Origin of the sequence: Hymenobacter arizonensis (genome assembly GCF_900115775.1) — a bacterium.
Classification (GTDB): domain Bacteria; phylum Bacteroidota; class Bacteroidia; order Cytophagales; family Hymenobacteraceae; genus Hymenobacter; species Hymenobacter arizonensis.
Genome location: NZ_FOXS01000003.1, coordinates 633,755 through 690,113 on the forward strand (window position 1 = coordinate 633,755; position 56,359 = coordinate 690,113).

42 protein-coding genes, 2 tRNA genes and 2 rRNA genes (1 of these 46 only partly in view) are annotated in these 56,359 nt (G+C 59.8%); 25 read left to right on the forward strand and 21 right to left on the reverse strand.

Annotation, left to right across the window (positions count from 1 at the left end; genetic code table 11):
- From BMZ66_RS14205 to BMZ66_RS14235, 7 genes are all read left to right on the forward strand, one after another.
- Window positions 1-2,226: the 3' portion of a xanthine dehydrogenase family protein molybdopterin-binding subunit gene (locus BMZ66_RS14205; RefSeq protein WP_092674574.1), read on the forward strand. 24 nt of this gene lie to the left of the window's left edge; only the last 2,226 of its 2,250 coding nucleotides appear in the window; the start codon falls outside the window, past its left edge; its stop codon occupies window positions 2,224-2,226.
- Window positions 2,227-2,729: 503 nt separating this feature from the next.
- A complete protein-coding gene (locus BMZ66_RS14210) occupies window positions 2,730-3,302 on the forward strand; it encodes a biliverdin-producing heme oxygenase (RefSeq protein ID WP_092674578.1) in 573 nt (190 codons plus the stop codon).
- Window positions 3,299-5,593: an ATP-binding protein gene (locus BMZ66_RS14215; protein WP_092674581.1), complete on the forward strand. Its 2,295-nt coding sequence runs from the start codon at window positions 3,299-3,301 to the stop codon at window positions 5,591-5,593. Before BMZ66_RS14210 ends, BMZ66_RS14215 begins: the two co-directional genes overlap by 4 nt.
- Before the next feature lie 5 nt (window positions 5,594-5,598).
- Window positions 5,599-6,057, forward strand: coding sequence for a response regulator (locus tag BMZ66_RS14220; protein WP_092674584.1), 459 nt, complete (start codon window positions 5,599-5,601; stop codon window positions 6,055-6,057).
- Complete coding sequence (locus BMZ66_RS14225; RefSeq protein WP_143080216.1) at window positions 6,054-7,286, forward strand: ATP-binding response regulator; 1,233 nt, start codon at window positions 6,054-6,056, stop codon at window positions 7,284-7,286. The genes BMZ66_RS14220 and BMZ66_RS14225 overlap by 4 nt, the downstream gene beginning before the upstream one ends.
- A gap of 177 nt (window positions 7,287-7,463) precedes the next feature.
- Complete coding sequence (locus BMZ66_RS14230; protein ID WP_092674590.1) at window positions 7,464-8,144, forward strand: response regulator transcription factor; 681 nt, start codon at window positions 7,464-7,466, stop codon at window positions 8,142-8,144.
- 38 nt (window positions 8,145-8,182) lie between these two features.
- Window positions 8,183-9,508, forward strand: coding sequence for a HAMP domain-containing sensor histidine kinase (locus BMZ66_RS14235; RefSeq protein ID WP_214607002.1), 1,326 nt, complete (start codon window positions 8,183-8,185; stop codon window positions 9,506-9,508).
- 120 nt (window positions 9,509-9,628) lie between these two features.
- On the opposite strand, the gene BMZ66_RS14240 is transcribed toward BMZ66_RS14235, so the two are convergent.
- Window positions 9,629-10,027, reverse strand: coding sequence for an endonuclease domain-containing protein (locus BMZ66_RS14240; RefSeq protein ID WP_092674596.1), 399 nt, complete (start codon window positions 10,025-10,027; stop codon window positions 9,629-9,631).
- 252 nt (window positions 10,028-10,279) lie between these two features.
- Here BMZ66_RS14240 and BMZ66_RS14245 point away from each other — a divergent pair, with 252 nt between their 5' ends.
- The 4 genes from BMZ66_RS14245 (at window position 10,280) to BMZ66_RS14260 (ending at window position 18,827) form a co-directional block, all read left to right on the forward strand.
- Window positions 10,280-11,596, forward strand: coding sequence for a TolC family protein (locus BMZ66_RS14245; RefSeq protein WP_092674599.1), 1,317 nt, complete (start codon window positions 10,280-10,282; stop codon window positions 11,594-11,596).
- 56 nt (window positions 11,597-11,652) lie between these two features.
- Complete coding sequence (locus tag BMZ66_RS14250) at window positions 11,653-12,783, forward strand: efflux RND transporter periplasmic adaptor subunit (RefSeq protein ID WP_143080217.1); 1,131 nt, start codon at window positions 11,653-11,655, stop codon at window positions 12,781-12,783.
- Window positions 12,784-13,148: 365 nt separating this feature from the next.
- Window positions 13,149-16,271 carry an efflux RND transporter permease subunit gene (locus BMZ66_RS14255; protein WP_092674605.1) on the forward strand — a complete coding sequence of 1,041 codons (3,123 nt, stop codon included), beginning with the start codon at window positions 13,149-13,151 and terminating at the stop codon, window positions 16,269-16,271.
- A 432-nt stretch (window positions 16,272-16,703) separates the two neighbouring features.
- A complete protein-coding gene (locus BMZ66_RS14260) occupies window positions 16,704-18,827 on the forward strand; it encodes a TonB-dependent receptor (RefSeq protein WP_092674608.1) in 2,124 nt (707 codons plus the stop codon).
- Window positions 18,828-18,905: 78 nt separating this feature from the next.
- On the opposite strand, the gene BMZ66_RS14265 is transcribed toward BMZ66_RS14260, so the two are convergent.
- Together BMZ66_RS14265 and BMZ66_RS14270 are read right to left on the reverse strand one after the other, a co-directional pair.
- Entirely contained in the window at window positions 18,906-19,196 is a 291-nt protein-coding gene (locus BMZ66_RS14265) for a hypothetical protein (RefSeq protein WP_092674611.1), read from the reverse strand.
- A gap of 148 nt (window positions 19,197-19,344) precedes the next feature.
- Window positions 19,345-19,815 (reverse strand): hypothetical protein, encoded by a 471-nt coding sequence (locus tag BMZ66_RS14270; protein ID WP_092674614.1) that lies wholly within the window; start codon window positions 19,813-19,815, stop codon window positions 19,345-19,347.
- Window positions 19,816-19,954: 139 nt separating this feature from the next.
- On the opposite strand from BMZ66_RS14270, the gene BMZ66_RS14275 reads away from it, so the two are divergent.
- Entirely contained in the window at window positions 19,955-20,236 is a 282-nt protein-coding gene (locus BMZ66_RS14275) for a GNAT family N-acetyltransferase (RefSeq protein WP_092674617.1), read from the forward strand.
- A gap of 616 nt (window positions 20,237-20,852) precedes the next feature.
- Window positions 20,853-21,158 (forward strand): rhodanese-like domain-containing protein, encoded by a 306-nt coding sequence (locus BMZ66_RS14280; RefSeq protein WP_092674620.1) that lies wholly within the window; start codon window positions 20,853-20,855, stop codon window positions 21,156-21,158.
- 85 nt (window positions 21,159-21,243) lie between these two features.
- Here the strand turns inward: BMZ66_RS14280 and BMZ66_RS14285 are convergent, their stop codons facing one another.
- The gene (locus tag BMZ66_RS14285) at window positions 21,244-23,181 is read right to left on the reverse strand and encodes a RecQ family ATP-dependent DNA helicase (RefSeq protein ID WP_092674623.1); all 1,938 of its coding nucleotides are present in this window, start codon (window positions 23,179-23,181) and stop codon (window positions 21,244-21,246) included.
- A 165-nt stretch (window positions 23,182-23,346) separates the two neighbouring features.
- Here BMZ66_RS14285 and BMZ66_RS14290 point away from each other — a divergent pair, with 165 nt between their 5' ends.
- The gene (locus tag BMZ66_RS14290; protein WP_092674626.1) at window positions 23,347-24,504 is read left to right on the forward strand and encodes a BamA/TamA family outer membrane protein; all 1,158 of its coding nucleotides are present in this window, start codon (window positions 23,347-23,349) and stop codon (window positions 24,502-24,504) included.
- Window positions 24,505-24,514: 10 nt separating this feature from the next.
- Window positions 24,515-25,117 carry an NnrU family protein gene (locus BMZ66_RS14295; protein ID WP_092674629.1) on the forward strand — a complete coding sequence of 201 codons (603 nt, stop codon included), beginning with the start codon at window positions 24,515-24,517 and terminating at the stop codon, window positions 25,115-25,117.
- A gap of 49 nt (window positions 25,118-25,166) precedes the next feature.
- On the opposite strand, the gene BMZ66_RS14300 is transcribed toward BMZ66_RS14295, so the two are convergent.
- Window positions 25,167-25,988: a DUF547 domain-containing protein gene (locus BMZ66_RS14300; protein WP_092674632.1), complete on the reverse strand. Its 822-nt coding sequence runs from the start codon at window positions 25,986-25,988 to the stop codon at window positions 25,167-25,169.
- Between the two features lie 208 nt (window positions 25,989-26,196).
- Here BMZ66_RS14300 and BMZ66_RS14305 point away from each other — a divergent pair, with 208 nt between their 5' ends.
- Window positions 26,197-29,175 carry a TonB-dependent receptor gene (locus tag BMZ66_RS14305; protein WP_092674636.1) on the forward strand — a complete coding sequence of 993 codons (2,979 nt, stop codon included), beginning with the start codon at window positions 26,197-26,199 and terminating at the stop codon, window positions 29,173-29,175.
- Window positions 29,176-29,253: 78 nt separating this feature from the next.
- On the opposite strand, the gene BMZ66_RS14310 is transcribed toward BMZ66_RS14305, so the two are convergent.
- Window positions 29,254-30,420, reverse strand: a complete 1,167-nt coding sequence (locus tag BMZ66_RS14310; protein WP_092674639.1) for a hypothetical protein — start codon at window positions 30,418-30,420, stop codon at window positions 29,254-29,256.
- 639 nt (window positions 30,421-31,059) lie between these two features.
- Window positions 31,060-31,848 (reverse strand): hypothetical protein, encoded by a 789-nt coding sequence (locus BMZ66_RS14315; RefSeq protein ID WP_092674642.1) that lies wholly within the window; start codon window positions 31,846-31,848, stop codon window positions 31,060-31,062.
- Between the two features lie 359 nt (window positions 31,849-32,207).
- Between BMZ66_RS14315 and BMZ66_RS14320 the strand changes: the two genes are divergently transcribed.
- Entirely contained in the window at window positions 32,208-32,735 is a 528-nt protein-coding gene (locus tag BMZ66_RS14320) for a YceI family protein (RefSeq protein ID WP_092674646.1), read from the forward strand.
- Between the two features lie 12 nt (window positions 32,736-32,747).
- On the opposite strand, the gene BMZ66_RS14325 is transcribed toward BMZ66_RS14320, so the two are convergent.
- Complete coding sequence (locus BMZ66_RS14325; RefSeq protein WP_092674649.1) at window positions 32,748-33,407, reverse strand: ABC transporter ATP-binding protein; 660 nt, start codon at window positions 33,405-33,407, stop codon at window positions 32,748-32,750.
- Window positions 33,408-33,546: 139 nt separating this feature from the next.
- On the opposite strand from BMZ66_RS14325, the gene BMZ66_RS14330 reads away from it, so the two are divergent.
- On the forward strand, window positions 33,547-34,716 hold the full coding sequence (locus BMZ66_RS14330; RefSeq protein WP_092674652.1) for a glycoside hydrolase family 113: 1,170 nt from the start codon (window positions 33,547-33,549) through the stop codon (window positions 34,714-34,716).
- A 71-nt stretch (window positions 34,717-34,787) separates the two neighbouring features.
- On the forward strand, window positions 34,788-35,984 hold the full coding sequence (gene sucC / locus BMZ66_RS14335; RefSeq protein WP_092674655.1) for an ADP-forming succinate--CoA ligase subunit beta: 1,197 nt from the start codon (window positions 34,788-34,790) through the stop codon (window positions 35,982-35,984).
- 138 nt (window positions 35,985-36,122) lie between these two features.
- Here the strand turns inward: sucC and BMZ66_RS14340 are convergent, their stop codons facing one another.
- On the reverse strand, window positions 36,123-36,593 hold the full coding sequence (locus tag BMZ66_RS14340; protein ID WP_092674658.1) for an Ohr family peroxiredoxin: 471 nt from the start codon (window positions 36,591-36,593) through the stop codon (window positions 36,123-36,125).
- Between the two features lie 163 nt (window positions 36,594-36,756).
- On the opposite strand from BMZ66_RS14340, the gene BMZ66_RS14345 reads away from it, so the two are divergent.
- A tRNA-Arg gene (locus BMZ66_RS14345) sits at window positions 36,757-36,828 on the forward strand.
- A 511-nt stretch (window positions 36,829-37,339) separates the two neighbouring features.
- The gene (locus BMZ66_RS14350; RefSeq protein WP_214607003.1) at window positions 37,340-38,524 is read left to right on the forward strand and encodes a GDSL-type esterase/lipase family protein; all 1,185 of its coding nucleotides are present in this window, start codon (window positions 37,340-37,342) and stop codon (window positions 38,522-38,524) included.
- A gap of 130 nt (window positions 38,525-38,654) precedes the next feature.
- Here BMZ66_RS14350 and BMZ66_RS14355 read toward each other — a convergent pair whose 3' ends face one another.
- Window positions 38,655-39,851 carry an acyltransferase family protein gene (locus BMZ66_RS14355; protein WP_092674665.1) on the reverse strand — a complete coding sequence of 399 codons (1,197 nt, stop codon included), beginning with the start codon at window positions 39,849-39,851 and terminating at the stop codon, window positions 38,655-38,657.
- 809 nt (window positions 39,852-40,660) lie between these two features.
- Complete coding sequence (locus BMZ66_RS14360; RefSeq protein WP_092674669.1) at window positions 40,661-41,149, reverse strand: META domain-containing protein; 489 nt, start codon at window positions 41,147-41,149, stop codon at window positions 40,661-40,663.
- 706 nt (window positions 41,150-41,855) lie between these two features.
- On the opposite strand from BMZ66_RS14360, the gene BMZ66_RS26095 reads away from it, so the two are divergent.
- A complete protein-coding gene (locus BMZ66_RS26095) occupies window positions 41,856-42,368 on the forward strand; it encodes a fasciclin domain-containing protein (RefSeq protein WP_234795104.1) in 513 nt (170 codons plus the stop codon).
- A gap of 165 nt (window positions 42,369-42,533) precedes the next feature.
- On the opposite strand, the gene BMZ66_RS14370 is transcribed toward BMZ66_RS26095, so the two are convergent.
- The 3 genes from BMZ66_RS14370 to BMZ66_RS14380 form a co-directional block, all read right to left on the reverse strand.
- Window positions 42,534-44,474: a T9SS type A sorting domain-containing protein gene (locus BMZ66_RS14370; protein ID WP_092674672.1), complete on the reverse strand. Its 1,941-nt coding sequence runs from the start codon at window positions 44,472-44,474 to the stop codon at window positions 42,534-42,536.
- Between the two features lie 144 nt (window positions 44,475-44,618).
- Window positions 44,619-45,380 carry a PASTA domain-containing protein gene (locus BMZ66_RS14375; protein ID WP_092674675.1) on the reverse strand — a complete coding sequence of 254 codons (762 nt, stop codon included), beginning with the start codon at window positions 45,378-45,380 and terminating at the stop codon, window positions 44,619-44,621.
- Between the two features lie 195 nt (window positions 45,381-45,575).
- On the reverse strand, window positions 45,576-48,335 hold the full coding sequence (locus BMZ66_RS14380) for a D-alanine--D-alanine ligase family protein (RefSeq protein ID WP_092674678.1): 2,760 nt from the start codon (window positions 48,333-48,335) through the stop codon (window positions 45,576-45,578).
- 264 nt (window positions 48,336-48,599) lie between these two features.
- Here BMZ66_RS14380 and BMZ66_RS14385 point away from each other — a divergent pair, with 264 nt between their 5' ends.
- The gene (locus BMZ66_RS14385) at window positions 48,600-49,790 is read left to right on the forward strand and encodes a phosphoglycerate kinase (RefSeq protein ID WP_092674681.1); all 1,191 of its coding nucleotides are present in this window, start codon (window positions 48,600-48,602) and stop codon (window positions 49,788-49,790) included.
- Between the two features lie 188 nt (window positions 49,791-49,978).
- The gene (locus tag BMZ66_RS14390) at window positions 49,979-51,217 is read left to right on the forward strand and encodes a cation:proton antiporter (protein WP_369407597.1); all 1,239 of its coding nucleotides are present in this window, start codon (window positions 49,979-49,981) and stop codon (window positions 51,215-51,217) included.
- A gap of 71 nt (window positions 51,218-51,288) precedes the next feature.
- Here the strand turns inward: BMZ66_RS14390 and BMZ66_RS14395 are convergent, their stop codons facing one another.
- The 5 genes from BMZ66_RS14395 to BMZ66_RS14415 all read right to left on the reverse strand — a co-directional run bounded on the left by BMZ66_RS14395 (window position 51,289) and on the right by BMZ66_RS14415 (window position 55,463).
- Window positions 51,289-51,636: a hypothetical protein gene (locus BMZ66_RS14395; RefSeq protein WP_092674684.1), complete on the reverse strand. Its 348-nt coding sequence runs from the start codon at window positions 51,634-51,636 to the stop codon at window positions 51,289-51,291.
- A 210-nt stretch (window positions 51,637-51,846) separates the two neighbouring features.
- Window positions 51,847-52,680 (reverse strand): MbnP family protein, encoded by an 834-nt coding sequence (locus tag BMZ66_RS14400; protein WP_092674687.1) that lies wholly within the window; start codon window positions 52,678-52,680, stop codon window positions 51,847-51,849.
- Between the two features lie 114 nt (window positions 52,681-52,794).
- A complete protein-coding gene (locus tag BMZ66_RS14405) occupies window positions 52,795-53,433 on the reverse strand; it encodes a hypothetical protein (RefSeq protein ID WP_092674690.1) in 639 nt (212 codons plus the stop codon).
- 139 nt (window positions 53,434-53,572) lie between these two features.
- A complete protein-coding gene (locus BMZ66_RS14410) occupies window positions 53,573-54,655 on the reverse strand; it encodes a site-2 protease family protein (RefSeq protein WP_234795095.1) in 1,083 nt (360 codons plus the stop codon).
- A 148-nt stretch (window positions 54,656-54,803) separates the two neighbouring features.
- Window positions 54,804-55,463 carry an HAD family hydrolase gene (locus BMZ66_RS14415; protein ID WP_177204729.1) on the reverse strand — a complete coding sequence of 220 codons (660 nt, stop codon included), beginning with the start codon at window positions 55,461-55,463 and terminating at the stop codon, window positions 54,804-54,806.
- Between the two features lie 100 nt (window positions 55,464-55,563).
- Between BMZ66_RS14415 and BMZ66_RS14420 the strand changes: the two genes are divergently transcribed.
- Window positions 55,564-55,637, forward strand: a tRNA-Ile gene (locus BMZ66_RS14420).
- Window positions 55,638-55,870: 233 nt separating this feature from the next.
- On the opposite strand, the gene rrf is transcribed toward BMZ66_RS14420, so the two are convergent.
- Window positions 55,871-55,982 (reverse strand): 5S ribosomal RNA (rrf, locus tag BMZ66_RS14425).
- A 111-nt stretch (window positions 55,983-56,093) separates the two neighbouring features.
- Window positions 56,094-56,359: ribosomal RNA gene (locus BMZ66_RS14430) — 23S ribosomal RNA — on the reverse strand; the annotation flags it as partial.

A 56,359-nucleotide genomic window follows, 5' to 3' on the forward strand; every position in this document is an offset into this window, starting at 1 on the left:
GACCGCGTAGACGGGCGCCTCAAAGTCACTGGTGCGGCGCGCTACACCGCCGAGTGGGAGGTGCCGGGCCTGGCCTACGGCGCCATTGTGGACAGCGCCATTGCGCACGGCACGGTGAGTTCCATCGACGTGGGCGCGGCAAAGCGGGCCCCCGGCGTGCTGGCCGTGCTCACCCACGAAAACGCGCCCCGCCTGCAGCCCATTCCCGAGAAGGTGGGAGAAACGCAGTTTCGCGGCGAAGGCGGCATCACCGAAACCCGCCAGCCGTTGCAAAATGCTGCCGTGGAGTACGCCGGCCAGCCCCTGGCCGTGGTGGTGGCCGACACGCTCGAACGGGCCCGGTACGCCGCCACGCTGGTGCGCGTGAGCTACGCCGAGCAGGCGCCGCAGCTGGCCATGGCAACGGCCGGCCGCAAAACCCGGCCCGAGTCGTTTTTGGGCAACAACCAGGAAAAGCTGCAGGTCACCATTGGCGACCCCACGGCGGCCCTGGCGGCCGCGCCCGTGAAGCTGGAACGCGTGTACGAGTCGGCCATCACCCACCACAACCCCATCGAGCAGCTGGCCACCATAGCCCGCTGGGAAAAGCGCAACGGCGCCGACTTTCTAACGCTTTACGACACCACCCGCGGCCTGGAAGTGCTGCAGGAAGTGATGGCCACGTCGTTGGGCCTGCCCAAGGAAAGCGTGCACGTTATCTGCCCGTTCGTTGGCGGGGCGTTTGGGGCCAAGGGCTGGCTGTTTGCTCCGCCGCTTCTCACGGCAATGGCGGCGCGGGTGGTAGGCCGGCCGGTGAAGATTGAGTGGCGCCGGCAAGACATGTTTGCCGTGGCTGGCAAGCGCGCCGCCACCCGGCAAACGCTGGCCCTGGGCGCCACCCGCGAGGGCAAGCTCACGGCCCTGCGGCACGACACGCAAACCCATTCCTCGATTTCCAGCGGCTACACCGAGCCCTGTGCCCGCGTCACGCGCATGATGTATGCCGTGCCGAATATTGGCTTTGCCCACGAGCTGGCCCACCTGCACCTGCCTTCGCCATGCCCCATGCGTGGGCCCGGCGAAACCGTGGGCGGCTGGGCCCTGGAGTGCGCTCTGGACGAGCTGGCCACCGAACTGAACCTGGACCCGGTGGAACTGCGCCTGCGCAACTACGCCGAGCGCAACCCCGAAACCGGCAAGCCCTGGAGCAGCAAGCAGCTGCGGGAGTGCTACGCCCGGGGCAAGGCGCTCATCGGCTGGGACAAGCGCAACCCCAAGCCCCGCTCCATGCGCGAGGGCAGCCAGCTCATTGGCTACGGCATGGCCACCACCATGTACCCGGCCGGCCGCCGCGAGGCCGAGGCCCGCGCTACCCTTTTTGCCGACGGGCGGGCGCTGGTGCAAAGCGCCACCCACGAGCTGGGCAACGGTGCCTACACCATCTTCCGTCAAATCAGCGCCGACGCGCTGGCCCTGCCCGTGGAGCGCGTCCGGTTTGAGCTTGGCGATTCGTCTCTGCCGAAAGCGCCTACCTCCGGCGGCTCCACCACCACGGCCACCGTGGGCCCGGCCGCGCAGGCCGCGGCCCGGGCGGTGTTGGCGGCGCTAACCGACTTGGCCGTGCGCGACGCCCAGTCGCCCTTGTTTGGCGCGGCTGCGGAGGCGGTGGAAGCCCGCGAGGGGCGGTTGGTGCTCAAGGCCAACCCGGCAAAAGGCGAGGAATACGGCGCCATTCTGCGCCGGGCCCAGCGGCCGTCGCTGGTGGCAACGGCCGGGGCCAAGCCGGGCGAGGAGAAGGAAAAGTATTCGTTTTACTCCTTCGGGGCAGTATTTGCCCAGGTGCGGGTCGATGAGGCTAGTGGCTCGATTCGCGTGGCCCGGCTGTGCGCCGTATACGACGTGGGCCGGCTCATGAACCCCAAAACGGCCCACTCCCAACTCATTGGCGGCATAGCCATGGGCCTGGGCGCCACCCTGATGGAGGCCACGCACTACGACCCCCGCAACGGCCGCGCCGTGGTGCGCAACCTAGCCGACTACCACGTGCCCAGCATGGCCGACACGCCCGACATTGCCGTGGAGTGGCTCAACATCCCCGACCCGCACATCAGCGAGCTGGGGGCGCGCGGCATTGGCGAGATTGGCTGCGTGGGCACGCCTGCGGCCATTACCAACGCCGTGTTCCACGCCACGGGCCAGCGCCTGCGCTCGCTGCCCCTCACCCCCGACAAGTTGATGCGGGTATAATTGCGGCAGCGGGCATAGCAAAGCCATGGCCCGCCGGATATGGCCCGGCTTGGGTGAACCGTGTCCAGCGGGCTTAGGAGCCAGAAGTTGCCAGTGAGCGTTTCGCCAGCGCCAGGCCCGCCGCTGGTTTGTAGGCTTCTTCGCCATTGCCCTGACCAATTATCTGTTGACCAACTACCAGGCTTACGTACGGCAACCCCCGCCGCCCGCGTTCTAGGCACTACCCCGGGCCAGTCCCAGGGTAGCGGAAGCAAAAAAAATCACATTCTATCTATTAGTAGCCAAAAGAATCCCCCCGAAGTAAACCGAGCGGGATTCTTTTGGCCAATGGGTAGCCCGGAATATGGTCAAATTCAACCTCCATTCGGCGCTGGCCATGTCCAGCGGCCAAGTGGTTGCCTGCTACAGCACCTCTATTTACCGGACTTTATCACTACGCCGCTGCCCAACGACCGTATCTTCGTTATGCTACCATTGGTGGCGTCCTACTTTGCCGTGTTTGCATGACTGAAGCTGTTGCCCCCATCACCCTACTCCAACGCCTCCGCACCGAAACCCGTCCCAGCCACGATGCCGTGGAGCAGAACGGCTTTGCCCAAAGCATGCGGGCCGGCACCCTGACCCTGGCTACCACGCAGTACTTTCTGGCCAAGATGTATGGCTTTCTGAAGCCCTACGAAGACCGGCTGCAGGAATTTAGCTGGGCACCGGCCTGGGAAATCGAGCGCCGCCTGCGGGCCCACCTAATTTTGTCAGACCTGGAAAGCGGCCCCGATGCGGCCGCGCTGCCGCTGTGCCCAGCCATGCCGCCGCTGCATACCCGCGCCGAGTTATTGGGTGCCATGTACGTGTTGGAGGGCTCCACACTGGGCGGGCAGGTCATCAGCCGGGAGCTGGCCAAGGCAGGCATTTCGGCCCGCACCTACTTCGAAGGCAACCGCGAGCGAACCGGCCCGTTGTGGAAATCGTTTTGCCACCTGCTCAGCGAAGCAGCGGTAGAGGAAGACGACAATGACATCGTGCTATCGGCCCGGCGCACGTTTGAACACTTAGAAGCCTGGCTAAACCACGAATGAGCTTAACCGACGATTCCCTATTACTCACGGCAGTGGACCTGACCAACTGCGACCGTGAACCGATTCACATTCCGGGCTTGGTGCAACCCTACGGGTTTTTGCTCTGCCTCGACCCCAAAACGCGGCGGGTGGTGCAAGCTAGCGAGAACATCGGCGACTTCGTGGGCATCGCGGCCGAGGAGCTGCTGGGCGCGGGCATAGCCCAGCTGCTGGGCGCGGAGCGGGCTGCCGAGGTAGACCAAGTGCTGGGCACCCTCACCGAAACAGCCAAGCTGCTCGGCACTCGACTCGACGAAGTGCCCGGCCAGCCGTTCTACAAGCTCATCATGCACCGCTACGACCAGCTGCTATGGCTGGAGTTTGAGCCGGTGACCGATGCGGCGGCGCCCGCCTTGGACCTGCCGTTTCTCAACGAAGCCATGAGCCAGATGCTCGCCGCCACGGGCGTGCGGGAGTTTTGCCAGTACGCTGTGGAGCAGGTGCGGGCCATCACGGGCTTCGACCGGGTGGCTATTTACCGGTTTGCCGAAGACGAGAGCGGGGAAATCGTGGCCGAGGCCAAGCACCCCGACCTTGATACCTGGCTGGGCCTGCACTACCCGGCCTCCGATATCCCGAAGCAGGCGCGGGCCATGTACCTAAAAAACTGGCTGCGCTTTATTCCCGATGCCCACTACACGCCGGCCCGGCTGGTGCCGGTGAACAACCCCGCCACGGCCCGCCCGCCCGACATGACCTACTCCGTGCTGCGGAGCGTGTCGCCCATCCATTTGCAGTACCTGCACAACATGGGTTCGGCGGCCACCATGACCATTTCGCTGATTAAGGATGGCCAGCTCTGGGGCATGATTACCTGCCACCACCGCACGCCCCGCCTGGTGAGCTACGAGCTGCGCGACCTGTGCCAGTTCATCGGCAAAACGTTTTCGGCGCTGCTCGGCACTAAGGAGCAGCACGACGAGCAGGGCTACCAGCTGCGCATTCGCGAAAACCAGGTGCGGCTGTTCGAACACCTGTCCACCAACGAGAACTTCGTGGAGGGCCTGCACCAGTACTCGCCCACGGTGATGGACGTGTTCGACTGCGGTGGGGCCGCTGTCTGCTTCGACGATGAAATCATCATGCTGGGCACCACGCCCAGCCGCGAGGAAATAGTGCAGGTGCTGGCCTGGCTGCAGGAGCACGCGCCCGACGACGTGTTTCACACCAACTCCTACGCCCAACTCGACCCGGCGGGGCTGAACCTGCGCCCGTCGGCGAGCGGCATCCTGGCCATTTCGCTGGCCGAGGCGCCCGGCAACTACATCCTCTGGTTCCGGCCCGAGGTGATTCAGACCGTAACCTGGGCCGGTCAGAACTCCAAACACGAAGTGCTGGCCGACGGGCAAATTTTCCTCTCGCCCCGGCAGTCGTTTGAGGCCTGGAAGCAGCTGGTTGAAAACACGGCCGTGGCCTGGAAGCCCATGGAGCTGGAAGCGGCCAAAGAAATCCGGCTGCACATTTCCGACCTGCGCCTGAAGGTGTTCAACGAGCTACAGGCCCGGGCCGCCAGCCTGAGCCGCCTCAACACAGAGCTGGAGCGCAGCAACGAGGAGCTGGACTCGTTCGCTTACGTGGCGTCGCACGACCTGAAGGAGCCGCTGCGGGGCATCCACAACTATTCCATCTTTCTGCTGGAAGATTACGCCGACCAATTGGACGCCGAGGGTGTGAGCAAGCTGCAAACCCTGGTGCGCCTCAGCCAGCGCATGGAGGGCCTGATTGAGTCGCTGCTGCAGCTCTCGCGCGTGGGCCGGCAAGAGCTGGCCCTCGAAACCTTCGACATGAACCTGGTGCTGGCCGAGGTGCTGGACCTGCTGGCGCCGCGCTTCGAGCAAACGGGTACCACCGTGACGGTGGACGGCCCGCTGCCTGTAGTGCACGGCGACCCGGTGCGGATACGGGAAGTGTTCAATAATTTGCTCACCAACGCGCTGCGCTACAACGACAACCCTCAGAAAAGGGTGGAAGTGGGCGCAGTGTCCGCCGACCAAATTGAGCTGCTGGCCGGCAAAATCCCGTCGGAAAGCCACGTTTTCTACGTACGTGATAATGGCATCGGCATCGACCCCAAACACCACGACACCATCTTCCGGATTTTCAAGCGGCTGCACGGCCAGGAGAAGTACGGGGGCGGGAGCGGCGCCGGCCTAGCCATCGCTAAAAAGATGGTTGAAAAACATGGCGGCGCTTTGTGGGTTGAGTCTGCCCGGGGAGAAGGGGCCACGTTTTACTTCTCCCTACCACTGTAGCACGCATGAATTCCTTTATTCTCAAGCCCATCCTGGTGGTGGAGGACAGCACCGAAGATTTCACGGCCCTGGGCCGCGTCTTCCGTAAGTATGCCCTGCGCAACCCCGTGCTGCGCTGCGAAGACGGCGACCAGGCCCTGGAATACCTGCAGGGCTATGGCAACGCCGTGGGCTGGCCCCAAACCCTGCCCGCCATTGTGCTGCTCGACCTGAACTTGCCCGGCACCGACGGCCGCACCGTGCTCGACACCCTCAAGCAAGACGCCCGCCTGCACTCCATTCCGGTGATTATTTTTAGTACCTCGTCGAGCGAACGCGACGTGGAGGACTGCTACCGGCTGGGGGCCAACAGCTACCTGACCAAGCCCATTTCCTACGCGGCGCTGGAAGAAAAAATTCGTCTCATTATTCAGTATTGGCTGGAGGCCTCGGAGCTGCCCCTGGCCAACAGGCTCGCCTCGTGAAGAAAATATTACTCGTTGACGACAACGAGCAGGACCGGGTGTTGTACAAACGGTACCTGAGCCGGCACCCCCAGTGCGGCCCAATGGAATTTTACGAGGCTGGGTACGCCGAGGAAGCCTTGGCGCTGTACCAGTCGGTGCGGCCCGACTGCGTGCTGCTGGACTACAACCTGCACGACACCGACGGGCTGACTTTGCTAACGGAGCTCAAGGCCGTTTCGCCGACGGCCGACCACTTGTGCGTAGTGATGATAACCGGCGGCGGCAGCGAGCAACTGGCCGTGCGGGCGCTGAACAACGGGGCCACCGACTACCTCATCAAGCAGCAGTTCGACCAGGAGCTGCTGTGTAAAACGGTGATGTACGCCATCGAGAAAAACGAGTGGCAGCAGCGCCAGACGCAGTACCACGAGCAGCTGCGCAACGTGAATTCTGAGCTGCGGGCTTCCGTGGCGGAGCTCACCGATGCCCGCCAGCAAATCGGGGCACAAAACGCCATGCTCACCACAACCAACGAGGAGCTAGCCACGACCAACGCCCAGCTGGTGCGCACCAACCAAGACCTCGACAACTTCGTGTACAGTGCCTCGCACGATTTGCGGCAGCCGGTTGATAACCTCCGCGGCCTCTTCGATGAGCTACACGCCGAAGCCGTGGTGGCCGACCCGGCCGCCGAGCAAATGTGGCGCTTGTTCGACCAGTCGCTGCAAGCGCTCACCGCCACCATCACGGGCCTGGCCGAGGTGGTGCAGCTGGCCCGACCCGCCGTGCGCGAGCCGTCGGAATCGGTGGCGCTGGCCGAAATAACCCAGCAAGTGCTGCAAACGCTGCACTTGGAAATGGAGGTTACCCAGGCCCGCGTCGAAACCGCTTTTGAGGTGCCAACTCTGCTGTGCGGGCGCAGCCACCTGAACACCATCTTGCTGAATCTGGTGAGCAACGCCCTGAAATACCACCATTCCGAACGTGCGCCTCAGGTGCACATCCGCTCGTACGCGGCCGAGGGCGGGACCGTATTGGAAGTGCAGGACAATGGCCTGGGCATCGACCTGGGTGTGTACCGGCAGGAGCTGTTTCAGCTGTTTCGGCGCTTCCACCCCGACGTTAGCGCCGGCACGGGCGTAGGGCTTTTCCTGGTCAATCGGCTGGTGCAATCCGAGGGCGGCCGCATTGAAGTTGACAGCCAGCAGGGCCTGGGCACCACCTTCCGCCTGTATTTCCCAGCCTGATAGCACGCGAGGATTGGGGCTGCGCTGAGTTGATAAACTAGGGGCGTCTGCTGCGAATCTAATTGGTTTCTAATTCCATGCCTTGGCAGGAGAAGTACCTTTGTAAGATATATTGAAGACCAGTGTGCAACGAGCCGGGGGCGGCTGGGGAAAGCGCGCATTACGTAAGCAAAGCCTATGAAACTGCTATTGGTAGAAGACGAATTGAAAGTAGTCGGGATTCTCAAGATGGGGTTTGAGGAGGAAGGCTACGAAGTGGAAGTGGCGTTCGATGGCAAGGTGGGGCAGCACCTGGCCCTGCAAAACAAGTACGATGTGATTCTGCTGGACATTGGCCTGCCGTACCTGAACGGCTACGAGCTGTGCGAGCAAATCCGTCGGCGCGATGCCACGGTGCCCATCCTCATGCTCACGGCCCTGGGCACGACCGACAACAAAGTGGACGCCTTTCAGGTGGGAGCCGACGACTATGTGGTGAAGCCGTTTGCCTTTCGGGAGCTGCTGGCGCGGGTGCAGGCCTTGGCGCGGCGCGCCTCCCCGAGCACCACGGTGGAGCTGGTGGCCGGCGAACTGGAGCTGAACACGCAGACCAAGGTGGTGCGCCGGGCTGGCCAGCTTATCGCCCTCACGGCCCGCGAGTTTGCCTTGCTGCAGCTGCTGCTGCTGCACAAAAATGAAGTGCTGGCGCGCCCGTTTATCGCCGAGAAAGTCTGGAACCTCTCGTTTGATACTGGCACCAACGTGGTTGATGTGTACATCAACTACCTGCGCGCCAAGGTTGACAAACCTTTCGCTACGCAGCTGATTCAGACGGTGGTGGGCATGGGCTACGTGCTGCGCGACGGGGCCGTGGCATGAACATCCGCACCCGATTAGCGCTCCAATTCACCCTGCTCGTGGCCCTGCTGTTGACCTGCGGGCTGAGCGCTATTTACTACCTGCAGCGAAAGAGCACCCACGACCTGTTTGAGCAGCGCCTAACCGAGCGGGCCCAGCTGACTGCGGCCCTGTACCTGGAGGCCGACGAGCAAAGCTGGGCCGTGACCGAGAAAGTGCGCCAGCGCCTGCTGCACGAGCTGCCCGGCGAAATAATGGGCATCTACGACCAGCGGGGCAACCCCCGCTTTCTGCAGGAGCCCAGCACCCGCTTCCCGGCCAGCCTGCTCGCCCAGCTGCTGCACAAACCCAGGGTGGTGAGCACGGTGGGCGGCCGGCAAACGGTGGGCATTTTTTACAACGACAACCAGGGCAACTTCCGCATTCTGGTGTCGGCCCTGAACGTGACGGGGCAGGACCAGCTGGCCTACCTGCGCCTGGTAATGGCCGCCGTGTTGGTGGTGAGCCTGGGGCTGAGCTTCGGCCTGGGCTGGCTGTTTGCCAAAAGCGCCTTCGAGCCTGTGCGCCTCATTGTGCAGCACGCGCGCCGCATCGGCGTGTCGGACCTGCACCTGCGCGTGCCCGTGGGCAAAAGCCACGACGAGCTAACTGAATTGGCCGAGACGTTTAACCTGATGATACAACGCCTACAGGCTGCTTTTCAGCAGCAGCAAAGCTTCATCTCCAACGCCTCGCACGAGCTGCGCACGCCCCTCACCGCCATGATTGGGGAACTCGACATCACCCTAAACCGCCCCCGCCCGCTGGCCATGTACCAGGAAGCGCTGAGCTCGACCCTAGCCGAGGCGCAAAAGCTCAAGGACATCGTGAACCGCCTGCTCCAGCTGGCGCAGCTCGATGCCAATGAGCTGGACTTGCCGGTGGGAAGCCTGCTCCGGCTCGACGAGGTGTTGTATGCCGCCTGCGAGGAAATATCGGTGACGCATCCCGGCCAGCAAGTGTCCGTCCAGATTGGCCAGCTGCCCGACAACACCGAAGAGCTGACCATACCGGGCGACGAAAACCTGTTTCGCCTGGCGCTGACCAACCTCATCGGCAACGCCTGCAAGTTTTCGGACGGCCGGCCCGTGCTATGCACCCTCAGCTACGAAGGCTCCCGTTTGCTGCTGTGCGTCATCGACCAGGGCATCGGCATTGCCCCGGAAGACCTGGCTCACATCCGACAGGCCTTTTTTCGCGCGGAAAACGCTCGGGCGTTCAGTGGCTTTGGGGTGGGGCTGTCGCTGGCTGTTAAGATTATTGAGCTGCACGGCGGCGCGCTGGAGATTGAGTCAGAGCTGCGTAAGGGTACTACTATGCGCGTGGTGCTGCCGTTGCGGGGGTAGGGGAGGTGAGAGTTCTGGCGGGGTCGGCCTTGAGGGCGCCTCACCCCCCGGCCCCTGCCGTGGCTCCCCCTCTCCGAAAAGGAGAGGGGGAGCCACGGCAGTTTGGTTGGGCTTTGTTTACTACTGCTTAAATGCTAATGATGCTTTTATGGCATCAACAACTTCAGGAAGGGAGGCTAGTACTTGCTCGTTGGAAAAGCGCACAATTCGGTATCCTAATTCAGCGAGCATAGCCGAACGGCCTTGGTCATAGTCCTGCTGCTCTGGTATATCGTGAATGCCGCCGTCGACTTCAACCACCAGCTTCGCACTGATGGCCACGAAATCCACGATGTAGCGGTCAATGCTGTGCTGGCGCCGAAACTTAGCGCCGGCTTGACCACCACGTAACGCTTGCCACAGGGCCTCTTCTCCTTCGGTGGGCTGCCGTCGCATTCCACGCGCCCGCTCTTTGAGTTCAAGCTTGCCGTACTGCCGCTTATCAGCTGTAAACACTTTGTCCTGTGGCAAATAATTCATGCCTAAATATAAGGCATCATCTATATATAAGCTGCCGTGGCTCCTCCTCTCCTTTTCGGAGAGGGGGCCGGGGGGTGAGGCGCCCGCGGAGGGCGAAATATCAGAACTCAAACACTCTACCCCTATAGGGGTATAATCACCCCCACCATCCTCACTCTAATCAGAATCTAATAAGCTTCTAATACAGCTGTAATTTCCTTCCTCCCGTGCTTTAAGACCTTTGTATGACCATTCGGAACACCTCCGTCCTTCATGCAAAAGTACCTGATTTTCAACCTTATTTCTGTTGGTTTCCTCCTCCTGGGGCAGCCGGTTAGCGCCCAGACTACCCTGGCAACGCCAATAACCAGCCCGCTGCCCACCGACACCCTGCGCCTGACACTGGCCGAAGCCGAGCAGCGCTTCCTGAGCACCAACTATGCCTTGCTGGCGCAGAAGTTTAACGTCTCGGCCGCCCAGGCCCAGGAGTTGCAGGCGAGCTTGTTCGACAATCCCGAAATCTCCGTCGAGCGCAACGCCTACAACCCCTACCGCGGCCGCTTTTTCGAATCGAACGAGGAGCGCAAGCAGTGGGTGGCCACTTACCAGCAACTGCTGCTGCTGGGCGGCAAGCGCCGCAAAAACGTGGAGTACCAGCGCCTGGGCACCGAAATCGAAGGCCACAATTTCAACGACTTGGTGCGCACCCTGCAGTACGAGCTGCGCACCGGCTTCGTGCGGCTCTACTACCGCCAGCAAACGCTGGGCGTGTACCAGCAGCAGCGCGAAGCCCTGCAGCGCACCCTCACCATCTACCAGGCCCAGCTCAACCGCGGCAACGTGGCCCTCAAGGAAGTGGTGCGGCTGAAAGCGGCGCTGTTCTCGCTGGAAAGTGAGCGCAAGGAGTTAGTAAACGAAATCAGCGAGCTGCAAGCTTCGCTGAACTTGCTGCTCGGCAACCGCCCGCCCCGCGTGCTGCTGCCGGTGCTGCCCGCCAACCCAGCCACCGGCCTGCGCCTGGCGGCGCTGCCCCTAGCCCAGGCCCTGGAAGTGGCCCGCTCCAGCCGCCCCGACCTGCGCGCGGCCGAAACCACTACGCGCCAAGAGCAGCAAAACCTGCTGGTGCAAAAAGCACTGGCCGTGCCCGACCTCACAGTGGGCGGCCTCTACGACTACAACGGCGCGGTAGGTAAGAACTACACTGGTATCACCGTGGGCATGCCGCTGCCCTTGTTCAACCGCAATCAGGGCAACATCCGGTCGGCGCAGGCCCAGATTCAGGCCAGCGAGCAGGCCCTCAACCAGCAGGCCACGGCCGTGGAAACCGAAGTAGCCGAGGCCTACGCCAAGGCTGCCGAAGCCGAGCGCCTGGCCACCAGCTTCCCCACCGACTACTTCACCGATTTCGATAAGCTGCTCGACGGGGTACTCACCAGCTACCAGCGCAAGGCCATTGGCACGCTCGAGTTCCTCGACTTTCTGGAGTCTTACAAAGACAACATGGTGCAGCTCAACGAGGCCCGCGCCGACCAGCTCAATTCCTTCGAAAACCTCAATCAGCAGCTGGGCCGGCGGGTATTTGCCTGGTAGTGCTGGCCCTGCGGCCGGTCCTCTCTTCAACAGCTTTCTTTTTCAACACCCTCATTATGTTATTATTTGCCCTTATTCGTCAGCCACTGTTTTCCATCAGTTGCATAGCCTTGCTGGCCGCTAGCACCGGCCTGACCAGCTGCACCGATAGCAACAAAGACAAGGCGGCCGTGCCCGAGCCCTCCTTCGTACTGACGGACTCCCTGCTCAGCCGCATCCAGCTGGATACGGTGCGCCAGCGGGGCGTGCGCGACGAGCTGAAGCTCACGGGCAAAGTGACTTACGACGAGGAGCACGTCAACAAAGTATTCCCGCTGGTGAGCGGCATCGTGACCAAAGTAAACGCCAGCCTGGGCCAGTACGTGCAGGCCGGGCAGGTGCTGGCCGAGCTGGAAAGCTCCGACATCGCCAGCTTCCGCAACGAATCGACGGCAGCTGGCGCCACACTGGCAACCGCCCAGCGCAACCTGACCAGCACCCGCGAGCTGTACCAGGGCGGCCTGGCCTCGGAGCGCGAGTTCGAGGAAGCCAAGCAGGAGGTGCTCAAAGCCCGCTCCGAGGTGCAGCGCAACCAGGCCGTGGGCCACATCTACGGCACCAAATCGGTCAGTGGCGCGGCCCGCTACCAGGTGAAGGCGCCCGCTGCGGGCTTTGTGGTGGAGAAAGCCGTGAACCCGCACACGCTCATCCGCCCCGACAACGACGAAACCATGTTCACCATCTCCGACCTGCAGTCGGTGTGGGTGGTCGGCAACGTGTTTGAGGACGACATTGCCCGCGTGCAGCCCGACCAGGACGCCGTAGTGACGACCCTAGCCTTTCCCGGCAAAACCTACCGCGGCAAAGTGGCCAACGCCTACAGCGCCCTTGACCCCGAAAGCAAGGTGATGAAAATCCGCATTCGCCTGCCCAACCCCGGCAATCAGCTCAAGCCCGAAATGTTCGCCAACGTGACGCTGACTTCCATCTCCGATTCGGTGATGGTGAGCGTGCCGTCGTCGGCGCTGGTGTTTGAGCGCAGCCAAAACTTCGTGCTTGTCTTTCACGACCGCAACAACATCGAAACCCGCTCCGTGACGCCCGGCGCCAGTGCCGGCGGCATTACCTACATCCGCACGGGCCTGAAGGCTGGCGAGCGGGTGGTGAGCAAAGACCCCATGCTGCTGTATCACGCGCTGAATCAGTAAAGTTGATTAACGCCCAGGTGGAACCTCACCCCCCGGCCCCCTCTCCCGCGGAGAGGGGGAGCCTGACGATTCAGCCCTGTGCCGCCGTGGCTCCCCCTCTCCGCGGGAGAGGGGGCCGGGGGGTGAGGTTCCCTGGCGCCGCGCTTACTGCAATACACTACTAACCGATTTAAAGTCCAGGGCCAGAAGCTGGTGATGCTCCTTTTTGCAGGGGAGTACCGCGGCTTTCCATTGCGGCCCCGCTTCTGGCGCCTGGCACTAATTCCTACCGCTCTGCCGGGTTTCCTCGCTCGCAAGCGCCTTCCCCTGCCGGGGAAGGCGGCTGGCTGCCAAGCTTTTCCGGCCTCCTGCTTACCTCCTCACTTATGCATAAGTTCATTCAGGGCATCCTGGGCTTCTCGCTGCGCAACCGCTACTTCGTGTTTTTCTGCACGGGGCTGGTGATAATTGCGGGCCTGTATAGCTACAAGCACACCGCCATCGACGCGTTTCCGGACGTAACCAACACGCAGGTCACCATCATCACGCAGTGGCCGGGCCGCTCGGCCGAGGAGATTGAGAAGTTCATTACGCTGCCCATTGAGGTGGCCCTCAACCCGGCGCAGAAAAAGAACAACATCCGCTCCACCACGCTCTTTGGCTTGTCGGTGGTGAAGGTGATTTTCGACGACGAGGTGGACGACGCCTACGCCCGCGTGCAGGTCAACAACCTGCTGCCGGGCGCCGCCCTGCCCGACGGCGTAGAGCCGGAAGTGCAGCCGCCTTACGGCCCCACGGGTGAGATTTTCCGCTACACGCTGGAAAGCAAAACCCGCAACGTGCGCGAGCTTAAAACCCTGCAGGACTGGGTGATTGAGCGCCGCCTGAAAGCCGTGGCCGGTGTAGCCGACGTGAACAGCTTCGGCGGCGAAGTGAAGAGCTATGAGCTGAGCATCAACCCCCGCCGTCTGGAGGCCTACGACATCACGCCCCTGGACGTGTACGAAGCCGTGTCGCGCTCCAACATCAACGTGGGCGGCGATGTGATTGAGAAAAACGGCGCCGCCTACGTGGTGCGCGGCATCAGCCTGCTCACCAAGCTCGACGACATCAACGACATCATCATCAAGAACGTGAACGGCACGCCGCTGCTGGTGCGCAACGTGGCTGAGGTGCATGAGTCGGCGCTGCCCCGACTGGGCCAGGTGGGCCTCGACGGCAACGACGACGTGGTGGAAGGCATCGTGGTGATGCGCAAGGGCGAAAATCCGTCGGAAGTCATTGCCCTCATCAAAGCCAAAATCACCGAGCTGAACGAGAAAATTCTACCCGGCGACGTCAAAATCAAGCTGTTCTACGACCGGGAAGTTCTCATCAACCACGCCACCACCACCGTGCTGCACAACCTGCTGGAAGGCATTTTCCTGGTAACGGTGGTTGTGTTCCTGTTCATGGCCGACTGGCGTACCACCGTCATCGTATCGGTCGTGATTCCGTTGGCCTTGCTGTTTGCCTTCATCTGCCTGCGGCTGAAGGGCATGAGCGCCAACCTGCTCAGCATGGGCGCCATCGACTTCGGCATCATCGTGGATGGCGCGGTGGTGATGGTCGAGGGCCTCTTCGTGACCCTCGACAGCAAGGCCCACAAGGTGGGCATGGAGAAGTTCAACAAGCTCTCCAAGCTCGGCCTCATCCGCAAAACCGGCACCGAGATGGGCAAGACCATCTTCACGGCCAAGCTCATCATCATCACAGCCCTGCTGCCCATTTTCTCCTTCGAGAAAGTGGAGGGCAAGATGTTCTCGCCCCTGGCCTGGACGCTGGGATTCGCCCTGCTCGGTGCCCTCATCTTCACGCTCACGCTCGTGCCGGTGCTGGCCAGCATGATGCTGAAAAAGAACGTGCGCGAAAAGCACAACTACTTCGTGAACTTCGTCACCCGCGGGTCGCTGTCCATCTTTCGACGCATATACCGCCGCAAGGCTCTGAGCTTAATGGTAGCGGGTTTGTGGCTGGTGGTAGGCATCGGCGCGTTTAAGCTGCTGGGTACTGAATTTTTGCCCCAGCTCGACGAAGGTTCCCTCTACGTGCGGGCCTCGCTGCCCATGAGCATTTCGCTGGATAAGTCGGTGGCCATGAGCAACCAGATGCGCGAGTCGCTGCTCTCATTCAAGCAGGTGAAGCAGGTGCTGAGCCAGACCGGCCGCCCCAACGACGGCACCGACCCCACGGGCTTCTACAACGTGGAATTCCACGTCGACACCCATCACACGCCCGAGATGAAAGACCCGGTGTACCGCCAGGCCCTCATCGACAGCATGCAGCAGAAGCTGAACGTGTTTCCGAGTGTGATTTTCAACTTCTCCCAGCCCATTCAGGACAACGTGGAGGAGGCCGTGTCGGGCGTGAAGGGCTCTATTGCCGTGAAAGTGTACGGCGAGGACCTCAACTTCCTAGAAGAGAAGGCCGATGCCGTATTCAAGCAGCTGCAAACCGTGGAAGGCATTGCCGACCTGGGCATTGTGCACGCCGTGGGCCAGCCCGAGCTGCGCATCGACCTAAGCGAGCGGCGCATGGCCCGCTACGGCGTGAGCCCCGCCGACGCCAACGCCGTGGTGGAAATGGCCATCGGCGGCAAGGAAGCCACGCAGTTCTACGACGGCGAGCGGCGCTTCAGCATCCGGGTGCGCTACCTGCCCGAGTACCGCAAAGGCGAGGAGGAAATTGCCCGCCTGATGGTGCCCACCCTGAACGGGGCCAAGATTCCGCTGCGCGAAATTGCCACCCTCACCACGCTCACCGGCCCCTCGCTCATCTTCCGCGACAACACGGAGCGCTTCATCGCCATTAAGTTCTCCGTGCGGGGCCGCGACATGGGCAGCACCATCGAGGAGGCCCAGCGCAAGGTGACGGCAGCCGTGCCGCTGCCGAAAGGCTACGATATAGCCTGGGCCGGTGACTTTGAAAACCAGCAGCGCGCCACCGACCGCTTGGCGCAGGTAGTCCCCGTTTCGCTGCTGCTGATTTTCTTCATCCTGTTCGTCCTTTTCGGTACCATGAAAGACGCCGGACTGGTGCTGCTGAACGTGCCCTTCGCCATCACCGGCGGCATTGCGGCCCTGCTGCTCACGGGTACCAACTTCAGCATCTCGGCGGGCATCGGCTTCATCGCTCTGTTTGGTATCTGTATTCAGGATGGGGTGATTCTCATCACCGTCTTCAAGCAAAACCTGCTGAAAAAGATGCCCCTGGATGCTGCCATTTACGAAGGCGTCACCAGCCGCATCCGCCCCGTGCTCATGACGGCCATGATGGCAGCCATCGGCCTGTTCCCGGCCGCCATCAGCACCGGCATCGGCTCCCAGACGCAGAAGCCGCTAGCCATCGTGGTGATTGGCGGATTGGTGACGTCGACCATTCTTACGCTGTTCATCTTCCCGCTCATCTTCGAGCGCACCCACCAAGGCTACCGCCGTAAGCAGGAAGCCCAGGCGAAGTTGGTCGCTTAAATGGCGGCTGCCGTTGACCCCACCCCCGGCCCCTCCCCTCCGGGAGAGGGGTGCGTTCTAACAGAGCTATCAGCTAACAGCCATTAGCTTTTCGTTTGGCTCCCCTCTCCCGGAGAGGAGGGGCCGGGGGTGGGGTCCAACGACTGGGTGCCTGTGCAATGAACCAAAATCTGCTTTAGGCGGCAGGTAGAGCTTCCTGTTCAATAATTAGAATCGGGTTAACCGCAACCTGAGTGGCCTCAGTGCACTGATGATACCAGCCGACCTAACTACGTTGGACAGTACCCGTTGAGCAGGCGTTGCTGCGGAGCATGTATTCGGGAAGACTGGCTAAAATTTCGGTCCCGAGGCTCACCACTGCCTGCCGCGACTAGACGAGTAGCAACAATTCCCGTACACCACTGCTTGCCCGTATAATCGTTCGCTGCTCTCATGCCCTCTCGCTACCTGTTGTTGCTATTGCTGCTGGTGCTACCGCAGCTATCCAACCTCGCCCAAGCCCAAACCCCCACCGATACTACCCGCACCGTTGCCCTGCCCGAAGCCACCGTTACGGGCTACGGCCAGCGGTTGCCGCTCCGCCGCACGGCCGCCGCCATTGGCGTCATCGATGCCCGCGTGATTCAGCAGTTCAACCCGGCTGCTCTCACCCAGGCCGTAAACACGCTGCCCGGCGTGCGGCTCGAAGAGCGGGCCACGGCCAGCTACCGCCTCAACATCCGGGGCAGCACGCTGCGCTCGCCCTTTGGGGTGCGCAACGTGAAAGTGTATTACAACGGCATCCCTTTTACCGAAGCCAGCGGCAGCACCCCGCTCAACCTGCTCGACCCCGCCATCATTGGGCGGCTGGAGGTGATAAAAGGACCGGCCGGCAGCGTGTACGGCGCGGGCACGGGCGGCGTAGCCCTATTCGGCACGCCGGAGGTAGCCCCGGGCACCAGCCGGGTGGCTGCGGGGGCCACGGTGGGCAGCTTTGGCCTGCGCCGCAACACGATACTCGCCGAAACGGGCACCGCCACCAGCAGCGTGCGCGCCCAATACGCCCACCAGGAGCTGGACGGCTACCGCGAACAAAGCGCCTTACGCCGCGATGTGTTTGCGCTGGACGTGCGCACCGTAGCATCGCCCAAAACCACCCTGGCCGCGCATCTGCTGTACACCGATATCAACTACCAACTTCCGGGTGGCCTCACCCGCGCCCAGTTTTCGGCCAACCCGCGGCAGGCGCGGCCCAGCACGCCCACTGCTCCCGGCACCGTGGCCCAGCAAGCGTTCTATGCCTCGCGCACCGGCCTGCTCGGCCTCACCCACGAGTACCGCTTCACCGATGCGCTTGAGCTGCAAACCACGCTCTACGGCAGCGGCACGGCCATTCGCACGCCATTTCTGGTTGACTACGAACGCAACACGGCCCTGGGTACGGGCGGGCGCTCGGCCCTCAGCTACCGCACGGCACTGGCCGGCCGCGTGCTCCGGCTGCAGGGCGGGGGCGAGTTTCAGGGCAGCTTCGCCAACGGCCGGAGCTACCAGAACAACCGCGGCACCCCCGGGGTGCTGCGCTACGACGACGAAATTCAAACCACCACCGGCTTCGTGTTTGCGCAAGCCGACTACACCCTGCCAGCCGACTTTCTCCTGACCGTGGCCGCCAGCTACAACCGCCTCAACTACCGCATTGCACGGGTGAGCAACGCCGTGGCCCAGCCCAGCAACTACGAGTTCAGCCGCAGCTTTCGGCCAGAGGTGTCGCCACGGGTAGCCCTGCTCAAAGAGTTTAGCCCCAACCTGTCGGTGTACGCCAGCGTCAGTACCGGTTTTTCCCCGCCCACCATCGAGGAAATCCGGCCCTCAGATGCCAGCCTCAACAGCGAGCTGCAAGCCGAGCGCGGCACCAGCTACGAGGTGGGCACGCGCGGCAATTTCTTCGCCAACCGCCTTACCTACGAAGTCAATGTCTTCGATTTTGAGCTGCGCCAAACCGTGGTCAGCAGCACCACCGACCTCGGCGTGGTGGTGTTCCGCAACACCGGCAGCACCCGCCAGCGCGGCCTCGAAGCGGCCCTTAGCGGCTGGCTCTGGAGCGAGGTAGAAGAGCGGCCGGACTTTCCTGACGACGTGTTCTCCACCGGGCGTGGCCTGCGCGCCTGGGGCAGCTACGCCTACAACAACTTCCGGTTCGGCAGCTACTCCAGCGGCGGCCAGGACCTGCGCGGCAACCGCCTCACCGGCACCACGCCCCACACCCTCAGCGCCGGCCTGGATTTCAGCGAGCGCCTCGGCTTCTACTTCAACCCCAACCTCAGCCACCAGGCCCGCGTCGTGCTCAACGATGCCAACACCGAGGAGGCTCCCGGCTACTGGGTATTTGGAGCGCGGGGCGGCTGGCGGCGCACCCTGGCGGGCCACCTCGAAACCAATATCTACGCCGGCATAGACAACGCTACCGACCGCAACTATAGCCTCGGCAACGACCTAAATGCTTTCGGGGGGCGCTACTTCCAATCGGCCCCGGGCCGCGCCTGGTACACGGGCTTGCAGCTGGGCTGGCGCTGGTAGCAAATCCAGCAAGCCGCAAACGCAAAACGGCTTCCATCGCGGTGATGGAAGCCGTTTTTCATTCGGGAAGGAGCGAGGTTAGTTGGGACCTTGCTCTTCGGGTAGGGTGAAGGCCCGGTCGCTGGGGTCGGTGAGCTCGCGGGGCAGGTTCTCGTCGCTGGCGCGGGCGGGGCCTGAGGCCGACGCGGCTTCGCGGTCCATGCGCATGGAGTCGTCCTCCATGTCGTCATGGGTCTGGCCGCCGCCGGGCTTGTTGTCGTCAACTATCTGGCCGTAGGTTTCGGCTTCGAGCATGGGCGTAGAAGCACCGTCCCCGATGTTCGGGTCCTGGCTGTTGGCGTCGTTCTGGTCGTCGTTCTGTGGAGACATGGGGTTTCAATTAACAATTATCAATGAGCAATTAACAATTAGTGATTAACAACTGATAATGAGCAATTAGCAGTGGCCAACTAGTAGCCTTTCCTTGCGGATGACTACTGTTGCGCACTGTTAATTGCTCATTGTCAATTGTTCGCTACTAGTTGTCTTCCGGCGACTTCGTGCTGGCCGATTCGTCGCGGGTGTTGTGGGTGCCACCGCCAGCATAGCGCGGGTCGTCGAGGGCCCAGGCGGCTTTCTGCTCGTCGTAGTTCTCGTCTTGGGTAGCGCGCACGGCGGCGGGGTTCTGGTTTTGCTCCACGTGGCCGGGCTGGTCTTCGGGGTTGGCGGGGGCATCGCGGGCGTCCTTTTCGCGGTCGCGGAATTCACTGAACTCGTCTGGGTTATCGTTCGAGCCGTCGCGGCCTGCTTGTTGGTTGGTTGGCATAACGGAAGGGGCTTGGCCGGCTACCGGGTTGTTGGGGTCGATGCCGCCAAACTCGCCGTAGTTAGGGCTGTGAGCGTTAATAATGGGGTCGTTCGGGTTGGGGCGGGCCGCGGCGGCACGTTCCTGCTGGTCTTCGGGGCGGAAGTCGTTGTCCGGCGGATTGGGAGTGTTTTGCGTATTCATGGGAAAGAAGAAAAGAAGGAGTAAACGGGCCAAGCCCATCTTTCTGGTTCTTTACGCAAACCAGCCGGCGTCGGCTATTTCGGTGCCGGAAGGTCCTCATTATCAATCTTTATTCCACTCTGTTTTTACGTTTTAAGCCATGAGCGATTCCATTGCGCACAACGCCCAGAACCAAGAATTTACCACCCTTCGCAAAGGCCACCAGGCCGAGCTGGCCTATTCCTTTCCCGCCGATGGGGTCATCGACTTCACCCACACGTTTGTCGACGAGGGCCTCCGCGGCCAGGGCGTGGCCGACGAGCTGGCCCGCGCCGGCCTGGCCTTCGCAAAAGATAAAAACCTGAAAGTGAAAACGAGCTGCACGTTCATGGCTGGCTTCGTGAAGCGGCACGATGCCGAATACGCCGATATGCTGGCGTAGCTAAGAACCAAGGACTTATCTGCCAGAAAGCCCCGGCTTTGCTTAGAAGTTGTTTAAGTTGATGTTTATTGGCTCTGATGGCGCGGGGCTGTGCCCCGCGTCGCTTAACTGGCGGGCCTCTAGGCCCGCGCAAGTTGGGGGTGTCAGGGGTCTTAATTCAACGACCACAGGCCAGAGGCCTGCTAATAGCCCGTCACGGGGCACAGCCCCGCGCCATCAGAAGCCATCAGAAGCCATCAGAAGCCATCAGAATTAATTTAAACAGTCTCTTAGAGCCGTATACTTATTTAATCTTTAACGGTGGCCCTCAGAGGACTCTGAAACGGTCCGGTCCGACCGCCCTAGGCGGTCGGACCGGAGCAACGACTTAAAATTTGGGTAAGGCCCTGGCTCTGATTCAGAGCCAGGGCTTTCTAACTTTCAAAATGCAACGGTTGCCAGCTGGCCAAATGCTGCCGCTGCCGAGGCTGAATAGGAACCTCGCTACACTTGCACGTAAGGGTGCCGTTTGCGCTCGTGGCGCAACGGACTCATCGGTTCAGAACGCAGTATCATTGCAAGGCGACTTGAGGCGTATTTTCGCCTAACTCATCCCCATTTTCTTCCCGTTCCCACCATGCCCGACATCACCCCCACCGAACTTCATCAGCGCCAGCAAGCCGGCGAGACGCCCACCATCATCGACGTGCGCGAAACCTGGGAGCACGAGGAAGGCCGCATTGCCGGCGCCCAAAACATTCCCCTTAATTCCCTGCCCGAAAAGCTCGACGACCTCGACGAGCTGAAAGACCAGGAAATCATTGTGCACTGCAAGGGCGGCAGCCGCTCGGCCTCGGCCAAAGCCTACCTCACCCAGCAGGGTTTCACCAACGTGCGCAACCTGGAAGGCGGCTTCCAGGCCTACACGGCCGCTGGTATATAATTGCGAAACCACGTTTTGCCCCGGGTTCGGCGGTGGCCACAGCATCAAAAGCTGCGGGCCAGCCGCCGAACCCGGGGCAATTCATTTAGGGCAACTGCAGCTTGCCATCGGGTGCGTAGGTAAGCTCGCCGCGGTCCACTAGGTCGCGCACCGTGGCCGTAACGGCCGCCGCCTGCCGGGGCTCGAAGGCTGCCAGCAGTTCCCGCGGGCTCTGGCTCGCATGGCGAATGTGCTGCAGCACTGGCTCGCGCAGCAAGCCCGTGTCCGCGGTGGCCTGAGCAGCCTTTTTCTCGGCCAAGCAGATGTCGCACACTCCGCAACGGGCCGGGTCGGTTTCATCGAAATAAGTGAGCAACAGCACCTGGCGGCAGCGCGTGCCACTCAGGTACTGGCCCACGGCGTTGGTCTTGTGGCGGGCCAGGTCGCGGGCCGCCGTCATGCGCACTTGGTCGATGGGCAGCGTGGGGGCATCGAAGCGCTGGGTGGTAAACATGGCCTGCGGCGACTCCTGCCGCGGCTGATAGTGCAGGATGCCGGCCGTGTGCAGGTAGCGCAGCTGCTGGCGCACTTCCACCACGCTGCGGCGCAGGTGCGTGGCCAGCGAATTCTCCGAAATGGTCTGAAAATCTGAAAAGAGCTCGCCCCCGTGCAGCCGCAGCAGCGCCTTTATTAACTGGTCGTGCTGCGCATTGGCCACCTGAAAGGCGTACAAGTCCTGGTGGTTCAATATGAGGTGCACCCGGGCCGGCGTGTTCACCGCCTCGTTGAGCTGCACGAAGCCCTCGCGCTGCAAAATCTTCAGCGAATTGTGCGCGTCCACGGCCTTGATGCGGTAGGTTTCGGCAAACTGCTGCAAGTCGAATTCAAACGCCGCGAGCTCGCCGCCGCCCACCGCCGTGCGCGAGTAATTGGCCAGCGCCTGGTACACGCGCCGCACCGTATCGAGCGGCGGAAACGACTGGTTGGTGCGGCGCCGCAGCTCGTCGGCGTCGTTGGGGCCGGCCAGCAGCACGGCAAAGGCATACTTGCCGTCGCGCCCGGCGCGGCCGGCTTCCTGGTAGTAGGCCTCCAGGGTATCAGGGGCGTCGAGGTGCACCACCAGGCGCACGTCGGGCTTGTCGATGCCCATGCCGAAGGCGTTGGTGGCCACAATGAGGCGCACCTTGTCGCCAATCCAGTCTTGCTGCACCTGGGTGCGCTTGTCCGAAGGCAGGCCCGCGTGGTAATGGGCCGCCGAAAACTTGTGCTGCTGCAGAAACGCGGCCGTGTCCTCAGTTTGCCGCCGCGTGCGGGCGTACACAATGCAAGTGTTGCCGGGCCCCACGCCGCGCACCACCTCCAACAGGCGGCGCAGCTTGTCCTCGGTGTGCAGCACCGAATACGACAGCTTGGGCCGGGCAAAGCTCTGCCGAAACACCCCGTGCCCCACCCGAAAATTGAGCTTCGCCACAATGTCGGCCTGCACCTGCGCCGTGGCGGTGGCCGTGAGGGCAATCACCGGCACCTCCGGGGGCAGCACGGCCCGCAGCTCCGCAATGCGCAGGTAGGGCGGCCGGAAGTCGTAGCCCCACTGCGAGAGGCAGTGCGCCTCGTCGATGGCCAGCAGCCCCACGTTCATCTTGGCCACCCGCACCCGAAACAGCTCCGTGAGCAGCCGCTCGGGCGACACGTACAGGAACTTCACGTTGCGGCCGTACACGCAGTTGTCCAGCGCATGGTCGATTTCTTGGTGGCTCATGCCCGCGTAAATGGCCTCCGCCTTCAGCCCGCGCTTGCGCAGGTTATCGACCTGGTCCTTCATCAAAGCAATGAGCGGTGACACCACAATGCAGATGCCCGGCCGCGCCAGCGCCGGCACCTGAAAGCAGATGCTCTTGCCGCCACCCGTGGGCAGCAGGGCCAGCGTGTCGTGCCCCGCCAGCACCGAATTGATGATGTCTTCCTGCCCCGGTCGGAATGCCTTGTGGCCCCAATGCTCGCGCAGCAGCGCCAGGGGCGAGGTTTCGGTAGGAGGGGAGGGCATAGGGCGAAGATACTGCCTTCAAAAATCGGATTCATTACCTGGCTATTTTCCAGGTCTTAGTTTGTCTCATCAGGGCAGAATAAATGACCGGAAGAGGAAGTACAAAGAGTAATATTCAATCCATCCCTAACCTGGCGTCGTAGCTTGGGCTTGCTTAATTATTAAATGTCTTTGCCTCAATTTATGCGCCTCGGCTACCTACTGCTTTTACTTATTATATGTCCGCCGCTAGTGCGAGCTCAAACCCAGCCCCCGGCAGCAGAGGCGCAACCCACCAAAGCCAAGGGCGATAAGCCTAGCTTCATTCCTTTTCCCATTGTCTTCTCACAGCCCGAAACAGGGTTGGGGTATGGGCTGGCCGTGCTGCCGGTGTTTCGGTTGGGGACTGACTCGACTACGCGCAAGTCCAATGCCCGCCTCATCGGCTGGCGCACCCAGAATAAGCAGAGCCTAATTCAGCTCACTCATAGCGTTTTCACTCCCGGCGAGCGGTTCTTGCTTTCCGGCGAAGCCAGCTTCTACAACCGTTTTCCGATTAACTACTACGGCTTCGGACCCACCACCACCCTCGCCGATAAATCCGTCATCGAGTATCAGGTTTTCGTCTTTCAGCAACGCGCCCTCAAGCGGTTGGCTCCCGCCTTCTTCGCCGGCCTGCAGTACCGGCTGACCGACTTGCGCAACGTGCGGGTTAACGAGGGCATCGGCAACGTGCCCCTCAACAGTCGGCTTTTCGACCGCCCGGCCCGCGAGTACGAGCAAAACACATTCATCGCCGGGCTCGGGCCCGCCCTGCTCTACGATGGCCGCGACAACGTGCTGAGCACATTCCGCGGCAGCTACCTGGATATGTCGGCCCTGTTCAACGGCAAGGGCTTAGGAAGCGACTATCGTTTCACGCGCTACGTCCTGGATGCGCGCCACTTCCGGTCCCTGACCACCGACAACTCTACCATCCTGGCCCTGCAGCTGGTGGGGCAACTGCAGGCCGGCGACGTGCCCTTCCGGGAGCTCGCCAACCTGGGCGGCGCCAACCTGCTGCGGGGCTACTACGAAGGCCGCTTCCGCGACCGCCAGCTGCTGGCCGCCCAGGCTGAAATCCGCCGCGCGCTGTTCGGCCGCTTCAATGGCGTGCTGTTTGGGGGCGTGGGGCAGGTCGGCAACACCCTCGGCGATTTCGACCGTGGCGGCCTGAAACTCGCGGGTGGGGCCGGGCTGCGATTCCAGTTTAACCGCCGCGACCGGCTCAACGTGCGCCTCGACTACGGCGTTGGGCGGGGCAGCTCCAGCGGCGTGTACTTCGGAATCGGCGAATCGTTTTAAGCCCCATCCCATGCTGCAGCTTGCTTCGTTTTGGACCCTTTACTTTGGGCTGCACAGCCTGCTGGCCACCACCTGGCTGAAGGAGGCAGTTGCGCGGCAGTGGCCGTCCGCGGCCCGTTTCTACCGATTGTTTTACAATCAAGTGTCGGTGTGGGGCTTTCTGCTGATACTCCGTTACCAGAACCAGCTGCCCGAAACCCAGTTCTTCACGCCTTCCCTACTGGCCCTGGGGCTGGGCTACGCCCTCCTGGCAACGGGAGTGGTGGTAGCCGTGGCAGCGTTGCGGGGCTACGACCTGGCCGAGTTCGCGGGCTGGGCTTACGTGCGGCGCGGTTCCGCGGCCGCCAACGTTCCGCTCCAAACCGGGGGCTTCAATGGCGTGGTGCGTCACCCGCTGTACCTGGGCGTGGGGCTGGGGCTCCTCGGCTTTTGGCTGCTCGCGCCCACCGGGCCGCGCACCGTATTTGTTGGCTGCAACCTGGCGTATCTGCTGGTGGGCACCCGCCTCGAAGAGCGCAAGCTGCTCACCCGGTTCGGCGCCGCTTATGCCCGCTACCAAAAGCAGGTGCCGCAGCTGCTGCCCCTAAAAGGACGGAACCTGACCTCTCGCTAAAACCGGGCGAACCCGGTCATTCGAGAAATCAGGTTCCAATTCTTAACGGTTATTTCTGCTCGTTCAGGTCCCAGTTATAGGGCATAAACGTGGGCTTGGCCTCGGCAGCAACCTTGTTTCCGGTAGTGTACTTGTTCAGCGTCTTCGCCAGGGTGTTGTCGCCTTTCTTGAAGTCGCCGGGGTAGAAATCAAATATTTCCGAAACCTGCGGGGCGTTGGCGGGCGTGAGCTTGTTCTTGGTGGGGTCGTTGATGAAGTCACGCGCCTGGTCTTCGAGCTGTTGGTTGAGGCGGCTGCCCACGTAGGCCTCGTTGCGCAGTTTGGGGCACGAAATGGCCGCGCACACCAAGGCAAAATGCACCCGGTACTCGCCCTCGAACTTGCGCCGAATCAGGCGCTGCTCCAGGTCGTTGAGGCAATACCGGTCCTTGTCGTTGCCCAGGCGAATGAAGCGCTGGTCCCACACGGTGTTTACCAGGGTTTTGTCGCCGCCCAGCTGGCGGATGCTCTTCACCGGGTAGCCGCGCAGCACCCGCTGAATGGTGAACGCATTATAGGCGTTGAGCCAGTAGGCAAGCTGGTCGTCTTTGCTCCACTGCTCGTTGGGCAGCGTGTTGCTCACCGTCGTCAGGTAGCCACTCAGTTGGGTAGAGTCGGCCAAAAACGCACGGTAGTTCACCATGCCTTGGCCGTTCACATGCTTTTTGAGCAGCGCATCAAAAGGCGCATGGTTCACGGGCTTGGTTCCGGGCATGGTTGGGTCCAGGGCCTTCACGTAGCGGAGGTACTGGCAGCTGCCCACCAAGGGCCCTAGCAGCAGCGTAAGCGCCAGGAGCAAAAACATGCGGGAACGACGGAAAAAAACGGTCATAAACAGACAGGGCCTAAACGGCCAAAAGAGAATTAAAATCGGGTGTCGCACAAACCTACGCAGGGGCTTTTGGTTTGGATGCCACCGGCGGAAAGCCGAACCAAATGCCTTGTTTTTAGCTCAACCACAAACCGTGCGGCGCAGCGAAACGTAGTTGAGGCACTTCTTTCGGCCGGACAGCTGTCCTTTCTGTCAATTAATTGATTTTATGTTTCTAACCCCTACTCCATTCGGGCGCCTCGCGCCCGTAGCGGCCCTGGTATGTGCCTTGGTACCCGCGGCTTACGCGCAGACTGTCGCCCCCGTCACGGGCACCGTTACCGATGCGCAGCGCCAGCCGCTGGCCGGCGCCACGGTGGTGCTCAACCCCGGCAACATTGGCACGGCTACCGGTCCCAACGGGTCGTTTTCGCTCAATGCTCCGGCGGGCAGCTACACAGCCACTATTTCCTATTTGGGTTATAAACTCGCTACCCAGGCCATCACCGTGGCCGAGGGCGGCACGGCTACCGTCAACGCCGTCCTGGCCCAGGACCCCCTGCTGATGGACGCCGTGGTGGTGACCGGCACCTTCAACCCCCAGAGCAAGCTGGAAAGCTCCACTTCCGTAACCTCGCTCAACGCCCGCCAGATTCAGACGCGGCTTTCGCGCGGTACCGCCGACCTGCTCATGGCTGTGCCGGGCTTCCGGGTAAACTCCGACGGCGGCGAAGCGGCCAACTCCGTGTCGGCCCGCGGCCTGCCGGCCAACGCCGAGTCGGGTTTCGGCTTTTTGCAGCTCATGGAAGACGGCCTGCCGCTACTGGAAGTGGGCGGCCTCACCTTCGCCAAAAGCGACATCCACATGCGCGTGGACGAAACGCTTGACCGCCTCGAAGTAGTGCGCGGCGGCTCGGCCGGCATTCAGGCCAACAACGCGCCCGGCGGCATCATCAATTTCCTGAGCAAGACCGGCAACACCGGCCAGATTGGCGGCACCGTGAAGCTGACCGGCGGTGACCAGGGCTTCTACTCCGACCGCACCGGCCTGAACCAACTGCTCGGTTTGCAGCGCATCGACGCCAATGTGGGCGGCCCCATCAAGGGCACGCCGCTGCGCTTCAACATCGGCGGCTTCTACCGCAAAGACGACGGCACGCGCTACATGGGCTTCCCCATGAACCAGGGCGGGCAGGTGAAAGCCAACGTGACCTACAACCTGAAAAACGGCTACGTGCGCGTCTACGGCAAGTACCTCAACGACCGGGTGGCCTACCTCACCAGCATTCCCTACCGCAACCTCAGCAACCCCGAGCAGATTCCGGGCGGGCCCGACCTGCGCCGCGGCACCATGTACTCGGAGCACCAGCGCTACCAAGACATTCCCAACCCCTTCAACAACGGCCAGGGCCGCCTGCGCCGCGACCTGGCCGACGGGCAGCACTCGCGCTACAAGTCCATCAGCTCGGAAGTATTCTTCGACCTGGGCAACGGCTTCACCCTGCAAAACAACTCGCGCCTGCTCGACGCCAACCTGAGCACCGACGGCGTGTACGACCTTACGCCGCCCCTTCCCGGCATAGAAAACGGGCTGGTGCGCTCGCTGCTCGAAGGTTTCAACCCACTCGGCGTCAATGGCTTTGAGTTGCGCTACGCCGACAACAACCAGTTGGTAGCCAGCGGGGCATACAACCGCACCACGCGCGCCATTACGCCCACCGGCGGCAACTTCAACTTCAACGGCAACGGGCTGGTGAACATCGCCGGCATCTTCCCCGACGACAAGCCTGCTACCAACGCCATCAACAAGCTGCAGCTGGGCAAAACGCTGGGCGGCCACCGCCTCAGTGCTGGCTGGTACGCCTCGCGCTACAACATCAAAGAGCGGCTGAGCTACAACCAAGTGGTGCAGGAAGTGGCCAACCGCCCGCGCCTGCTCAACCTCACGCTCACCTCTGACCAGGCCACGGCGCTGGCCGGACGGCCCGTGCAGGTCACGCAAAACGGCTTCCTGTCCTACAGCTTCGGCACGGCCGGCAGCCTGCTGGCCAACACCGACGGCACCACCCAAATCAACAGCCTGTTTTTCGGCGACGAGTGGACCGTAACCGACAAGCTGAACCTGGACCTGGGCCTGCGCTACGAAGCCAGCAACAACTTTGGCCGGGCCGGCAAGTCGGCCCAGATTGTCAACCTGGACCCACGCTTTACATTCCTGAACTCTGCTGCCAACCCTGCCGGCTCCAACGGCGGCCTCGACGGCGACTACACCACGCGATACGACAACACCTACCTGCAGAACACCGGCGAATTCCGCACCTGGGACTTCCTGTTCCAGACGGTAAACGTATCGGTAGGCGCCAACTACAAGCTCGACCCGCGCACTGCCGTGTACGCCCGTTACTCCAACTCTGGCGTGGCCCCCACCAACGACCAGTGGGCCTTCGGCAGCGACCCCAGCGACCCCACCGGCAACACCACCGTTCGCGGCGCCATTCAGCGGGTGCAGCAGGCCGAATTGGGCGTGAAAGCCAGCACCGACCGCCTCGGCCTGGGCCTGACCACCTTCTACAGCCGCAACACCGACATTCCCTTCACCGTGCAGCAGGTGAACCCCGCCGGTGGCTTCACCCTCAACCGCCAGCGCGGCAGCGTGCAAAGCGCCGGCGTAGAAGCCGAAATCACCGTCCAACCCGTGACCGGCCTCACCCTGCGCGGCATCGGCACGTTGCAGACGGCCCGCATCATCGAGTTCAACCAGCTGGATGAAACCGGCCGCCTGATTTCCATCGCCGGCAACCGCCTCGAAGACACGCCCGACATTCTGCTCGAAGCTGGCTTTGAATACACCCGCGGTGGCTTCGACGTGTTCAGCAACTACCGCTTCTTCGGCGACCGGTACGCCAACCGCCGCAACACCATTCTGCTGCCCAGCTACGGTGTGCTATTCGGTGGCGTCGGCTACAACTTCGCCGGCAGCCTCAAAGGCGTACGCCTTTCGGTTCAGGGCACTAACATCCTCAACGCCTTAGGCTTCGGCGACGCCGCCGCCCGCAACGGCGAAAACAGCGCCGCCACCAGCCTGGCTTTCATCGAAAACCCAACCGTGAACCCCGCCACCGGCCGCACGCCAGCCCAGTCGGCCAACAACCTCGTTCGCCCCATTCTGCCGCGCAACATCACCGCCAGCATCGGCTACTCCTTCTAATCAAAGCTTCCATCAGTTCATCAAAAAAGCCCCAGCCGCATTGGCCGGGGCTTTTTTATTGCTGGCAAATCCCATCCGTTAATCAATCACTGGGGCCCGCTCAAAGGGCTGGCTCCGGTCAAACAAGTAGCGGAAGGTGCCGTGGGTGCGCCAAATTTCGCCGCCGATGGTTTCGGCCACGCGCATCATCTTGGGGTTAAAGTCGCCAATCCAGTTCATTACAAAATCTTCGTAGTGCACCTTGCTCGTGTCCTGCACCGTTTTGGAGGCAGCCAGGATGAAGGCCATTTCCAGTCCTTTGCGCTGGTGGTCGGGCACGATGCCGAAGGCAATGCCGGTCATGGTGCGCACGGCCCCGCGCCAGCGGTGCCAGGCAAACTTGGCCTTGCCCCACCAGTTCAAGTTGCCGCCCACGTAGCGAAACAGCTCGTTGAGCTCGGGCAAGGCAATGAAGAAGCCCACCGGCTCGCCGTGGTGGTAGGCAAACCAGCAGATTTTCTCGTCGATGATGGGCCGCAGCTTGCGCATGATGTTGGCCGCTTGCTCGGGCGCCATCTCCTTCACGCCGTCGTGCTTCACCCAGGCCTTGTTGTAAATCTGCCGGAAGTCTTCGGCGTACTTCGCCAGGTTTTTTACGCGGAGGTGCTCGAAGCTGTAGTTCGGGTCGTTGAACAGCACCGCCGCTTTCTCCTGGTACTCGGGCGTGAGCGGCGCCGCCACATCGCGGAAGTAAGTGTATTGGTTGAAATAGAGCTGAAAACCATAGTTCTCCAGCAATTGCCGGTAGTAGGGCGGATTGTAGTTCTGCGTGTACAGCGGCGAGCCGAAATTATCGAGCAGCAGCCCCCACCACTGGTCGCGGTCGCCGAAATTGATGGGCCCGTCCATGGCCTGCATGCCCTGCGCCTGCAGCCATTCCCGGCAGCCGTCGAGCAGCATGTTGGCAGCGGCTTGGTTATCCACGCACTCAAAGAAGCCCATGCCGCCCGTGGGCTGCGCAAACGTGTTGGCCGTGCGCTCGTTCACAAACGCGGCCACGCGCCCGATGGTCTTGCCCGAGGCATCGAGCAACAGCCACCGCACAAGCTGCCCGTGGCGGAAATACTTGTTTTTCTGCTTATCGAACACCGTCTCAATGTCCCGGTCCAGGGGCCGCACGTAGTGCGGGTCGCCTTGGTATAGGCGTACCGGAAACGCTAAAAATTCGCGGGCATGACCTGGGGTCACCACTTCTTGAAGCTGCATAATGAACACAGGATTAGCACTGGTGGCGGAGCTTTGGTGCTCCCCACCAGTGGAGCAGAGTTGAATTTCACAATCTATAAAACAAATGGCTGGCAGTGGCAGACAAGTTGCCCACCGAGTCCAGTACCTCGAGCAAACGCGAAGCAAAAGGATGCAGGCCAGGAGCCGATTGAAAGTATAGGTAATAAGGATACGACTGAAAAGCGCATCCTGGTTCTTATGAATGCTCAGCCCTTCGTCCCGCATAAGCTCAACAGGCGGTTTTCCCTTAACAAGTACCAGACCCAAGCTAGCGCCATCATGCTAGGGACAAATGCTCGCCATAAAATTCCACAGCCAAAAACACGTGTAGCCCGCAGGACAAGGTCTTCGCCAGGCTCGGGTCACGCATTCGGCTTAAAAGCAAAAGCTGAGCTTGGAGAAAGCTCCCTTAGGGCACTGCCCTCAATGGGTGCGAAACCCGCTAGACTTTCCCTTTGCTAGACGCTTACAAACAGGTGAGCCCGCACCGATGTGGTGCCCCTAGCTGCTGCAAGCTTCCAGGGCTGCCAAAAGCAGCATCGATTTCACGAAATACAGTCAACAAAAAAAGCCCGGCACCTCACGGCACCGGGCTTGTCGACATGATGAAGCCGAAGCTTAGGCTGCAGCCTTCTCGCCGTTCTCACGGTCGTCGATGGCTTTGCGCAGCTTGGCGATGGCCTGCACAGCACGCTCCTCGTCAAGACGGTTGATGTTAAGCAACATCTTGGTCTTCTCGGGGCGGGTAATCACCGGGTGGTTCAGCAAGCGGATGATTTCCTCTTTCTGAGCCGCCGTGGCGTACTGCACCGGAGCAGCTTGCTCGGCAGCAACGGCTGGCACCTCGGCGGGTACTACCTGCATGGCGGGCACGGGGACGGGCGCGGCTTTGGGAGCTACTACCTCAGCCACAGCGGGCGTATTGGTGTTGTAGTCCATTTCCTCAGCAGGCGTGGGCTCGTAACCAGCGGCGCGGATAATCCAGGCCAGGCAGTTGCGGTACGCCTTGCCGATGGCACGGGTCTGCGCCATGCTCATGATGGCAAATTCCTGGTAGAACTTCTTGCCGCTCTCCTTATTCGAGCACACGGCGAAGCCTGCGCCTACAGTAATCTGATGACGGATGTCAAACAGAGTCACCTTGGCTTGATATTTCATTTCCTGGTCGCTGCTCACGTTGATAACGTGCTCCACGATGGGCACAATGCCCAGGCGCGAACCAGCGTACTGCCAGCCTTCAACGTTCACGAACTCCTTGCCCTGCACATTCGTGGTGAGCTTGTTGTCCTTGATGAACTTAGCGAGGTCCTTCGCCAGGTCCAGCGTCTCGTCGGAGCGGCTGATGTCGTAGCTCTCGACTTTAACTTTCTTGGTAATGTCCTTGGTGGTTTTGGTGGCCTCGTTCATGGCTGTGTTCTTTAGTAATGTGTCCAACTGATGTTCGTATGTATAACCCAAAGGTAGAAATAAACGTGCCAAAAAAGCCAGAAATATTAGCAAATTTTATCGCTGTAAATCAGTTAATTATCAGCAATAGTAAAATTTGTTAAAACTAACGTGGTTGGGACGGGTCGGGTTGCGGTATTCAAACCAAATTGGGCTCTCTTTAATTCCGGCAGAGTTACTTAAAGCCAATGCCCTAGGTCGCGCAATTTGGCCTGAAATCCGTGCCAGCAGGCCGCCAGAACAATAGCGGCCTAATAGTGCTTAGCTTAGCTCTATGCCACCGGTTGGTGTGGCCAAGCTCACTTTTAAACACCGCGTGTATGAGGCTACTGCTTGGGCTTAGCTGGCTGTTCTGGATGTGCCTAAGTGGCCCTGCTGCCGGGCAGCAGGTGCAGGAAGCAGAAATCCGTTTTGAGATTGCCAACGCCGGCCTCACCGTCGACGGCACCCTATCCGGCCTGCAGGCCACGGTGCAGTTCGACCCCGCGCGCCTGGAGCAGTCCCGCATTCAGGCGTCGGTGCCAGTTAGCAGCATCAAAACGGGCATTGGTTTGCGCGACCGGCATTTGCTAAAGCCGGAATATTTCGACGCAGCTAAGTACCCAGCCATCACCATGCAGTCCACCGCGTTTCGCAAAACGGGGCCCAATCAGTTTGAAGGGGTTTTTACCCTCACAATAAAGGGAGTGCAGCGAGAAGTGAAAATGCCGTTCACAGTTTCGGGTGCCAACGAGTTTCAGGGCCGCCTCAGCCTCAACCGCCTCGACTACAACGTGGGCAAGGTAAGCCTGCTGCTATCCGATAAAGTAGCCGTTACCATCCGCATGAAATCGGGCAAGGGTGCCTGAGAACTGGCTCGGCTAGCCGCCTTCCAGGATGTGACCGTCGCGCATCACAATCTTGCGGTCGGCCATCTCGGCCAGCTGGTCGTTGTGCGTCACAATGACAAACGTTTGGCCCAGCTCTTTGCGCAGCAAAAAGAAAATCTGGTGCAGCTCCTGGGCGTTTTTGGTGTCGAGGTTGCCGCTGGGCTCGTCGGCAAAAATGATTTCGGGCGAGTTAATCAGGGCGCGGGCCACGGACACGCGCTGCTGCTCGCCGCCGCTCATCTCGCTGGGCTTGTGGTCGGCGCGGAACTCCATGTTGAGCATGCCGAGGAGCTCGCGGGCCCGTACGCGCACTTCTTTTTCGGAGCGGCCAGCCAGGTAGGCGGGTAGGCACACGTTTTCGAGGGCCGTAAACTCGGGCAGCAAGTTGTGAAACTGGAAGATGAATCCGATGTGCCGGTTGCGGAAGCGTGCCAAGTCATTGCGGCCCAGGCTGCTAACCGACTCGCCATCAAACAGAACCTCGCCCGAGTCGGGGCTGTCCAGCGTGCCGAGAATGTGCAGCAAAGTGCTTTTGCCAGCGCCCGAAGAGCCCACGATGCTGACGATTTCCGACTTCTCAATCGTTAAATCGATGCCCTTGAGCACGTTCAGGGAGTTATAACTCTTATGAATGTTGATAGCTTGCAGCAACGGCGGGCAACGATAAGCGTGAACAATGCGGTAGTGGCAAAGCTACGCACAATCCGGGCGGGGCGCAGCTGGGCCGTATGTACATACGAAGCAAACAGATTGGCGTAAATCTTTTTTGACGGTGACTGGACCATTTCCCATGCCCCAACCTCTGTTTTTGTGGCGCCGCTGGTGGCTGTTCGCCTTGCTGGTCCTGGGCCTTGTGCCATTGTTGGTGCTGTGGTCGTGGCCTCGGCTCCCCAACGACGCGGGCCAGCGCGTGGCCCTGGAGTTAGCCACTGCTGGCAACGGTCGCACGCTCACGGAAGGGGAGGGGCACGCCGCCTTGGCCTACGACAGCACCCGCCTGCGCGGCGTGAGCTGGGTGGGCGGCGACTCCACCACGGCCGCCGAGCTGGAGCCTTTGCGCCAAGCCCACGTGACGTGGATAGCTCAAATGCCCTTCGGCTGGCAGGCCGGGGCCAACGAGCCAACTATAAGGGTGCGCACCGAGCGGCGGCCCGGCCGGGGTAGCTACTGGGGCGAAAGCGACGCCGGCATCATCCACACCGCCCAGTTGGCGCACCAGCACGGCATCCGCACTCTTCTAAAGCCCCACCTGTGGGTGCGGGGCAACGGCACCTGGCCCGGCGACATCAACATGACCAGCCCGAAAGACTGGGACGCGTGGTTTGCCAGCTATTCCAGCTACATTCTCCATTACGCCAAGGTGGCCGAGGAAGCAAAGTTCGATGGTCTGTGCATCGGCACCGAGCTGCTGCACGCCACCGAGCCCGCCCACGAAAAAGCCTGGCGCAAGCTCATCCGCGAGATTCGGCGCGTGTACCACGGCCCGCTCACCTACGCCGCCAACTGGAGCATTGAATACCAGCAAATCAAGTTCTGGGATGCGCTGGATTATGTGGGTATTCAAGCCTACTTCCCGCTGAGCACGGCGGCTCAGCCTTCGCTGGATGCGCTGCTGCAAGGCTGGCAGCCCCACTTAAAGGAACTGGCCGCATGGCAGAAAAAAATCAAGAAGCCTATCGTTTTCACCGAAGTAGGCTATAAAACAACCTCAGATGCCGCCGTCCGGCCCTGGGAGTGGCCGGAGCGCACGGCGGCCCTGGCCACGCCCGACGAGGCCACGCAGGCCCGTTGCTACGAAGCCTTATTCAGGGCTTGTTGGGGTCAGCTGTGGCTGAAAGGCATGTTTATCTGGAAATGGTACCCCGGCCTGGCCGCCGATGGACCGGCCCGTCGCCACGCCGATTTCACACCGCAGCACAAGCCCGCCGAGGCGGTACTGTCGCGTTGGTATGGGCAATAAGAGCCGAAAGGCGTACTTTCGCGTCAGCAACCGAAGGTCAGCGAAGATAAACCCACCCCTTTACCGTTTTTATGAACATTCACGAATACCAGGGTAAGGAAATCCTGAAAAAATACGGCGTCCGTATCCAAGAAGGCATCGTAGCCGACACGCCCGAGGAGGCCGTAGCCGCCGCCGAAAAACTGACTGCCGACACCGGTACTAGCTGGTACGTCATCAAGGCGCAAATCCACGCCGGCGGACGGGGCAAAGGGGGCGGAGTGAAGCTCGCCAAGGGCATCGATAAGGTGAAAGACATTGCAAGCGAAATCATCGGCATGCAGCTTGTCACCAAGCAAACCGGTGCCGAAGGCCGCAAAGTGCACAAAGTGCTGGTAGCCCAGGACGTGTACTACCCCGGCGACTCGGAGCCCAAGGAATACTACATGAGCGTACTGCTCGACCGCGCCACCGGCAAAAACGTCATCATCTACACCACCGAGGGTGGCATGGACATCGAGGAAGTAGCCGAGGCGCATCCCGAGAAAATCCACCGCGAGCACATCGACCCCAGCGTGGGCCTGCAAGGCTTCCAAGCTCGCAAAATTGCCTTCAACCTCGGTTTGGAAGGTGAAGCACAAAAGGAAATGGTGAAGTTCGTGACCGCTCTTTACAAAGCGTACGACGAAACCGACAGCGCAATGTTCGAAATCAACCCCGTGTTGAAAACTTCGGACAACAAAATCCTGGCCGTTGACGCCAAAGTGACGCTGGACGAAAACGCCCTGTTCCGTCACAAGGATTTCGTGGCCCTGCGCGACTTCAACGAGGAAGACCCCCTGGAAGTAGAAGCCAGCCAGAACAGCCTGAACTACGTGAAGCTCGACGGCAACGTGGGCTGCATGGTAAACGGTGCCGGCTTGGCCATGGCCACCATGGACATCATCAAGCTGTCGGGTGGCGAGCCTGCCAACTTCCTCGACGTAGGGGGTGGAGCCAACGCCCAGACTGTTGAAGCTGGCTTCCGCATCATCCTGAAGGACCCGAACGTGAAGGCCATCCTCATCAACATCTTCGGCGGCATCGTGCGTTGCGACCGGGTTGCCAACGGTGTGGTAGAGGCCTACAAAGCCATCGGCGACATCCGCGTGCCCATCATCGTGCGCCTGCAAGGCACCAACGCCGAAGAAGGCGCCCGCATCATCGACGAAAGCGGCCTGAAAGTGTCTTCGGCTGTATTGCTGAAAGATGCCGCTGCCCGCGTAAAAGAAGTGCTGGCTACCGCGTAGTTTGTCAGTTAGTAGTTGCCGATAGTCAGCGCCAATCGGCCATAAAGAAGCCCGCCTGAGCAATCAGACGGGCTTCTTTATTTGGCCGTATGCGTTGATGACGTGTGCGCCTAACAGCGTACAATCAGCAACGGATATCTATTTCTCCTCAGCTACGCCGATGTTTTCTTCGGCTTCTACCGGCACGGCCTTGCCCTGCACTCGCAGTTCTACTTCCATGTTGCCACGGGTGCCTACCGAGTAGGGGCAGATTTTGTGGGCTTGACGCACCATATCGATGGTCTTGGCTTCGTCGAACTTCTTGAGGTCAACGTCAAGAATGGCGCTCAGGCCGTAGGCCTCGCCTTCCTGAAACAGCGTAACCGAACATTTTACGCTGGTATCGTTGTCGAGCCGGTCGCCGGCCTTTTGGGCAATGACGAGCAGCGCCTGCTGGAAGCACGAAGCGTAGCCAGCGGCAAACAGTTCTTCGGGGTTAGTAGCACCTTTTTTGCCGCCCAAGCCTTCGGGAACCGACATGTCGAGGTCGATGATGCCAGTGGCGGAACGGACATGGCCGCTACGGCCACCAACGGCCGAAGCATCGGCCGTGTACAGATTCTTTTTCATAAATGGATGTAGAAAGTGGAGGGATTTAACCAAGAAGTCCTGTTGGCTTAACTGCTTTTGGGCCGGTTGGGTTGTGCTAGTTCTGGCAAGGTCCTGAGGAATTGTAGCCACAGATTTGGTCAACCTCCCTTTTGAGGCTACTTTTGCACTCCTATCCAGACCCGGCCACGTCGTACAACGGATAGTATGAGAGTTTCCGAAGCTCTTGATTTAGGTTCGATTCCTAACGTGGCCACTGAAAACCCCTTCTGCAGCTTGTGGAAGGGGTTTTGTGTTTCTACATCAACCCAACAAGTAGGTTGACTTCTGATTATCGGGGGCGGCAAGTGCATCAGAAGTGCGGGCCTTGAGCAAAATGCAGTCACGTAGCGCGCCGCCACCTAGTTACTTATTAGTCTCCAGCCTCTGGGAGTACGGTGTGACAATAAACAAGTAAGAGCTAAGAAGAATGAGTGAGCCGACCGCACGCATTCTGATGGCCCAGCGGTTGCCGGCACAATGCTTGATATAATGCCGAAGACCTTGAAAATATAAGGCTACTCGACATAATTTACTTATATAAATTATAGCTAAGCAACTATTATATGGCGTAATAAGTACACTTGGTCCTGAAAGAGGAACGGCTAGCCAAAGCAGCTCGTTGTAAATCATTGATAGGTATACTTTTTATGCGTAAACGCACTACTTCTATTATTGCTCCGGGCACTCGGAGCTTCGGCTTACTCTTAGTGAGCTGCTTGCTGCTAATGTTCTTCGGGTTCTCCCCGACTCAGTCGCACGCGCAGGTGCGAATCATGCCTTTGGGCAACTCCATCACCAACGGCACCAAGGACTATAACAGCTATCGACGGTCCCTTTGGCATAAGCTGCAAGCAGGAGGGTATAGGGTAGATTTTGTGGGTTCTCAATCTACCAACAAGGAAGGCTTCCTTCCACCCAACCCAGATTTCGACCTTGACCACGAGGGACACGCCGGCTGGAAGGCCGATGAGCTGTTGCAGAAAATTGGCGGTTGGGCAGCATCCCACCGCCCCGATGTGCTGCTCCTGCATGCTGGCACCAACGACGTACGAATGGGGCAAAAAGCAACGGACACGCGTGATGAGCTTGGGCAAATCATTGACAAGGTGCGGCAGACTAACCCGAATGTGAAAGTGCTGCTGGCTCAGATAATTCCCACCAGGTCGGTTTTTCCCTACGAAAACGCTGGTATTCTAGAGCTTAACTCCCTGTTGCCGGCCTTGGCTGCGCAAAAGAATACGGCTCAGTCGCCGGTGGTTATTGTGGACCAGTACACGGGCATGAGGACCGTCGAAGACATGTACGACGGTATTCACCCAAATGAATTAGGTGAAGAGAAGATGGCCGTCCGCTGGTACGAGAAGCTGCAGCAGATACTGCCGTCGCCTAATCCGTTGCCGGTTGAGCTGGTGCAGTTCACTGCCAAGGCCGCGCGGACGGGAGTTCAATTAGACTGGGCCACGGCTACCGAGCGCAACAACGCCGGCTTCACAGTAGAACGCAGCGTCACTGGCACTGCTTTTACGGCCGTGGGGCAAGTGGAAGGGCATGGCACCAGCAGCAGCCGGCATTCCTATTCCCTGCTCGATGCCCAAGCCCCGGCCGAACCGCTGCTCTACTACCGCCTGCGCCAAACCGACCTCGACGGCACCGACACTTTCTCGGAGGTGGTGAGTGTGGTGCCTTCTGCCAGCGCTACACTGGTGCTGAGTCCGGTTCCCACCGAGAAGCTTCTTGTGGTGAGTGGCTTGTTAGCAAATGACGAAATCACCATCTGGAACATCAGTGGCCAGGTTGTGCAGCGCCAGCCTACGGCTGCGGCCCGCATGGAGCTTGATGTATCTGGCCTCCCCGGTGGCGTGTATTTCGTGCGGGCTGGCTTGCAGCGGGCTCGCTTTGTCAAATTCTAGTGGCAAGTAAGTAGCGGCGATAAAAAGTAACAACAGCAACGGGCCCGGAAATCAGTCGATTTCCGGGCCCGTTGCTGTTGTAGGGTGGCCACTTAGTAGGCCAGTTGCAGGCGGCTAGCGAATTGCTCTGCTAGCGGGCTACTGCTCGTTGTTCTTCCTGTTTTTCATCAGCGGGAGCTAGCCGACTGTTTGGGCGACTGGCCTGCTCGCGTGCTTGGTCCGAAGACCACTCATTCACGGTTGGCTTGCCAGAATCTTCGAGGTAATTCAACAGTCGATTTAGCTGCCGGCCCAGTAGCTTGCCAAGCGGTTTTTCGACCGAGTTTGAAATGAGATAAGCGGCAAGCAGCATTACGACGAGCAAGCCGACTAGCAGCACGTACCGGTCAACCAAATGACTAAATCGGTGAAAAACCACGTAGCCGATGTGGCCGTGCAGCAAGTACAGGGGGTAGGTGACCGCGCCAAGCTTGGCCAGCCATTCCTGCCGCCCAAAGTTGAGGATGCCAAAGGCTACCAGGCCCACCAAGATGAAAAATGAGGTGACAATGCCCAGCACAACGGCTTCCTGAACACCGTGTTCGGCCATGCCGTAGCGGCCGTAACGTACGGCGAGCAAATAAGCAACTAGCATAAAAGCGTAGCGCACCCATGTGCGCCCAGCGGGTTGCTGCATCAGGTAGAAAAGCATACCCGCTACGAAGTAGGCCGCGTGCTGGGGAAAAAACAGGGTTGTGAAAGGCGTATTGCCCATGTTCAAATAGGGCGCCACCACCGCATACGCCAGCAACAACCCGATGGCCAGGTTGATGTGGGGCATGAGTTTGTAGGAAATCAGCAGGGAGATAAAAAAGTAAAAGCTGATTTCGACGGTGAGCGACCAGTACGCTTGGTCGACGTTGACCTGGCCCCAGAATTCCTGGAGCATGGTGAGGTTCTGCAGGTATTGGCGGGTCCCAACGTTGAGAATTGGGGCCGACAGCTCATCGAGGGGACCCGTGCCCCAAAACCGGACAATGAGAAAGGTGAGGGTGCAGGCAATCCAGAAAGCAGGGTACAGCCGCTGAACCCGGGAAACGAAGAACTGACGCACGGTTTTGCCCTGCGCGCTAAGCAGCACGACGTAGCCGCTGATGATGAAAAATAGCTGAACGCCGAGGTAACCGTACCGGGTAACGGGGCTGAGCTCGGGATAAGCAACGGGGCTCAAGTTGTCGGCCCCGTAGGCGCGGTGGGTGTAGTGGTACAACACCACAGCCAAGGCGGCCAGAAATCGGAATAAATCGATTTCATACTGACGGGAGGGGAGTTTGGCTTGCGGTTCCATACTCGGACTTAAATAGGTAGCAGTTTTCGATGACAAGAGCGGTTGTCATCGAAATGGAAGGAAATAGGCTATAGAGAAATGCGCTTAGGGCCAGCCGCTGCTAGCGCGCATGTGCCTGAATAGGACTGCCGGGACATTGCAATTGCCCAACAAGCAGGTGCAATGGCCATTTTAAAGCCAGACTAAATGCGTATTGATGCTTTCGGTACAAAAAGCGAAACGTACTAGAGCAACTATGCTACTAAAGCAGGAGACTGAAACAATACGGTCAACTACACCCAACCACGAGCGGCACCAGCCATCGGAAAATACAAAATTGTGGTCGGTAGCCTGTCTGAAGCTACGTAGTAGGCAAGTAGCGAGCTATAAAACGAGAGGCAGGAGCTACAGCCAGGCGCAAATAGCACTTGGTCAGGAGCTATTGACAGCCTCCAATCATGGGGGAGTAAAAAATAGGACGTGGGCTAGACGTAGCAAGATAAAGTGCTGTAATGATTGGGAAACCTGATTTAAACAGGACTGTCGGGCTAATTCCCGATGAAGTTACGTACAACGTGCCACATGCGTTGGCCTTTTATTACGTCAAACTCTTCCTGATTCAACTAAATAATTACAATAGATGCGTTGTTTCAAGGACATAATTTATGTTGAATAATGAAAAAATTATATTCAATATGAAGCAACATTTTTTACGTGCGAACTATCTTGGTTACAATTTGTGAAAACCAAGCACCCCTAATTGCAACAGAGAGCTTGAAAAAGCAATAAATGGTTGGGTACCAGTTAGCTTTTATAAACGGTGGTTGGGGCTATTTCTTAGCCGTCACAGCCCGAAACCGGGCCAGTGGAGCGCCAAGGGTATCGTCCGAATACAGGCTAAGGATGTTGCCGCTGATGCGGTAGTTCTGGGCTTGGTTGAGGGCCTGCAGAAAGTTGCCTTCTGCGGCCAAATCGGGGCAGGCGCTGCGGGTAGTGGCCAGCGGACCCAGCCGCAGCTGACCCACGGCGGGGGCGGTATAAGGGCCCGAAAACTTGTTGCAGCCCGCGCGGCCTTCGACCCGGGTGCGGCCTTCTTGCAGCAGCAAATAGGGAGTTTGCTCCATGTCTGGAGCCGTTTGGCCGGCCAGCTCGCGGAGCTCCCAGCGCACGTTGCGCAGGGGAGCAGCGGTGGGCGCAGTGTTGTCGACGGCCGCCACTACGGGCCCCCCTGTGGGGCGCTCGGCCAGGTCGTAGCTGCACGCGGCCGGAACCAGCAACACCAGCACGGCGGCTGGGCGGAAACAGGAAGGTAACTTCATGGCAGGTCGTTCTAAGGGAGAGTCTTATGCTTGTTTTACGAAGTTCAGGCATTTTAGTAGCGCCCAATAGGGCACAGCGCTGCCCAGACCCCTTAGGTAACGGGCACTGGGCCGGTAGCGCCGACTGCACAAGCCACATTCGGGTGGGCTTGATTTCTTTCGACAGAAACGAGAAAGGAAGTCCGCTAGCCTTGGGCCGGTTCGCTGCCAGAAGTGGGCGGCGCTCAGATGACCCTCAGCTATTTGGTAACCGAGACCAATCGTGGAAAAACAAGTCGGCCGCTGGCCAGAGCAGCCCTTTTCGGCTTTCCACAGCACCCCTGTACGCGGTGTGAAAGGTTGATTTTTAACCCTTAACCTCGTTTTGCCGTATATGGGGCTCTAACTATTTCTCTCACCCATTCCCACAACCATGAATATCAAACCATTTTTCGCTACCCTCGCCCTGACTGCCGCCATTTCTGCGCCCGCTTTTGCCCAGGATGTGAAAACCAAGAGCGATAGCGAAAAAACCAAGACCAAGGCCGATGGTATGATGAACAAGACCAAGGTGGCCGACGATGGTAAGATGAAGCTCAAAGGCAAGTCGGACGCTGGCGATAAAATGAAGGCTAAAACCAAGCCCCGCAAAGGCGACATGACCAACAGCGCTGATGCAGCTACCAGCGACGGCATGAATAACAGCAGCGGCACCACCAGCGGGGGCATGAGCACCAGCGGCATGAACGACGCCACCATGGGCACTTCCACCAGCGGTGGTGTAATGGTGGGCGGCGCCATGATGACTCCTAACAAAGACATCGTAGATAACGCCGCCGGCAGTGCCGACCATACCACCCTAGTTAGCGCCGTGAAAGCTGCTGGCTTGGTAGAGACACTGAAAGGCGCTGGCCCCTTCACCGTATTCGCGCCTTCCAACTCGGCATTTGACAAGCTCCCTGCTGGCACCGTGAATTCCCTGGTGACCCCCGAAATGAAGCCGACTCTCACCAAAGTGCTGACCTACCACGTAGTACCCGGCCGCCTCACGGCTGCCAACCTTACCTCGGGCCAGGTGCTCACCACGGTGCAGGGCGAGCAGCTGACCGTGGTGAAAAACGGCAACGACGTTATGATTCGGGATGCCAAGGGTGGCACGGCTCGCGTGACTATTGCCGACGTAGTTTCCAGCAACGGCGTAACCCACGTAGTGGATACCGTGCTTATGCCCGCTAAGTAAGCGGCAAAGTATTGATAGAAAGACCAAAAGCCCCGTTGCAAGTGACTTTTGCTAAAGCCATCTAGCTACCCATTTCGTGAATCTTATACCCACAAAAAAGACCCGCCAGCATCCTGGCGGGTCTTTTTTGTGGGTATTGAGCTTGGTGCCTGAGGCAGTTCTAAGCTATTCTAGCAACAACCGGCGGCCGACCGTACTGCCATCGGCCAGCGTGAGCTGCACCGTGTAAACGCCGGCAGGCAGCGCCGACAGCGCGAGCGTGGCCCGGCCGGCCTGCGCGGCGGGCTGCTCCCACACGCGGCGCCCCACGGCATCGAGCACGGTGGCGCGGGCAAAGGCGGGCCCGGCAATATTGACGGTGCCCCGCGTTGGGTTTGGGTATAGGCTATAGGCCTCGGCCTTGCGGCTTGCGGCGTTACTCGTGACAACGGTGTTGCTCATCACGGGCCGCATCATGAGGGCGCCGCGGCGGATGGGGTCGGCTGGAAAGAAGTTTACTGTGCTCCAATTGCCGGTGTTATCGCGCCGTACCAGGTAGCCCTCCGGGAACGTATTGTTCAGGTCGAGGCCGTAGTGCAGGTCGCGGCCTTGCGAAGGCTGAGAATAGCCCACGAAAAACGTCCCGGTCACGGGCACAGCTTGGTCAAACGTGATTTCAAAGTACGGAGAGCCCGCGGGCAGGGGATTGGGGATGGTGGCCGTTCTGGTAGCAAGCGGAGTGGCGGCGGGCAGGCCCCCGTTATTGCCCCAAACCGTGATGGTGACCGAACGGCTGCCCGCATCCGAGGCCGTGAACACTGGGTACATGCGCAATGCCCGCACGAAGTCGGGCTGGTTCAGGTCGATTCGATAGGCAAAGGCCGAAGCTTGGCCCGTAGAGTAAGGCACCAGCTGGGTAATGTTTTCTGCAGTGCCGTCGTCGTAGGCGTAGTAGTTGTTGAGCTCCACGTCGCGGAAAATGGTGTCGTTGGCCAGCGTGCGTGGGTTAGCTTCCTGGGTGTTGAGGGCGAGGGTGTAGCGCAGCGTTTTGGGAGCGGGCGTGATGGGCACGGCTACGCGGCTGGCTGCCCCGGTCACGCTGTCCTGCCGCGGGTTCACCGGCAACGGGCGGCTGATTTGCAGCCAGGTTCCCAGCGCTGCGCCCGAGGGAAGTTCGCGCACAGTGCCCGTCACATCAATGGGAATGGGCAGCAGGCCGGCGTTGAGGTTGCTGAGGTTCACTCCCAGGCGGGTATTCAACTCACTGGCGAGCGGCGAGGCGGCATTGAATTGCCACACGGGCATGGCTGTATAGCGGCGCAAGGGGCTGCGCAACCCGCCCGATGGAATGCCGCCGCGCAAACCCGCGCTGGTTGCGATGTCGACGAAGGTGGTGTCGACCAGCCCGCGGGTTCGGCCGCGGTCGAGCACCACGTAGTCCACGCTCCACGCGTCGCTGTTATCCGAACGGTTGCCGCTGGCCACGAACTGAAACTGAAAGTTGCTGTGCAGGAATCTGGCTTGGTTCAAGTCGACTACTTGCTGGCGAAAAGCCGTGCGCTGGCCCGTACTGCGATAAAACCACACCAGTTCCCAAGTGCCCGTCACCGTCTTTGCGAATAGCTCCAAGCGCACCCGGTTGTTGTTGATGTCGCTGTTGGGCGCGCCCACAATGCTGCCGGCCTGCCAGGCAAAGCTGAGGTACACCTGGTCGTTCACACTCAGGCCGCCCAAGTCAATGGGTTGAGAAGTCAGCGAGTCGATGTTGCCGTAAGAGCCGGTTATTAGCCCGCTGTAGCTCCGGCCGTTGGCCCGAAGGCCGTCGAGCGTGGCCGCGCCCCGGGTGAGGGGGGCCACGGCCAGCCGGTTGCTCACCAGCGCCCCGCCCGAAGGCAGCCAGTTTTGCGCTTTCGGAGCGCCTTCGAGTGGCGTGGTAAAATCATCGAAGAAAGGCAGCGTTACGGCGGCTGTGCCGCGCCGCGCCAGTTGCAAAGCAGCCTTAGTAGGCGCATAAGCGGCCCGGGCTGGGTCGGCGGCGAGGGGCAGGGCCACCTGGGCCGAAGCGGCGCCACCGGCCAACAGCAGGGCAGCCATTAGGTAGCAATACAAGCGGAAGGGTGTCATCATAGAAACAGGCTTTAAGACCTAACGGCGGCAGTGATGAAAAAAGTGCAGAAGCACCGAGCGGTGCTTTGCGCCCCAAGGCCGCAAAAACCATTGCTGGCCGGCATCGGGACACAAAGCACCGCTCGGTGCCCTGGGGATACGAAATTATTTGGCTACCCAGATGTCCACCAGCTGGCCCATCCGAATGGTGGCGTCGGGGCCGGCCACTGGGCGCTGGCGCACCACCGTGCCGGGTACCTGGCCATCTTCAGCGGCTTGCTCAAACACTTCGCCCTTCTGCAAGCCCTGGCCCACGAGTAGCGTGATGGCCTCGTCTTCGGGCATGTTCACGAGGTTGGGTACGGCAAAGGTTTGGTTGCCCTGGCCGTCGCCCACCACCAGGTCTACCTTGGTGCCTTTGGCAATGGGAGCACCGGGGGCTATTTCCTTGCCGTTCACCAGCTGTTTGAGCACGGCATTCTGGGCCAGGTCGGGCACCAGCTGAATCTGTCCTACCACCAAGTCGTAGCTCTTGAGAATGAGCATGGCATTCTTCGCGGAGCCGTCGGTGAGCTTGGGCATTTTAATCACCGGCGGGTTTTTCATGCTCACCTGCAAGTAAATCTTGCGGCCTTCCTTCACCTTCTCGCCCGGCGCAGGGTCCTGCACTAGCACCGTAAACGGCCGGATGTTGGCGCTGTAGCTGGAGTCGTCCACGAAGTAGGCCAGCTTCCGCTCTTCCAGGTAGTTCTCGAGGTCGGCCACGTTCATGCCCGTCACTTTGGGCACCGTAATGGTCTCGCCGTGGTGGGTGCTCATGGGCAGATACACGTAGAAAAAGCCCAGCACCAGCGCCGCCCCCGCCAGTGCAATGAGAACCAGGTGCTTGATAACGTCGAGCGCGCTGTTAGCAGAAAAGAATGACATGCGGAAGGAAACGATTTTGTGATGTTAAGAACAAAAACTCCCCTCCTTATCAAGGAGGGGACATTTTCGCGAAGCGGAAATTGGGGTGGTTGAAGTCGTTGAACGATGCTGGAACTACTTGTAGGCGCCTCGTTCAAGTATCGTTCAACGAATCCAACCACCCCCGTCCGAGCCGTTGGCTCGAACATCCCCTCCTTATCCAAGGAGGAGAGTTGGGACTTGCGTTGAGCGTTCTACCCGCGCCTTGCCAAACTCCAGAATCCGGTCGATAAACTGGTAGGGGGTATAGCCGGCTAGGGCCGTCTGGTGGAAAATGCAGGTGGCTGGCGTCATGCCCGGCAGCGAATTAACTTCAATAATCAACACTTCTACCTCGCCGCCGGTGCGCACCCTCACAAATGCATCGATGCGGGCGTAGCCCTGAATGTCGAGTACCTCCGCCACGCGGCGTAGCACCTCTTTTACCTCGTCGGAAATGCGCTGGCGCTCGGCGGGGTCCACGTCGTAGCGGGCCGGGGTGATGTTTTGGCCCTCACCGGCGAGAAATTTTTCCTCCAGGCTCAGTACCTCACCCGTGGCCAGGGCTTCGCTGGCTTCGAAAACTTCGATGTCGAGCTGCCCTTCTGTGTCGTACGAAGTGAGCAAGCCGCCCGTGATTTCGAGGAAGTGCGCCGCGCCGTCGCGGCTAATCAACGTTTCAACCAAAAAGGCATCCTTACGCGGGAATTCTTCCTTAAAGCCCAGCTGCAAAACCTCGGCTGGGGCTGGCATCAGGTCTTCTTCGGTGCGGAAAATGAGTTGGCTGAAAGCTTCCATCTCCGCCCGGTTCTTGATTTTCTTCACCGCTGAAGAGCAACCGTCGTCGGCGGGCTTGGCAATGAAAGGGTAGGGGAACTGGGTTTCGAGCGAGCGGTAGAAGCTTTCGGCATCGGCCTGCCACTCCAGCTTGTTGGCCATGCGGTGCTCGGCCACGCGCAGGCCGGCTTCGCGCAGGCGCTTGTTGGTCTCGAACTTATTGATGGTGATGCTGCTGCTGGCCACGCCCGAGCCGTTGTAGGGCAGGTGGTATTGTTCCAGCTGCTGCTGCAAAGCCCCATCTTCACCTGGCCGCCCGTGCAAAGCAATAAAGACTTCATCGGCCAGCTGGGCCAGGTCTTCAAACGAAATGCGCCGCGGCAGCGACAGTGCCTGCCCAGCGTAGGTGCTGGTAATCACGCTGGCCTCGCGGCGTATGCGCTCCAGAATGGGGTGCGCGGCCTCGCCGGCTTCGGCGTGCTCAATCTTCTCGCGAATATCGTCGGCGTTGTCCTTCAGCATTACGTTCACGGGCAGCACGTAGAGCCGGTGCTCTTCGGCCGAGCCAGTGAGGAACACCGGCACCGGAGCATACTTCGCCGATGAGCTGAGCTTTTCGTAGATGTTGCGGCCGCTTTCCACCGAAATGTGGCGCTCCGACGAGTAGCCGCCCATAATCACGGCCACGCGGATGCGCTCGGTGGCTTCGTGCTGCCGGCCTGCTACGGCTTCATCGAGCTTGGCCAGCAGCTGGGCCAGCTTCACTGGCCGCAAGCCCGCCCGGCGCCTGGCAGCCAGTGAAGTACGAATGAGGTAGGTCAGAAACTGCGAGGGGTTAAGCCCGATTTCCGCCGCTTGGTGGAAAAAGAACGACGCCGGCAGCATGCCCGAAGTTGTGTTTGGGTCGTTCAGGAACAAGCGGCCATCGTGACCTACAAAGCCGTCCAGCCGCGCGTACACCTGGAAGCCAAACGTGCGGAACATCTCCTCGCAAGCCTCCCGAATCTCCTGGATTTTCGTCTCTGGCAAATCGATGGGCGTGATTTTGCGGGCCAGGCCGGGCAAGTACTTCGAGCGGTAGTCAAACAGCTCGTCGCCCTTCACAATCTCAGTAGGAGGCAGCGCCAGGGGTAGCCCGTTGGGGTCTTCCACCACAATGCAGCTGAACTCGCGGCCTGCCACAAAGCTTTCTACCAGCACCTGCGTCTCGCCGTCCACGTTGGTCAGGCGTATTGCCTCCGCGGTTTCCAGGCGCTCAGTCAGCGCCGAGAGCAGGACTTCGGGATGGTAAATAGTTACTTGTTGCTCGTTATCAGTGATAAGAGCGCTGCCATCACCTGACAATGGATAGCTTTCAATTACCACCGGCAAACCAATGCCTTCGCGGATATCAATAAGTTGCTGCACCCAGGCCAGCTTGTCCTGGTCGCCCAGGCGCTGCCACATTTCGCGCGTCACAATTTTGCGAAACAGGCTGCGCTCAATGGCCGCCTCAAACTTGGGCAGGCTATCCGTTTTCAGGATGCTCACCCCAATGCTGGACCCCTGGCGCGGCGCCTTCAGCACCAACGGCAAGCCCAGCTCGCGCACCAGGTAGCCCAGCGTGGCGGCGTGGTCAGTCGTGTCCCATTCTTCGGCCGTGATAACGCGGAAGGTGGGGGTAGGCCGTCCCAGCGCGTGCAGCAGGTTTTTCTGGGCCACCTTGTCGATGCCGAATGCCGAAGGCAAAATGCCCGAGCCCGAGTAGGGGATACCCAGCCACTCCAGCACGCCCTGAATGGCCCCGTCTTCACCCCCCGGCCCGTGCAGGGCCAGGAAAGCAAAGTCCATGAGTCGCGGCAGTTCCTCCAGAGGCACTCGCCGACCCACTTTCTCAATGGCCTCCTGCTTTTGCTCCTCGCTCAGCTCGCCCAGGCTCTCGATGTAGACCTGCAAGTGATGCAGCGACGGCGCCTGCGCCGAAATCGGCGGGTAGAAGTCCCGAATGGTGCCCTTATAGATGTATTGCCAGTCGAGCAAAATGAACTGCCCGAGGCTATCCACGAAGATGGGCGCTGGCTGAAACAGGGCCTTGTCTAAATTATCGAATACGGTGCGGCCGCCAGCGAATGAAATTTCCCGCTCGCGCGATGTGCCCCCGAAAAAAATGCCGATTTTCATAAGTACTGCAAAGGTAAGGGAGGTAACGGGGGAGTTGAACGAAAACTCCCCTCCTCAGATGAGGAGGGGATGTTCGAGCCGCAGGCTCGGACGGGGGTGGTTGAAGTCGTTGAACGACACCCGAACGATGTCCACCTAGGTCGTTCAGCCATCGTGCAACGACTTCAACCACCCCAGCTGGCGCGTCGCTCCAGCATCCCCTCCTTAGCAAGGAGGGGAGTTATCGTGCTACTTTGCAGCCTCAAACTTCCTCCCAATCCTCCCATGAACACCCTCGATACCTACAATTTCGCTGGAAAGCGGGCCGTGATGCGCGTCGATTTCAACGTGCCGCTCGATAAAGACCTGAACATTACCGACGACACGCGCATTCGCATGGCCACCCGCTCCGTAATGAAAATCCTAAACGATGGCGGCTCGGTAGTATTGCTTTCGCACCTGGGCCGCCCCAAAGGCGGTTACGAAAAGAAATTCTCTCTGGAAAGCTTGGTGGCCCGCCTCACCCAAGAGTATGGCCGCGAAGTGCAGTGGGGCGGCGATGTGCTGGGCGACGACGCCACGCAGAAAGCCGGAGCCCTGCAACCCGGCCAGGTGCTGCTCCTCGACAACGTCCGCTTTTATAAGGAAGAAGAAGGCGGCGACCAGGAGTTTGCCGCCAAGCTGGCCAAGCTGGGCACCGTCTACGTGAACGATGCCTTCGGCACCGCCCACCGGGCCCACGCCTCCACCGCCGTCATGGCCGATTCGTTTGCGCCCCAAGACCGGGTGGGCGGCTACCTACTTCAGTCGGAACTCGACAATGCCAAGAAAGTGCTGGAAGAAGCCGAGCGGCCCTTCACCGCCATCATGGGCGGCGCCAAGATTTCTGATAAGATTCTCATCATCGAGAAGCTGTTGGATAAAGTCGACAACCTGCTCATCGGTGGCGGCATGGCCTATACGTTTGCCGTGGCCCAGGGCGGCAAAGTAGGCAGCTCGCTCCTCGAAGCCGACAAAGTGGACCTGGCCCGTGAACTCATTGAAAAGGCCAAGGAAAAAGGAGTGAACCTGGTGCTGCCCACCGACTCGCTCATCGCCAACAAGTTCGCCAACGACGCCGAAACGAAAGAAGCGTCTAACATGGACATCCCCGAAGGTTGGATGGGCCTCGACCTCGGTCCCGAGAGCCGCGAAGCCTTCACGGCCATCATCCGCGACAGCAAAACCATTCTCTGGAACGGCCCTATGGGCGTGTTCGAGATGAGCAACTTCGCCAAAGGCACCGAACAGGTGGCGCACGCCATTGCCGATGCCACGGCCAAGGGCGCTTATTCGCTCATCGGCGGCGGCGACTCGGCCGCGGCTGTGCAGCAGCTGGGCTTCGGCGAGCAGGTGAGCTACATCAGCACCGGCGGCGGCGCTCTGCTCGAATACATGGAAGGCAAGGAGCTGCCCGGCGTGGTAGCGCTGGGCTAAGCACTGGCTTTGTTATCGCTGACAAAAAGCCCCGGTTATTCGTATCCGGGGCTTTTTTGGGCAAAAGCAGCGTCTTTACGTAAGAGCGAAGCAAGGAAGTTTTCAAGCGAGCAGTTGGGCTTGAAATGTACCTTGCGGCCCCAAACTCCTTTCAGCCTATGCATCTATACAGTGTCCTTTCTTTGCTTATGGTCGTTGCCGCGGCCTTTGCTTATGTCAATTTCAAATTCTTAAAGTTGCCCAGTACCATCGGCCTGATGGTGTTGGGGCTGGCTTCCTCGCTGGTAGTCGTAGTTCTGGGCCAGTTGGGGGTGGGCTGGGTAATGAACGTAGGCGAGTTGGTGCGCAGCGTCGATTTCAGCGCCCTGCTCATGCAGGTAATGCTCAGCTTCCTGCTCTTTGCTGGCGCCCTGCACACCGACATTCAGGCCCTGGGCCAGGAAAAAGGCGCGGTAGCCACGCTCGCAACTGCCGGCACCGTGCTCTCGACGATGCTGGTGGCTGGCGCCATGTACCTGCTGCTGCCGCTGGTGGGTCTGGGATTGCCAATCATCGATTGCTTGCTGTTCGGCGCCTTGATTTCGCCCACCGACCCCATTGCCGTTCTGGGTATTCTTCGCAAAGCCCGCATCCCGCCACAGCTCGAAATTCGAGTGGTAGGTGAGTCGTTGTTCAACGACGGCGTGGGCGTAGTCGTGTTCATCAGCCTGCTGCAGGTGGCCCGTCAGGGCATGGAAAGCATGAGCGGCCCCGAATTACTGGGCTTGTTTGCCCGCGAAGCCGTTGGCGGCATTGCCCTGGGCGCCGTTCTAGGCTATGTAGGCTACCGCCTGCTGAAGTCCATTGACCAATACCAGGTAGAAGTGCTCATCACTCTGGCCCTCGTCATGGGCGGTACTGCCCTAGCCGAAGCCCTGCACACGTCGGGTCCCTTGGCCATGGTGGCCGCCGGGCTGGTGGTCGGCACCCAAGGCCGTCGATTGGGCATGTCCGACGTGACCCGGGAGTACCTCGACAAGTTTTGGGAGCTCATCGACGAAGTCCTGAACGCCCTGCTGTTCGTGCTGATAGGGCTGGAAATGCTGGTGCTGCGATTCGAAAAAACGTATCTGGCCGTTGGAATGGCGGCCGTACTGGTCGTGTTGGCGGCGCGGGCGCTGTCGGTGGCCGTGCCGCTGGCCTTGCTGCCTCCGCGGGTGCGCTACGGTCGCAGCGGCTTGGCCATCCTCACGTGGGGCGGGCTCCGCGGAGGCATTTCAGTGGCGCTGGCTCTGTCATTGCCCACCGCCTTGGCATCGCGCGATTTGCTGGTGGCCGTCACCTACGTGGTGGTGGTTTTCTCCATTCTGGTGCAGGGCCTCACCATTGGCAAACTCGTGGAGCGACTGGGCCTGGCAGGGCAGGGGCCCGCTCAGGCGCATCACTAAATGTCGCCTTGCCAGCCAAGCAAAAGCCCCACCTGCGTGCAGGTGGGGCTTTTGCTTGCGCCTAATTTCGGCTAAGCATTTTCTTCCAGCGCCTTCAGCAATTGGTCGGCAGCGTTTTCAATATCGGTACAGCCTTGTTGCGCAGCACGCTCTTTGACCGCAATCAGCCCATCGCGGTGCACCGACTTGAAGTCACCGTAGGGGTATTTAAAACGGCCTTTGGTGTTTTCGCCCTTGCTGGTATCAATGCCGAGGTGCCAGTTACCGTATTCCTCGATTTCGTGCTCCTCTAAAAAGGCGTTTTCTTCTTCAGTATTAGGGTTGTGCTCGCTCCAATGGCCTTCGTCGTTCTTTATGTTGCCATCGCGAATGAGGCGCTTGGCATAAATAACGGCCTGCGGGTTCAGGGAAATGCTCATTGTCAAAGGGGTTGGTGTGCCAATAGGTACGACGCCAACGGCCCGGGGTTCCCAGAGCGAGGCTTTTCCACACCGCTGTCACGGGCCAACACGTAGCCTACTCGCTTTCCACAGTGGAAGCCAAAAAGACAGCCTTAACAATAAGCACGGCGCTGCATCAGATTATTACTAACAATTCCAAGCGCCCTAAGGCGCACCTCAAGCAAAGCGCTAATTCGCGTCGATACGTGTTACCGTAAACATTCCAGCCGCCGCATTATCAGCCAATTTTGCCACTGCCGGACCGCTCATCCTGTTATACACAATGCTAAAATCTACCGGGTTTAGAAAGGGCGGGGCCAGCATGGCCGTGTTCGGTCCTGTAAATAGTTTGGCAACATCAACTTGCACACGAATCTCCGGCAAGTGATTTGGCCGCACTAACAGCTTTGAAGCACCAAACGGGAGGGCCACCGTGCGGATGGTATTGTTTGCCGCTCCCTTGTGCCCGGCAATGTGAAAAACCAGGCCCGTAGTAGGCGACTGGGGCGAGCGGCCTTCTAGTTTCATGTTGATGAACTCCGGTCCGTTCATGTCCCAGAACATACCGTTGTTGGCGTTGAGCACACCCGTAAAACCGCCTGCCTTAATGCGTGCGCTGTCGACACCCACCGTAAACGAAATGCCAGTATACTCGCCCGCTGGAACCGCCGTGAGCTTGAGCTTTTGCGAAGCAGGAGCCGATTGGTCCACTAAAAAGTAGCTATCGGGCACCAAGTAAGTGGAGTTGTCGGCCTTCAGCAACCTCACATTCGAGATGTAATACTTGAACGTGCTCACGGTAAAATCATCGCCGTTGGCATTCTTGTAGGTAGTCGCATTAAGCACCAACGGGCTGAAAGAGGTGCCATTTGTGGTGCTGGTCGTGCTCACCCCATTATCCATGCTCACCACCAATTCGCCCGCTCCAGACTCAGGGCCCGCTGGGTTCTTTTTGCAGCCGGCAAGGCATAGCAAAAGCACCATGGCAACTTTGAGGAAGTCGGAGTTGGGCGAACGTTTCATCGTAAGAGAGAAAAGATGACTACAGGCCGTGAGCAAATGCGATTACACAATCATAAAGCTGCATTGGGATTAGAATGTTGCCAGAGCAACGGCTCGCAAATCAAGCGCACACAGCTAATTTAAGTACGGCGACTCCAATTCCTGTCCCATGCTCTTAAGCGTATCGGACGTACGTCGGCCCGTTAGGCGGGTGCTCAAGGCCTGCGCTTCGCGGGCACTCAGCACCTCCAACTCGTGTAGCCAAGCCACCCGTCGTAGCTGTGGCTCAATAAAACCCAGCGGGTTTACCTGTCCATACTCAGTGCGCAAATAAGTTTTGGTGCGGCGCTCCAACTCTATCACCAGATTTCGGAACTGCTTGCGCTGCCAAGGGCGGCCAGCCAGAGTCACAGCCAAGTGGGCCGTCTGCAGGCGGAACGTGCACCACTGCTGCTCAAAGCGTATCCAGAAAGCCAAGGCATTGACGCCACACACCAGCCACCAGGAATACATTTGGAAACCAGCCTGGCCGGTAGCCAGCCACTCCCGCCAGGGGCTATAACCCAGCAAACCCAGCAACAACGCTGTAAACACCAGCTGGTTGGTAGGAATATGGCGGTGTTCGCTCGCCTTCACCGGCAAAATTTCTTCGTACGGGACCTCGGTTTCGAGCGTCGCCACCCCCTGCGGGTTCCGCTTGCATATATAGAGGCTTTCCGTGCGCAAAGCAATGTGCGTAGTGCCCAGCAAAAGCTGCTTTTGGGTAAATATCATTCCAGAAAAGGCGGCAAAGGCCGACGCTAGGGCAAGAAACAAAAGGAGGCGCAAGATTCAGCTAGCGCCAAAAAATATAGACGTATGGTCTACGGCCTTGTTGGCAATTACCAACGCAGGCAATAGCACGCACCCCAACTCACTTAAACGGGCTCGGGGTAAAGCACAGCACAAAAATAAGTATCATCACCCAGCCTAGTACTTTGCGGCTGGCGCTTAGCGGCCGCTCGTCGGGTGCCGGTGGATGATAAATTCCGGTAAGGCGTCCCAATAGTAGACCAAAAATCAGCCAGCCCGGATTACCCATAATCGTTGGTGCCGCAACTGTGAAGGCCAATTGGGCGGCCCAAATACTTGCCCCTAACAGCAGTCCCTGGCGGGGTGTGGGTAACACTCGCCAAAAAATTATGCCCAGATACAACGCATAAACCGGCCCACCATACAACCAGTGCTGCCAGTTGCTTTCAAAAGTGAACATGCCCAGCCCAGCATAAAATATAAACCCTATGTAAAGCGCCAGCGCTAGCCGGTTGAAACGGCGGCGGCCCAACAATCCGTAAAGGATGTGTCCACCATCAAGCTGCCCCATCGGCAGCAGGTTCAGTGCGGTGAAGAATAAGCTGAGCGCTCCAGCCAGCAACACGGGGTAATGCAGCAGCTCATTGGCATGTGGCAGCCGGGTGGGGTCAGCTACAGTGGCCTCAAGAAACTGGTACAACAAGGGCTTTACCAGCGTGATGCCCTGTTCGCCGGGTGGGTAAACATAGTGGGCATAGTCGGCCCCGTATTGCGCGTATTCAGGATGAATCTTAAATAGATAATCCTCTAGCGGGGGTAAGTGCGTGAAGCCATAAATCAGCAATGGCACCGCCACCACAAACCCCGCCAAGGGCCCGGCCAGCCCAATATCAAAAAACTCGCGTCGCGAAAATATCCGTTCCTTGATTCGAATAATTGCCCCGAATGTGCCCAGCCCCATGGGGAATGGGATATAATACGGCAACGAAGTACGGACCCTGTTGCGCCGGGCCGTGAAGTAATGCCCGAACTCGTGCACCGTCAACACGCCCAAGAAGGGCAGCGCAAACCACAGCCCCCGCTGTACTTCCTCACTGAAGGCGACGCCTCGCAACTCAAATACATCGAGCGCCAAAAAGCCAAGGTCTCCCCGCGTCAATTGCACGCCCGCAAGGGTCGTGGTAACAAGCGTTACCAGAAACAAAAAAATGTGAACCGAATACGTATAGCCCGCCGATGGTTCCGGCCGCTCAAATCGCCGGAAGAGTTGACGGGCGCGCGCACGCTCACCTCTCATCCAAGCTGAGCCAGGCGTAATGGGCGAGGGCAGGGGAGAGCGCTCAAATTCAGGGTCAGGAATTGACGGAGGGGTATTCTCGGGGAAAGGCACGGATGGCTTCGGGCAGGGCAGATGTAAGGGTAAAGGGCGGGGCCAAGTGCAGCACCCGCAGTCCCAGACGCCGGGCCGTGGCCACGTGTTGCGGACTATCTTCAATGAACAACGTATCCGCAGCCTCCCAGTTCATTTCATTTAGCGCATGGCGGAATATTTCCTCTCCCGGCTTACGCAAACCCACTTCTTGCGAGTAAAATACTCGGTCTAGCACATCGGCTATACCATTCTTGAAATCATACTGCGCAGCCAAGCGCCGATTGATTTCAGCAATGTGCAGGGTATTCGTATTACTCAGCAATGCCGTTTGGTGTCCTTGCTTGCGTAGCTCACCAATGAGAGCCAACCGTTCGGCTGGGACCTCCAGCAACATGGCATGCCACGCAGCGTCAATCTCAGTATCAGTTGCATCCAAATCGTAAGCTGCACGCAATCCTGCCCGAAACTCGGCAGGGGAGAGGTGACCTGTTTCAAAGAGGTCAAAAAGCTCGCTTTGCTGAGCCTGCGAATACGCTATGGTGCTGCCAGCGCGGCTTATTCGCCGCATTGCCGCCGGAGTAGCATCGTAGTCAATGTCTATGATTACTCCGCCAAAGTCAAATAACAAGTGAGGTAGCATGTGCTTGTTTGTTTTTCCAGGCCCTAAGGTCGTACTTTTGTACCCGTTGGAGGGCCGGAAACGGCAAGGGTTGAGGTGAAAGATGACTGCCTCCAGCATCGGGCCTATAGCTCAATCGGTTAGAGCAGCTGACTCATAATCAGCAGGTCACTGGTTCGATTCCAGTTGGGCCCACTACCCCGTTCCTTAGCAAAGGGACGGGGTTTTTTGTTGATACTCTGGCCGGATAAACTGATATGGGAACCTAATTACTCCTTTCGTCCGGATAGGTTATTGAAAATTTGTGGAGCGCTAACCTATCTGTTGCCCATTCCACTTCTTTACCAGATTTCTCAAGTGGGCCAAAACGCAGCGCGCCCCCCGCGGGCCGGTGACGGCAGGCGGGGGGCGCGGGGGTTGTAAAAAAAGGTTGGCGGCGACCGACTCTCCCACCGGTGAAGGCAGTACCATAGGCGCACCGGGGCTTAACGGCTCTGTTCGGAATGGGAAGAGGTGAACACCCGGGCTAAAGCCACCATTGCTGGCGGGTTGGTTCGTGTTCAAAGGTGAACCAACTCAATAACGTTGACATAAGGGGACAAAAACGAAGCGCTGGTTGCGCGTTTGACGAAATCTATACACCGTAGTGTAGCTGCGAAGCCCTCGGCCACTTAGTACGGCTCAGCTATTGCATTTCTGCTTGTTCACCTGCCGCCTATCCACGTCGTCATCTCCGACGGGCCTTCAATTGGGAAATCTCATCTCCAGGTGAGTTTCGCACTTAGATGCTTTCAGCGCTTATCTCGTCCCAGCGTAGCTACCCGGCGCTGCACCTGGCGGTACAACCGGCGCACCAGCGGCTGGTCCATCCCGGTCCTCTCGTACTAAGGACAGGTCCTGTCAAATTTCCAACGCCC

Excerpts from the sequence above, each read along its gene's own strand:
- BMZ66_RS14210 (WP_092674578.1), top strand. The coding sequence starts at position 2,730 with ATGACTGAAGCTGTTGCCCCCATCACCCTACTCCAACGCCTCCGCACC.
- BMZ66_RS14215 (WP_092674581.1), top strand. The coding sequence starts at position 3,299 with ATGAGCTTAACCGACGATTCCCTATTACTCACGGCAGTGGACCTGACC.
- BMZ66_RS14220 (WP_092674584.1), top strand. The coding sequence starts at position 5,599 with ATGAATTCCTTTATTCTCAAGCCCATCCTGGTGGTGGAGGACAGCACC.
- BMZ66_RS14230 (WP_092674590.1), top strand. The coding sequence starts at position 7,464 with ATGAAACTGCTATTGGTAGAAGACGAATTGAAAGTAGTCGGGATTCTC.
- BMZ66_RS14240 (WP_092674596.1), bottom strand. The coding sequence starts at position 10,027 with ATGAATTATTTGCCACAGGACAAAGTGTTTACAGCTGATAAGCGGCAG.
- BMZ66_RS14245 (WP_092674599.1), top strand. The coding sequence starts at position 10,280 with ATGCAAAAGTACCTGATTTTCAACCTTATTTCTGTTGGTTTCCTCCTC.
- BMZ66_RS14250 (WP_143080217.1), top strand. The coding sequence starts at position 11,653 with ATGTTATTATTTGCCCTTATTCGTCAGCCACTGTTTTCCATCAGTTGC.
- BMZ66_RS14255 (WP_092674605.1), top strand. The coding sequence starts at position 13,149 with ATGCATAAGTTCATTCAGGGCATCCTGGGCTTCTCGCTGCGCAACCGC.
- BMZ66_RS14260 (WP_092674608.1), top strand. The coding sequence starts at position 16,704 with ATGCCCTCTCGCTACCTGTTGTTGCTATTGCTGCTGGTGCTACCGCAG.
- BMZ66_RS14265 (WP_092674611.1), bottom strand. The coding sequence starts at position 19,196 with ATGTCTCCACAGAACGACGACCAGAACGACGCCAACAGCCAGGACCCG.
- BMZ66_RS14270 (WP_092674614.1), bottom strand. The coding sequence starts at position 19,815 with ATGAATACGCAAAACACTCCCAATCCGCCGGACAACGACTTCCGCCCC.
- BMZ66_RS14275 (WP_092674617.1), top strand. The coding sequence starts at position 19,955 with ATGAGCGATTCCATTGCGCACAACGCCCAGAACCAAGAATTTACCACC.
- BMZ66_RS14280 (WP_092674620.1), top strand. The coding sequence starts at position 20,853 with ATGCCCGACATCACCCCCACCGAACTTCATCAGCGCCAGCAAGCCGGC.
- BMZ66_RS14285 (WP_092674623.1), bottom strand. The coding sequence starts at position 23,181 with ATGCCCTCCCCTCCTACCGAAACCTCGCCCCTGGCGCTGCTGCGCGAG.
- BMZ66_RS14290 (WP_092674626.1), top strand. The coding sequence starts at position 23,347 with ATGTCTTTGCCTCAATTTATGCGCCTCGGCTACCTACTGCTTTTACTT.
- BMZ66_RS14295 (WP_092674629.1), top strand. The coding sequence starts at position 24,515 with ATGCTGCAGCTTGCTTCGTTTTGGACCCTTTACTTTGGGCTGCACAGC.
- BMZ66_RS14300 (WP_092674632.1), bottom strand. The coding sequence starts at position 25,988 with ATGACCGTTTTTTTCCGTCGTTCCCGCATGTTTTTGCTCCTGGCGCTT.
- BMZ66_RS14305 (WP_092674636.1), top strand. The coding sequence starts at position 26,197 with ATGTTTCTAACCCCTACTCCATTCGGGCGCCTCGCGCCCGTAGCGGCC.
- BMZ66_RS14310 (WP_092674639.1), bottom strand. The coding sequence starts at position 30,420 with ATGCAGCTTCAAGAAGTGGTGACCCCAGGTCATGCCCGCGAATTTTTA.
- BMZ66_RS14315 (WP_092674642.1), bottom strand. The coding sequence starts at position 31,848 with ATGAACGAGGCCACCAAAACCACCAAGGACATTACCAAGAAAGTTAAA.
- BMZ66_RS14320 (WP_092674646.1), top strand. The coding sequence starts at position 32,208 with ATGAGGCTACTGCTTGGGCTTAGCTGGCTGTTCTGGATGTGCCTAAGT.
- BMZ66_RS14330 (WP_092674652.1), top strand. The coding sequence starts at position 33,547 with ATGCCCCAACCTCTGTTTTTGTGGCGCCGCTGGTGGCTGTTCGCCTTG.
- sucC (WP_092674655.1), top strand. The coding sequence starts at position 34,788 with ATGAACATTCACGAATACCAGGGTAAGGAAATCCTGAAAAAATACGGC.
- BMZ66_RS14340 (WP_092674658.1), bottom strand. The coding sequence starts at position 36,593 with ATGAAAAAGAATCTGTACACGGCCGATGCTTCGGCCGTTGGTGGCCGT.
- BMZ66_RS14350 (WP_214607003.1), top strand. The coding sequence starts at position 37,340 with ATGTTCTTCGGGTTCTCCCCGACTCAGTCGCACGCGCAGGTGCGAATC.
- BMZ66_RS14355 (WP_092674665.1), bottom strand. The coding sequence starts at position 39,851 with ATGGAACCGCAAGCCAAACTCCCCTCCCGTCAGTATGAAATCGATTTA.
- BMZ66_RS14360 (WP_092674669.1), bottom strand. The coding sequence starts at position 41,149 with ATGAAGTTACCTTCCTGTTTCCGCCCAGCCGCCGTGCTGGTGTTGCTG.
- BMZ66_RS26095 (WP_234795104.1), top strand. The coding sequence starts at position 41,856 with ATGAGCACCAGCGGCATGAACGACGCCACCATGGGCACTTCCACCAGC.
- BMZ66_RS14370 (WP_092674672.1), bottom strand. The coding sequence starts at position 44,474 with ATGATGACACCCTTCCGCTTGTATTGCTACCTAATGGCTGCCCTGCTG.
- BMZ66_RS14375 (WP_092674675.1), bottom strand. The coding sequence starts at position 45,380 with ATGTCATTCTTTTCTGCTAACAGCGCGCTCGACGTTATCAAGCACCTG.
- BMZ66_RS14380 (WP_092674678.1), bottom strand. The coding sequence starts at position 48,335 with ATGAAAATCGGCATTTTTTTCGGGGGCACATCGCGCGAGCGGGAAATT.
- BMZ66_RS14385 (WP_092674681.1), top strand. The coding sequence starts at position 48,600 with ATGAACACCCTCGATACCTACAATTTCGCTGGAAAGCGGGCCGTGATG.
- BMZ66_RS14390 (WP_369407597.1), top strand. The coding sequence starts at position 49,979 with ATGGTCGTTGCCGCGGCCTTTGCTTATGTCAATTTCAAATTCTTAAAG.
- BMZ66_RS14395 (WP_092674684.1), bottom strand. The coding sequence starts at position 51,636 with ATGAGCATTTCCCTGAACCCGCAGGCCGTTATTTATGCCAAGCGCCTC.
- BMZ66_RS14400 (WP_092674687.1), bottom strand. The coding sequence starts at position 52,680 with ATGAAACGTTCGCCCAACTCCGACTTCCTCAAAGTTGCCATGGTGCTT.
- BMZ66_RS14405 (WP_092674690.1), bottom strand. The coding sequence starts at position 53,433 with ATGATATTTACCCAAAAGCAGCTTTTGCTGGGCACTACGCACATTGCT.
- BMZ66_RS14415 (WP_177204729.1), bottom strand. The coding sequence starts at position 55,463 with ATGCTACCTCACTTGTTATTTGACTTTGGCGGAGTAATCATAGACATT.